The following is a 57,671-nucleotide window of genomic DNA, read 5'->3' on the forward strand; positions in this document are numbered from 1 at the left end:
GGTTACCGTTGCAGAATCGCAGTTGGTCGGGTTCAAAATCTCGCATAATTGGTATACGATAGTATAGGTTCCCGCAGGTGTCTGTGGGTCTACGCTCACCGTTCCTGTTGCAGGATCCAGTTCCACGCCTGGGTTGGTCGATGGGGTTGTTACCGTAATTACAACTTCTGATGGTACTACCGGAACACCGTTTAGGGTATCGTTATCCAGTACGTTAACAAGATCCGGATTTCCTTCGTATCCGTTAACCGGTGTTGGAGTATCGTTATTGGCTACGATAGGTGCTGCGGCTACTACAACTGTTACGGTTGCAGTATCGCAGTTGGTTGGGTTTAATATTTCGCAAATTGTATAATCAAAAGTATAGTTTCCTGCCGGTGTGTCCGCTAAAACATCAACTGCACCTGTAGTGGTATTGAATGTTATTCCTGTCGGTACACTTCCTGGTACAACACTAACTGTTACTTCACCTGGAATTACTGCTACTCCATTTAAAGTATCGTTTGCTAAAACGTTTGGAATTGCATTTCCTCCTACATAACCATTTACCGGAGTGGCGTTTGTATCATTAACCGCTACAATTGGCGCAGCAGTTACGACAATAGTTACTGTAGCTGAATCGCAATTTGTTGGGTTTAATATTTCACATAGTTGGTACACTATCGTGTAGGTTCCCGCAGGTGTTTCCGGATCTACGCTTACCGTTCCTGTTGCCGGGTCAAGCTCTACGCCTGGGTTTGTTGACGGAGTAGTTACCGTAATTACAACTTCTGATGGTACTACCGGAACACCATTTAAAGTATCATTAGTCAAAACATTTACTACATCCGTATCTCCTTCATATCCGTTAACCGGAGTTGGATTATCATTATTCGCTACGATTGGCGCTGCCGCTACGTTTACTGTGACTTGTGCAGTGTCGCAGTTCGCAGGGTTTAGGACCTCACAGATGGTATAATCGAAAGTATACGTTCCTGCAGGAGTTCCCGCATTTACGCTTACCGCTCCCGTAGATGTGTTGAACGACAATCCTGCCGGAACAGCTCCAGGAGCAACCGAAACGGTTACCGAGCCTGCCGTGATGGCTGCACCATTCAGGGTATCGTTTGCCAATACGTTTGGTATAGCCGTACCTCCTGCCATACCGTTAACCGGAGTCGCAGTAGTATCGTCATTCGCTACGATTGGCGCTGCCGCTACGTTTACTGTGACTTGTGCAGTGTCACAGTTCGCAGGGTTTAGGACCTCACAGATGGTATAGTCGAAAGTATACGTTCCTGCAGGAGTTCCCGCATTTACGCTTACCGCTCCCGTAGAAGTGTTGAATGACAGTCCTGCCGGAACAGCTCCCGGTGCGGTTGTAATCGTTACCGTACCTGCCGTAATGGCCGCCCCATTTAGGGTGTCATTTGCCAATACGTTTGGTATAGCCGTACCTCCTGCCATACCGTTAACCGGAGTTGCAGTAGTATCGTCATTTGCTACGATTGGAGCTGCCGCTACGTTTACTGTGACCGGTGCAGTGTCGCAGTTCGCAGGGTTTAATACCTCGCAGATCGTATAGTCGAAAGTATACGTTCCTGCAGGAGTTCCCGCATTTACGCTTACCGATCCGGTTGAAGTATTGAAAGACAGTCCTGCCGGAACAGCTCCCGGTGCGGTTGTAATCGTTACCGTACCTGCTGTGATGGCCGCCCCATTCAGGGTATCGTTTGCCAATACGTTTGGTATAGCCGTACCTCCTGCCATACCGTTAACCGGAGTCGCAGTAGTGTCGTTATTCGCTACGATTGGCGCTGCCGCTACGTTTACTGTGACCTGTGCAGTGTCGCAGTTCGCAGGGTTTAGCACCTCGCAGATGGTATAGTCGAAAGTATACGTTCCTGCAGGAGTTCCCGCATTTACGCTTACCGCTCCGGTTGAAGTATTGAACGACAGTCCTGCCGGAACAGCTCCCGGTGCGGTTGTAATCATTACTGTACCTGCCGTAATTGGCGAACCATTCAGGGTATCGTTTGCCAATACGTTTGGAATAGCCGTACCGCCCGCGATACCATTAACCGGAGTCGCAGTAGTGTCGTTATTCGCTACGATTGGCGCTGCCGTCACGTTTACTGTAACTTGTGCAGTGTCACAGTTCGTAGGGTTTAGCACCTCACAGATCGTATAGTCGAAAGTATACGTTCCTGCAGGAGTTCCCGCATTTACGCTTACCGCTCCGGTAGATGTGTTGAACGTCAATCCTGCCGGAACAGCTCCAGGAGCAGTAGAAATTGTTACCGTACCTGCCGTGATTGGCGAACCGTTCAACGTGTCGTTTGATACTACGTTAGCAATAGCCGTACCGCCCGCGATACCGTTAACCGGAGTTGCAGTAGCATCGTTATTGGCTACAATAACATTCACAGGAGTTGTTGTTGTTGAATCTGTGTTATCTGTTGTATCAGGGTCATTTTCATCGCCATCAACAGTAGCAGTATTCGTATGGTTTCCGGTAGCATTGACAGTAGCGGTAATTACTAAAGTCTGGATTGCTCCATTAGCTAAGTTCCCTACTGTCCATAGTCCTGTTGCGGAAGCATAGGATTGTCCTGCTGTATGCGAAACATATGTATATCCTGAAGGAAGCTGGTCTGTTACCAATACGTTGGTTGCATTACCCGGTCCGTTATTGGTTACAACCAAAGTAAATTCTACTTGTGAGCCAACATTTGGTGTTGCATTGTTTACAGTCTTGACAATTTCCAAATTCGCATCTGCATCCGGAGCAACCGTTACGTCATCTGTATTATCAGCCGGAACCGGATCATTTTCTGTACCTGTTACGGTAGCTACGTTTGTATAGTTTCCTGTAGCATTTACCGTTGCAGTAACAGTCATTGTTCGTGTAACTCCGTTAGCTATGTTTCCTATTGTCCAGATTCCCGTACCACTGTTGTAAGTACCGGCAGTAACAGTTGAAGAAACATAAGTAAAACCTGTTGGCAACTGGTCTGTAACTACTACTCCTGTAGCAGCATTTGGCCCGTTGTTCGTCACGGCAATTGTAAAAGTTACCGATTGCCCGATTGTAGGCACTGTAACATTTGCCGTTTTCACAATTGTAAGGTCGGCTATAGCGGCAACATTCAGGTTGTTGTATTTAATATTATTACAGTTTTCAACTGCTGTTCCGTTTCTACATTCCAAGTGCGGGTCGGTTGGTGGTGTTGTGCCAGGATGAGTGGCATCAATATCTGTTACGTCAGCCGGGCGTATAATTGAAGCTTCCACATTTAAAGGTTGTCCTGCTAAAGATGAACCTACAGTTCCTGTAATCGTAAATACGATTTCTGAACCGTTTGTCATATTCAGGTCAGCTATATAGTTGCCCGAAACCGGGTCAACAGCTCCACTCACTACTACAACAGTTCCCTGGCTATTTACATAAGTAACTCCCGTTATTGTAAATCCGGCCGGAACAACAAAGGCAAAGCCTGAACCTGTCACGTCGCTTGGCCCATTATTTTTTACTACTACATTATAGTTGACTTGTTGTCCAACAGCTACAGAAGTAGTTGAAGGCGTAACGCTTACTACTTCCAAATCAGCAGCTGCAACAATAATATCGAGTGTTTTTATAATTACTTCTCCGGGAACAAAACTCCAGGTATCTAATGATTTTTCGTTTCCAAAACTCGAACCTCCATCTCCATTGTTTCCGGAGCCGGAACTTCCCGTAGTATATCTTCCCCATTTGTGTCCGTTGCTGTTACTTGAAATACCAGCTATTCCGGAAGCAGTAGGGTTTGATTGTGTATTTGCGTTTCCGCCCTGAACATTTGAATCATCCCAATATACCAAATCTCTATTTGGTGTATAAAGGTTATAACTGCTGTTCAGTTGCTCAATAATAATCCCTCCCGGATTAATTTCCATATCTATAAAAGGGAAATGGACTTCGGCACCAAACAGCTGTACTCTGATTTCTCCAATATTGGTATTGGCAGGCAGCGTATTCCCTGCTCCGTCACGTCCGTCCCAAAAAACAGTATTGGTCCCCATATTACAGTTTCCTGTTATAGTTCTGGTTGGGAAAGCTCCCAGTATTTCAATTCTGTATGTTCCTGAAAGGTTAGAATCGAAACCAATATAAGCTCCCTTATTACCGGAACGGTTTGGAGTTCCCTCTGCACCTGTATAAGTGATGTTTGTAGCCGTAGGCGTAATCACACTGTTTTTTAACCAGGTTGTTACGCTCAAAGAAGTACTTACTGCCTGAGTTGCACTTGAAGGCAAATCGGCAGCAGGCGTTGTATAAAATATTTTATGCGTAACGTTATTAGCATCGTCCTGACTTCTAGGGTCATGAACTCTAAAATCAGCACTTGAAGGGCTTGAAAGGTTCAAACTCTTATAGGAAGGATTTCCTGTAGCATCTAAAAAACCTTTATTATTTACAAAAAAAGTAAACCCAACTCCATTCGAGCCGTTATTGGTTACTCTATAGGCAATTCCGTCACGTGTTAAAACAGTAAATTTACCATAAAAGGCTTTAGTTTCTAAAAATGAAGTTCCCTGTATGTGCAGGTTAAACACATTTGAATATACACGTCCGGAAATCCAATTGGAATTAGCTGCATTTCTTACGGAAATATCCCAGGCAGCTATCAATTCTGTATTGTTTCCCTGCGTCCAGTTAGCATCAGCAGCAACATCCGTAACAGATGGTGTCGAACTGCTGGTTTCAGAACCTGAAGGTAAAAATTCTACTTTCCAAATACCTGCCTGTCCAGCAGCAACTACTACTGAATAAGGCACATAGCGGTTTCCTCCGGCTCCTTGTCCTGGATATTGCGGTCCGGCTAATTCACCGGCACGGTTAGGAATTTGACCTGTTGTATTCGCAGCAGATAAGAATTGAGTCCCGTCTGGTGCTATCAACCTGATACGTCCATTACCAATGTTTTGGGCGCTAGATCCTGTCGCAATAGTTTCTCCTACCTGGGCATAGACATAATGCGTTCCTAAAGTTTTAAAAGGCCAGGAATTGATGGTGGTTCCTCCGGCCGTATAGCTATTACTATACAGGAAAGCACGGTTACCCACTACTCCGGATGGATAAAGGTCCTTACTTCCATCTGCATAAGCTGCATTCCAGAAGCTGGCCATCGTCAGAAGGAAAACAAGCATTAAGATATTTTTTACTCTTAATGCAGCATTCCCAAACATGACATTTACCTGTCGATAGGGCAAGAATCTGCCTTGACAACTGTAGTTTTTGTTCATCTTTATGGTTTTAATTGTTTTAATTGAAAATCGGGGAAAACAGTTTTTTGGTGGTGGCAAACGGTTTATTAAGAGCGATTTAAAGAATAAAGTTTTTACACATACGCAGATTGGTTTGATTAATAAATGGTTAGACACAACTATCTGGCTGACGGACAACCCGATTGTGCAAATTTCTTTACTATACTGCGTAGGCCGTGTAGACAATGCATACAGCATTTGTAGAATAAATTCTACAAATTTGGCTTATGATTTCAGGTTACGGATTTAGTTAATTGGCCTGATAAAGGTGATGTAGTAGATAATTCCTGCCAGACCGGCTCCGGCAAAAGGTGACAACCATAAAGACAACGCTTCTATTGCTTCATGATTTCCATAGATTAGCAATTCTGCGGCAGTAATGGCCGGATTTAGCGGATAATTGGTAATAGACATATTGACAAAATTGGCCATAAAAACAGTTATTGCCATAATAGAAGCCACATACAACTTACTTTTTTTCAAATAGGTCAAACCTAAAAAAAGCAATAAAATAATAAACATCAGCACGCTTTGGCATACTGCCGATAACATTAATCCTTCCTCGTATCCCAACACTGTCGGCTTAATGAACATCCCGGAAATTGTTCCGCCTTTTTGCGAAAACAGATAAAACCCCAGCAAGGTTGCCAGAATCCCTCCTGCTACATGCATACAGGTATAAGCAATAAGTCGGTTAAAACCTATTCTGTTGGCAATAAAAAAACCAACCGAAATAGCAGGATTATAGTGGGATCCTGATATAGGATAGAAAAAGAAAGTAGCCAAAAAAGTAAGGGTACCTATAGAGAGGCATAGTAGCAGCTGATTGAAAAAATTATCTTGAAAAAATGGAATAAGCATTCCCGCTACAACAAAAAAAGTCAATAAAAATGTTCCTGCAAATTCTGCAAGAATGCTCGCTAATTGCACTTTAGCGAACATCTTTTTATGCCCGGAGGCAAATGTTGGTAAACTCATAAAAATTTAGTGGAATAATAGCAAGGGAAAGAAATCTTTCCCTTGCATCAAGTAATCAAAACCTATAAAAATTAATCGGGTTAAATCATTTACTAAATTCCATATTGACATTGGAAAAAATTGTGGCTCATATAAATACTTTTTGTAGAATTAATTCTACAACACCATTCGGCATTTTTCATGCTGAACTTTGTAATATTGAGCAATGGATTTCCCTTATCGGATAGCGCTGATTAAGCCACTGATTTCCATCTGCTAAAAATGCCATTTTCTAAACCACTATACCTGTTCTTTGCTGTATTTTTCAGCATCTCTACCCTTTTTTCACAACAAGAAAACCGGGAGTATGACATCATATGGCATTCTGCAGATGATAACAGTCTTCCACAAAACAGTGTCAAGTCAATCATTCAGGACAAATATGGTTTCTTATGGCTTTCAACAGAAAACGGATTGGTGCGCTATGACGGCAGTAAGTTCAAAGTTTTCAATATTGAAAATCTAAAAGGACTGGGAACGAACAGGATAAGCTATTTCAGAGGGACAGTTTCTACCGACAGTATTTATGCGTTGAGCGACTTTACAGATCTGATACTCATAAAAAACAACAGACCTTCAATCATCCCAAAACATAAAATCCCGGAATCTTTCCGCCTGACCAACCACCTCCACAAAGGCAAAAGAGTTTACGTTCATAAGATTTACAAAACAGACAATAGCTATTTCAGCCTGGAAAACGGGACACTGGCTGCCTACACCAAAAACAATAAGAAACTTTGGGAAATAGAATATGAGTATGATCCGGACAATACGGAGTTCTTCTTACTCAACAATACTCTTTATTCTCATAAAAACGGAAAGTTTGTGCGGTTCGAAAACGGGAAAGTCTACCTCACCGCTATTGAAGGATTGCCAGCTACAGGATTTACCGTATTTCCAAATACGGTAGCACAACAAACCTTCATTACTTTTAACAATACGGTATATCTGCTGGAAAAGAACCAGGATAAATTAATCCTGAAAGTCCTGCTAAAGGATTTTGACATTTCTAAAAACAATATTATTTCGTATTACTATGATGTCCCAAATGACATCTTGTATTTGGGAAGCAGTACCGACGGACTGCTGATTGTCAAGAAAAAGAAATTCAACAGCATTATTGGCAATAATAAAAACGGAGTATATTATGCCCAGATTCCTCATGGAAATGATAGTTTTCTCTCTACAACCGGAGAAATATTCAGCTCTTCGGGCGTGCAGAAACAACGTTTCTTCACCAAGGAGAATGACAATTACATCCTCCTCAAAGACCGCAACGGCGACCTCTGGACCAAACAGGACAACAGAATTTACCGACTTAATAAAAGCACCAACTTTACGACTTTCGACACCTGGTTTTTTGAAGACCGGGTCATTCTGCTTTTTGAAACACTAAAAGGAGAAATTCTGGCCGGAACAGCTACGAATGGTGCTCCCGCCGGAAAGCTTTTCAGACTGGAAGATACCGGACTATCAAAACCGAGTTTTAAACTTTATATGGTGGTTCCTTTTCACCCTACCTACATGCTTCAAATTGAAGATAATATCTTGTGGACAGGTTCGCATTTGGGCTTCCATAAAATTTATTTCCGGGAAAAAAAGGTTGAAAATATCAAGAAAATCTCCAATACTTATGTAAGGAGCATCTATATTGAAAACCCAAACGAAATATGGGTGACTACCTATGAAAAAGGGTTTTTCCTTTACAATCCGTACACCAAAAAAACAACCCATTTTCCTATTGACAAAAACAGGTATCTGCTTTCATCTCATTGCATTATTGAAGACCAGAATGGTTATTTATGGATTTCTACAAACAAAGGGCTTTTTCAGGCTTCAAAGAAAAACCTGTTAAATTATTCCAAGGGAAAAACAGATAATGTTTACTATCAGTATTATGACAAATCAGACGGATTTTACACCAACGAATTCAACGGAGGCTGCCAGCCCTGCGGTCTGAAATTAGGAAACAACGCCCTCACATTTCCATCAATGCGAGGCAACGTATTATTCTTTCCTGAAAAAATAAAACTGCTTCTCCCTGATAATGAAATCTATTTTCAGGAAGCCGAAGTTGACAACCGTACACAGGAAATCAGCAATGACACCTTGCTTTTGAAAAATAATTTTGGCAGGGTAAGGCTATTCATCAACAGTCCGTATTACGGAAACCCAAACAACCTGAATATTGAAATCCGCTTACAGGGACCTATTTCTCAAAAATGGACTTCTTTGAAAGGCGATGAGATTTCTTATACCTCACTCCCACACGGAACTTATTATCTTACAGCGCGAAAACTCACCGGTTTTGACTCTAATTATAAGCACAAAACGCTCACCATAATTATTCCGCCAGCTTTCTACCAAACTATCTGGTTCAATATCCTGATGGTTTTATGCGGTTTGACGCTTATTTTTTATACCATTAAAATGAGAATCCGCTACATCAGGAGAAAAAATGTGCTTTTGGAAAAAAAGATTGCGGAACAGACTTTCCAATTACGCAATACCATCAGTACGTTAAGAAACACAAAGGAAAAACTAAGTGAGGAAATTATCAACCATAAAAAATTAATCCGAACGATTACGCACGACATCAAGAGTCCGCTCCGCTTTTTGGCATTAACCGGCAAGCATGCCTATCAGAACAGCAAAAATATAAAACTGGTGGAAGAAGATTTGAAATCTATTTATACATCTTCTTTCCAGCTTTATCATTTTGTTGACAATCTTTTGGAATATACCAAAGTGAGTAAACAGGAAAACTCTTCCGAACCTTACAGTCTTTACACACTTGCGGAAGAAAAAACAACCATCTTTTTAAATATTGCTTCTTCCCAAAAAACAGAGATAATCAATAAAATTGACACTACTCTTGTACTATCAACCAACAAACTGCTGTTGTCGATTATTATCCATAACCTGCTCGACAATGCCATTAAAAATACCTTTAACGGCAGGATTTTGCTTACTTCCGGAAAAAGAGATGAAAATATTTTTATCCGGATAAAAGATACGGGAAAAGGAATGTCGCCTGAACTTGTAGATTTTTACAATAATTCTAAAAATAGAAAAACACAGGAAGGTGTCCGAAAAATAGGTATGGGATTGCCCATGGTGGCCGAGCTCTTGATTATCTTAAACGGCAATATGCATATTGAAAGTACGGTCCAACTAGGAACCGAAATAACCATCTGGCTGCAGGAAGAAAAAAGCAGCTAGTTCTCGTAAATCTTAAGGATTTCTACCAGACTGACCACATTGTTAATTCTTAACTTTTCAAAAATCCTGTTTTTGTAGGTACTAACCGTAGTCATTTGAATATTCAACTGGTTGGCTATTTCCAGATTACCTTCTCCCCTTGCCAAAAGTCCGGCCACTTCAATTTCACGGTCAGAAAGGCTTTCCAACGGATTGATTGGCGTTTTATGCAGTACATTTTCCAGAATTTTCTCTTTGACTGTGGCGCTGATATATTTTCCGGTTTCCATAACCGACTGTACTGCATTGATAATCTCGCTTTCGGAACTGTGTTTGTTCAGGAAACCATTGGCACCGGCATGGATATACCGAAGGGCATACTGCTCTTCATCATAGGCAGAAAACATCAATACTTTCAGGTCTGGGTAGGACAGCCTGATTTTTTCAATCATTTTGGTACTGTTGCCTCCCGGAAGATTGATATCTAAAAATAATAAATCGGGAACACTGGTTTTTAGCAGGTTCAATACAGACGTAAAACTTTCGGCGTGCTCAACCGTAATTCCATTGAATGATTCTTTCAAAATCAATGAAATTCCGTGACGGACTACACTGTGGTCGTCAGCCAGTAGTATTTTTTTCAACTCTGTTGCCATTTAGGGGTATATTTGCAAATCAAAAATACGATTATTTCATTGATTGACAAATCTTACAACATAACTTATCAAAATTTTCCTAAATAAAATGGATTTGTAAAAAAGTGTATTTTTTATAAAAACTCTCGCCAACCTGAAGTATCTTGCAACAAAATAAACAGCACATCCCACCCAATCCCATCCGATGAACACACACACTGAAACGGCAATTAAAACCACTTATTTCAGCATCTTAGGAAATACTGCATTGGCTTTGATAAAAGGAGCAGCAGGATATTTTGGTAATTCGTATGCATTAATTGCCGATGCTATTGAGTCTACTACAGATATTTTTTCATCGGCTTTGGTTTTATTCGGATTAAAATATTCCAGCCGTCCGGCCGATGAGAACCATCCTTACGGACACGGAAGGGCGGAACCGCTGATTACGTTTCTTGTTGTGGGTTTCCTTATAACTTCTGCAACCATCATAGCCTATGAAAGCATTCAGAACATCGGAACACCGCATGCACTTCCAAAACCTTACACCCTGATTGTCCTTGGAGCTATTATTATATGGAAAGAAATTTCCTTCCGCCTTGTGATGAAAAAAAGCAAGGAAACCAACAGCTCATCCCTAAAAGCAGATGCCTGGCACCACAGAAGCGATGCCATTACTTCTGTAGCTGCCTTTATCGGTATTTCAATTGCTTTATTTTTTGGAAAGGGTTATGAATCTGCTGATGACTGGGCTGCTCTTCTGGCTTCAGGATTCATACTTTACAACAGCTACCTGATTTTCAGACCGGCTCTTGGCGAAATTATGGATGAACACCTGTATGATGACCTGGTAGAAGAAATCAGAAAAGTTTCTTTGACATCTGCAGGAATTATCGGAACTGAAAAATGCTATGTCCGAAAAGCAGGAATGAAATACCATGTTGACCTTCATGCCATTGTTGATGCTAATATAACGGTTAAGGAAGGCCACGACCTGGCACATCAGTTAATTGATACCTTACACAGAGAAATTCCTCAATTAGGGCACATCCTGATTCATATCGAACCGAACAGTTAAATTAAAATTTCAGTTGATTTCAACCATAAAAAAACTCCCGGGATTGGGTCCGAGAGTTATAGCTTTTTATTGATGGTAAAATTAAATACTGTTTTCCAGTTCTAATTCATCCATACTAAAAATCAATGCTTTTACCTGTAACAGAAAATCTTCAATTTCGATTTCCCCTGACCTGACCTGGCAAAACAATGCCGCATATTCATCATGCAATTCGTTTCTTCTATCATCGCTTAGGTTTTCATATTGCTCCTGGTTGGCTCCCAAAATAATAAAATCAACAGTAAAAGGCACATCAAAATTATTGTCTGTATCTGTCAGCTTGTGTGTAATACTGGAAAATTGCTCCAGCTTTTGCTGTGCTAAATAATACCTTTCCAACTGCTGGTCACTAAAACGTTTGGAATTCAGAATACAGTCAATAATTTCATAAAAAATCTCTGTTTCAATATGAAGGTCGGATTTTAAGTCTCTGTACATCTTATTAATCCATGTAATGGAATTAACCACATTGAGTACTTCAACTGCGTAGCCAAATTTTTCTATATCACTAAAATATTGAAAATGTTTTGTATCCAAAATCATAAAAGGGCTGTGTTCTTCAAGGCTAAAGTCCTTCCTTTCTTTTAGGTCTTCTTTTTTGATTATCATATTTTTCTTTTTAAACTATTATTCTTCAATTGTAAGTTCCCATGTATTTCCTTGTTCGTCTTTCGCCTTTAACTTTCCGTCACTCATCCATTCCACATCAATCTCAATCTCTCTGCCCGTTTCATCTTCAATAACACCTTCCCCGTATTGTTCTCCTTTTTCAACATCTGCATAACCCGTTACTTCGTTCCCTTCTTTATCAAAGCCAATAACATCATAATGGGATTCAAAACTTTCAATCTGTGTCTTATGAAAATCCTGATGCTGTGAGATTAATCGGCAGATTACGGAATCCTTAGGAATATATTGGAAATCTTTTATATGAGAGACATCAAGATTACTGTAGGTCACAATCTCCTTATCTTCTTCACAACCAGAAAAAGCAAAAAACAATAACACTATGCATGCAAGAGCAGATTGGGGAATCTTAGCCATAAATAAATAGGTCATTAAATTATTTCCGGGCACGGCAATTATTCTCTTGCTTTACAAACCTCTTCCCGTTCTTAGTGGTAGTGAGAAATAAGGTACGGAGCTTCCGTAAGCTCTATTTAAACAGGTTACTGGAAACATCGCCGGCTCATTTTCAAATATAATGAGTGCAAAAAACGCTTCCTTACGGTTTTCCGTAACGAAGGTTAATTTTTTGTTTTTTTATTTGGGTGTACGATTATTCTTTATTTTTGAAAAACAACCTTAATCTCAAAACCATGCCCTGGATTTATCTTGAAAAACTTTGGAAACGGACAATGGAGTCCAATACCGGCAGAACTACCGATACCGGTTCCTGGGATAAGGAGATTGAAGTATTGTACCGACTGGGAATCAGTATGGAAGACACGCTGCAATTCCTCTATTTTGAAAAGCCCGATTTTGGAAGTTTTAAGTCCTGGATAAAGGCCAACAGAAAAGATTCTGTGATTTCGGTAGAATTTGAAGAAGTGCTCTCTAAACAAGACCTTGAATTTTGGGACAAAAACGGATATGTCATCCTTAAAGAAGTTATTTCAAAAGAAGAGTGTAAAGCGACAGAAAATGCCATCTGGGAATTTCTTGGAATGAATCCCGAAAAAAAGGACACCTGGTATGAGAGGCATGCGGAACAAAAAGGACTGATGGTTAACTTCTCAAACCATCAAACCCTAAACAGAAACCGGCTTTCTGAACGGATTTACAAGGCCTATGTACAGCTTTATAAAACTGATAAGATTTATCCCACTATAGACAAAGTGAGTTTTAATCCTCCGGAAACCGAAAACTTTAAATTTATGGGCAGTCCGCTACACTGGGACGTGAGCCTGAAAACACCTATTCCTTATGGATTGCAGGGATTGCTTTACTTAACCGATTGTGGTCCGGATGATGGCGCTTTTCATTGTGTTCCGGGTTTTCATAAAGAAATCAATGCCTGGTTGGAAAAACTGCAGCCTGGCGAAAATCCAAGAGAAAAGGCGCCCGAAGCCTTAACAGCAATGCCAGTTACAGGCAATGCCGGCGATTTTATTATCTGGCAAAATACATTACCCCATTGCGCTACTGCCAATCGGGGCAAAACACCAAGAATGGTGCAATATCTTACCTATTTCCCAAATGATTATCAATCTGCTTCGGAATGGATTTAAGGCATTAGGATTTGTTGATAATGCTCCATCTCGGAATCCTGGCATTTTCACCTTCCTTAAGTATGAAGCGATAGCCATGATTGGCATCAACTATTTCGCGTGTGGTCGGGTCAGTAATCGTATATTCGATATGAGCCTTTTGCTTAAAATATTTTTTCCATGCCGGAAATATGTCGAGATATTTTCCTCTGATGGATTGAAATTTTAGGGTTTTTGAAACTTCCTTATTCTCCAGTTTGAAATCGACATACAGGCATTCATCCCACTCGCTTTTGCTTTCAAGGTCTGCATCAGAAAGAGCAGCCGGAGCATAAATAATCGTATAGGTAGAATCAGATGCCTGCTCCATAACCTTGTAAAAACGATACGAAAGTGTAGTCAGCGAAGCAATTTTATCAGAAGCCTGTCGGGCATTTCCTTTATCTGTTTTTGAAATAGAACTGATAAAAGCCACATCCTGCGCCAAGCTGATGGTACACACAAAAAATACGGCAGATGACAGAATTATTTTCATAACGTTGCTGTTGAATAGTACAAAGATATTGCAAAAAGAACATCACTTTTTCACATCCGCAACTTATTTTGAACAAAAATTATTTTTTCTTACGGGTTTAAAAAACTTTCTTTTTTGTCAGACATTATAGAAAAAATTTTTCCTGTCCATGCCGGATCCAAAGTATTGCCAGTTGATATTTAGGACATTTTTTATGGTCTTTTTTAATACAGAAAAATCATTGGGCTTTGTGATATAAATATTAGCTCCGTTGACAAACGTTTCTTCAATATCTTTTTCTAAAGAAGACGTTGAATAAATCGCTATCGAAATGTCCATAAACCGTGGATTCGACCTTATCTGTTTCAGGCTTTCCGTTCCGGAAATAAGTGGCATATTCAAATCGAGAAATATAATTTGTGGAAGGGAAATATCTTCTCTATTAAGATACTCCATCAATTCCAGGGCATTCTTAAACATTAGCAAATCAATAGAATCATCAATTCCTTTTATTACTTCTTCAAACAATTCGCGATCATCCTGGTCATCATCAACCAGAAAAACATACATAGATGTACCCATATTAAATAATTAGGTATTAGATTAGACATAATGGCTTAACATGCAGGGTGTGGCTAAAATTTTGTTCTTCCCCATGCAATCTTAAAAAAAGATGCATCACAAGAACCGGGCATACGCATTATTCCGCTTTCTTATTACCTAAGATTAACATGTAAATATCATGTTTTAAAAAAAGTGTAAGGAAGTCTTTTCCTGAATTCCAGGTCATGAAAATTTTCGATTTTTCATCCTTAACAGAGCTATGCAATTCTTCATAACTGTGTTCAGAATCCAGGTCAGGATGGAAAGATGACAGATTACTTATTGTTTCTTCAAATTTGAGATTATTTTCAGCAAGCAATCGTCTTACTTCTTTGAAGGCTGTAGTAAATCCATCAATATTTCTTTCGAAATTAATGATATAAATATTTTCTTCTTCGGGATGATTGTACCATTTATAGTACATCATATCCTTTTCGCTTAGTGGAGCCGGATATATGGAAATAGGTGATTTACCAAAAGTCTGTGACAGGCCTTTGGCGCAGATGAGCAACAATAAGAAACAAACTAATTTCACAACCCCCATAGATATGAGACAAAATTATTTATATTATTTCTGAAAATGTTACACAATTATAAGGTGGATTTATCTTATTCCACAGAATTATGATAAAACGCGATATTTTTCAAGTGTGCAATAAAAAGGATTCTCTATATTTAAGGAAAGAATCCTTTTTTATTACATATTTATTACTTGACTTTCGCATCGTCAAGAAACTTATTAATTTTTTTGATGCTTTCGTTTATAAATTTGAATCGGTTGGCATTATTTATGTCGTACGACAAGACACCACGCACAACCCATGCTTCTGAAATTTCAGAAACGTTCAATTTAGAACTGGAATAAAAATCATTTTCATTGCTCAATACAAAAATGTTATCATCATAGGTACTTTTTGCCACCCGATTGATAAACAGGCCTTTTTCATGGCTTACAAAAACAATGATAGAATCATTTTCAATCCGGTCAATGTCAATTTTTTCGCAAACCACAAATGAATTCTCATCTATTACAGGAAACATGTTATTGCTAACCACCTGAAATACTCTGGATTCATCTGCACTAATAAAAGGAAAACTGTACTTTGGAAGAATATCAAGTAAACTGGCATTGTCATTTCCTTTGGCATATTGAAACTGAACTTCTCTTGAAATCAACGGAGTGTGGTTGGTATAGGCTCCCGCTTTTTTCTTATTTAAGAATATTTCATTCAAATCAAGCTCATAAAGCTCGCAAATTGTGATTATAGAATCAAAATCTACACTATCTCTTTTTTTCCAAGTAGAAATCGTATTTGGCTTAATGTTCAAAAATTCAGATAATTCGATATCTGTCTTGATTTTCAGCGCTTTCTTCAATCTACTAATAACGCTAATCGCGTTTTGTGATTTATTTTCTTGCATATTCGCAAAATGTGTTGTAACTTTATCCAAGGATAAAATTAAATTCATGAAATCCGTTAAAAAATCCACTTTAGGAAATTGTCTGCACAATCAATTTCAAAAAGCATTTTTTTAAAAAATATTCACAAGTACGTGGTATTTTTTAAACACCAAGCATAAAGTCATATCACAGAATGAATCTATGAGGGCGGGTTCTGGAAATTTGGGTTTTTTGCGAATTATTACGGATTTAAAATCAATAACAATTCGAAACAAATATATACTTTTTCTAAAAATACCACTAAAAACATAGTATAAATTATTCATAATTACCCAATTACAATACATATGTAAGAAAAAGGCTTAAAAAACTATTAATTTCCCGTTAAAATAAAGGTTCCCAAATCTATCTATTAACTAAATGCAGTTGCTTATGAAAATTAATTTTACTTTTCAAAGGGCGTATTATTTCCTATACTCCCCAATCTTAATCTTATTGCTTTTTTACCATAATCCTCTCAGTGCGCAATCCACAAGAGTTTATGCTACCGTAATTTCGGGCGAAAGCAATACCGACCTTTCTGCCAATGCCGTCGACGGTAATCTTGCTACTAAAGCAAACGTAAGGGCCAGTTCAGGACTAGCTTTAGGTATCGGTGCTTATTCAGGTTATATTGAACTCGAATATCCAACGCCATTACCGGCCAATACTACTTCGTATATTAAGATTCAGACAGATGAAAATCTCCTTCCTGCTTTATTGGGAGGAAGTCTAGGAGGTTTGCTTTCGAATGTATTAGGAGCCGTGCTGATTGGAAATCAGGAATTTACCGTTCAGGCAAAAGATGGAAATAACGTCCTTTTGCAGGGCGATAGCCAGGACATAGGCGAATTCGCAACAGAAAGGCTTCGAATCGTAACCGATGAAACAGGCGATTATTTTGTTGCCATAACTCCTGCCCAATCCTATAACAGAATCCGTTTGAGAAACAGGATAGGAAGTCTTTTAGGATTATTCAACACAAAACAATTGGGCGTCTTTGATGCTTTTTATATTTCAGACCCGGATGATTGTGGTTATGCTTCCTATACTTCCTACAGCGGCCAGGGCATTAGCCTGGACCTTTTGAATCTTGGCGGTGCCGGAGTAACCAATCCAAAAAATGTATTGGATTCTGACCCTAACAGTTTTTCCCGATTGAGTTTGGGCGTTTTAGGCGTAGCAGCATCAATAGAACAAACCGTTTATTTTGACGGCCTCTCACAAACCACAGACGAGTTCGACATCAGGTTAAAAGTCGACCCGTCTTTATTAGCTTTAGGTGTCGCGAACAATATCCAGATTATTGCGTATAATGGCCCTGCAATTGTAGATTCCAGGTCTCTGAGTTCTTTATTAAATCTGGATTTACTGACATTGCTGCAAGGAAATCAAGTCGCTACTATCCCTTTTGCCCCAAATGCACCAGCCGATAGAATTACAGTCCGCTATACTTCCCTGCTCAATTTGCAGCTGACACAGCGCCTTGACCTTTATGATATTGTTCGCGTTCCTAAAATGCCTACCATAACAGACCCGGCTACTTTAAATGCTGTAGTATGTTCAGGAAGCACCGCTTCACTAATTGCGAATACCGCTGCCGGTAATGAAATCCGATGGTACAATACTCCAACAGGTGGCCCTATTTTAGCAACTGTTGCATCCGGTGCGCCATTTCAAACAGCACAATTAAGTGCCGATACTATTTTTTATGTAGCTGCCGCAAAAATAGGCTGTACAGAAGAATCGCGAAGAGTAGCTGTTCCTGTAAAGGTTATCAGCCTGCCAACTGCTGCTGATATCAACATACAGAGTACACTCACTGCCTGTCAGGGAAATATTGTCCTTACTCCGACAACCACAATTGGAGGGGCGCTGATCCGATATTATACTGACCAGAACAAAACACAGGAAATCACTACCGGATTTGCCGGACATGCCGGAGCAACCTATGTCAAAAATCCGGCTACAGGAGCGCTTACTATCACAGGATTAAGTGAAGCCAACTCACCCTACTCCTATTTTATATCTCTTACTTCTGAAGGTATTTGCGAAAATGCCGTTAATAATCTGAAGGAAGTAACTGTAAACGTTTCCAGTATTCTTAACCTGCAAATACAATCTGCAATATCAGGATGCGGCTCTGTTAACCTTGCCGATGCCATCCTAAACCTCAACCCTACCACTACCTATGTTTTCTTTGATGCTTCCAACAATCCTATTACGGCAGAAGCAGCATCAAATATTACCACAAGCGGAACCTATTACATACAGGCACAGGGAGCCAATAACACCTGCTCGTCAGATATACTTCCTGTAGCAGTAACTGTAAATCCGCAACCCAACCTGTCTATTACCAATACGGCTTTGGTTACTCAAATAGGCAACACCGTTACTTTAGATGCTGTTTCTACAGGAACCATTACCTGGTATGCTCCTAACGGGACGGCCCTACCATCAAACGTTGCCGGTCCTTTCGCAGCAGCAGGCACCTATACTTTTACGGCTATTGCAACTAACGGAACCTGCTCTGTAAGCGGTTCAGTTACCATAACGGTATTAGACCCTAACGAATGTCCTCCGCTGTCAGAAAGAAAGTACGCCAACTCGCAACGTTGGAATACGATATTAACAGGAGGCGTAGTTAATGCAGGAAGCGCTGTTGACGGTAATATCCAGACTTTCTCGACTATTACCACCGGAATTGGACTGTTGGGCATAGGAACAACTTCTCAGATTTTGGAATGGAGTGAAACTATTGCTGCGGGAACTCCTGTCACCTTAAAATTGGGGTCTGAATACAGCGGAGTTACTTTAGCAGGCGGCTTTTCGGTTGTTGGAACAAAAAGAAACGGTTCCGGAACAGCTGTAGATGTAGGAACGCTTCAACCGGTTTCAGGGTCATTATTAAACCTGCTGTCCGGACAAAACAACTTTGAATATACTTTCGTTCCGGCAAACAATGCTGGTCCGCAAGCCTATGACGGTGTCCGTATTGAAATCACCTCACTGCTTAGTGTGGCACAAAGCGCAAAAGTTTATGAAGCTTATTATAAAACCCCGGCAACTCAAATTGCCTGCCAATCCGGCGATGCTGAAGACGTATTATACGGAGCAATTGACCTGGGAGTTGGAGCCGCTACTTCTTTAGTAGGTGTAACTACCCCACGCAATGCCATTGACAATAGCGAAACTTCCTTTGCCACCATGCTCAGCAGTGTAGGAGTTTTGGCTGCAGCTGAACTTACAGCCGTTTTCCGAACTCCTTCAGTAGTAGGCGATACCTTAAAAATCAAAATCTCAAGACCAGGTTCTTTATTAAACTTAAATCTTCTTGCCGGTATCAGTATACAACCGGTCTTAAATGAAGCTATGGCAGGTCCAGTTATTGGAAGCACGAGCGTGCTACTTAACTTAGAGCTGCTTCCTGGCGACCAGGGCGCAATTCTTACTGTTGTCCCTCAACATTCATTCGACAGAATCAGAATCCGTTTTGGAGGCGTTGCCAATGTACTGGACCAATTGCGAATCCACCACATCGAAAGGGTTGCCAATACCAAAATTCTGGGCGGCGATGAAAACAATGCCGTCGAAGCCTGTCAGGGAGAAACAATCAGACTGCAAGAAGATTCTGTAGCCTGTACTTCATTTATATGGTATGATGCAAAAGTTGGAGGAAATGTAGTTTCTACCGGAAATTCCTTCACGCTTCCCAACAACCTGTCAGCCGGAATACATGTTTATTATGTACAACCGGTTCGATTTGGATGTGAGTTCTTAGCCCGCGGAAGAGTTAGTGTTACGGTAACACAAACAGCTCCGGCAGATGCTATCGCTTCTGTTCAGATTAACGGAGGAAATTCGGCTTCGTTTTGTACCACAACCGGGAATGTAGTCCTGAGCGCTGTTCTGAACTCGACTATGACACTTTCTAATCCTGTTTATTACTGGTATAAGTTAGACGGTACCACACAAACTTTAATTCCGTCAGAAACCAATTCCAGTCTTGCCTTGACAGGACTTACACCGGGAACTTATACCTATTTTGTTGGGGTTAGCTCTGATGAATATTGCCAGACTGCTCTGGCAGACAGAAAGCAGGTTACTTTCACTATCCTGCCTCCTTCAACAGCGGGAGATGTGGTAATAGACAACAAAACGGTCTGTCTTAACAGCTCTGTAACGCTAAATCCTACAAGTACTTTGGCAAATCCGCAGTTCACTTATTACCTTACGAACGACACGACACAGCCAATTACTAATGGTACTATTGGCGGTATTACTTATGCGCTTGGAGCCAACGGAACGCTTTCTATAACCGGTCTTGTTACTGCCGGAAGTCCTTACACCTATTATATTGCGATTACCAGCGACACTACCTGTCTGAATACGGCCGGCAATCTTAAAGCGGTTACGGTGACAGTGGGCAATCCTCCTGCACCAACAACAAACAATGCTACACAAAACTTCTGTAGCACTAACAATCCAACGGTTGCCGATTTGCAGGTGAACGAAGCTAATGTTGTGTTTTACAGTCTTCCATTAGGAGGTGTTCCGCTTCTTGCAACAACTCCGCTTACAGCCGGAATTTATTATGCTGCACAAATTGACGGAAGTTGCGAAAGCGATACCAGACTAGCCATTACAGTTACGATAGGGAATCCGCCAACACCAACAACAGCTAATCCTACACAAAATTTCTGCGAGCTCGACAACCCTACGATAGCATCAATACAGGTCAACGAAACTAATGTTGTTTTTTATGATGCCGCAGTAAACGGAAACCTGTTGCCTTCTACCACACCTTTAACGCCGGGAATATATTTCGCCGCTATTTTAGACGGAACCTGCGAAAGCGAAAACAGATTGGCAATTACAGTAACCATTACTGACCCGGGAACGCCAACAACAGCTGCAACAACACAAAACTTCTGCCAGGGCGACAGTCCTACTGTAGCTGATTTGGATGTAAACGAAACCAATGTAGTTTTCTACAGCTCTCCTAATGGCGGTACTCCTTTAGCGCCAACAGAAGCTTTAGCAAATGGAACCTATTATGCCAGCCTGGTAGACCCGACAGGTTGTGAAAGTGTAACACGTCTTGCTATTACAGTAAATATTACGGTTGTGGGTACGCCAACAACAAATGACAATACACAGGAATTCTGTCTGGAAGACCGGCCAACAATTATGAGCATACAGGTTAACGAAACCAATGTGGTTTTCTATAACGCTCCTACAGGAGGAAGCCAATATGCTCCAACGGCTCCGCTAACCAGTGGAATTTATTATGCTTCGCTGGTGAATGGCGTTTGCCATAGCGAAACACGTTTGGCTATTACAGTAACGGTTTCCAACCCGAATACTCCTATAACCAAATTCCCAACACAGAATTTCTGCCAGGCAAACAATCCTACTGTTGCAGACATTGATGTTAATGAAACCAATGTCGTATTTTATGATGCGCCAACAGGAGGCAACCTTATTGCTCCAACAACACCACTGGTTGCAGGAATTTATTATGCCGCACTCCAGGTAGGCGATTGTGAAAGTGCTACCAGACTTGCAATTACAGTGACAATTAGCAACCCTGCTACTCCAACTACTAATGATGACACACAGGAATTTTGTAGTGCGCAAAACCCGACAGTCGCTAATCTTCAGGTAAATGAGCCAAACGTAGTATTCTATACTTTGCCTACAGGTGGTACGCCGCTTGCTCCTACTGAAGCTTTGACAAACGGAACCTATTATGCGAGCCTGAGAGATGCAACAGGTTGTGAAAGCGTGACGCGTTTGCAAATTACGGTAAGTATAACAGTAGTAGGAATACCTACAACAAACAGTACAACGCAAAACTTCTGTCTGTCAAACAATCCTACCGTTGCCAATATACAGGTGAACGAGGCAGGAGTTGTATTTTATGATGCTCCAACCGGAGGCAATGTTATTGCGACAACCAGTGTATTAACAGCCGGTGTTTATTATGCTTCCCTGTTCAACGGAATTTGTGAAAGCGAAGCGAGACTGGCTATTACCGTAACAATAGGCAATCCTTCTACTCCAACAACCAATAATGGGACTCAAAGTTTCTGTTTGTCAAACAACCCGACAGTCAGCAACATTCAGGTCAACGGGGCAAATGTCATTTTCTACAATGTACCAAACGGAGGCACGGCATTAGCGCCAACAACAGCATTAACAAATGGTATTTATTATGCTTCAGCTACTGACGGAGTTTGTGAAAGCATCAACAGATTAGCCATTACGGTTACTATAAACAACCCGAATACACCTACAACGGCTAATACTACCCAAAGATTCTGCCAGGCAGATGGCCCAACAATTGCAGATCTTCAGGTGAATGAAACCAATGTAGTGTTTTACAATACTCCTGCAGGAGGAACGGCATTAGCTACAACAACACCTTTAGTGGCAGGAATCTACTATGTTGCTCTAAGTGACGGCACCTGTCAAAGCGCAACAAGACTGGCTATTACAGTACAATTCCTGACAGACGGCCAGGCAGTGATTACCGGAGGTGGCAACCAGGCCTGTTCTTCTGAAACCGTAACCTACACTACTGCAGCCGGAATGACAGACTATGTTTGGGATGTAACTGGCGGTACAATTACAGGTGGCGGCCAGACATCAGACAATTTTGCGACCGTTACCTGGAACACAGTAGGCACCGGAAACATTAGCGTTACTTTTACAAACACTACCGGCTGTTCCAGCGATAATTTTGCTACCAGAGATATTGCCATCAACGTCTGCTCCGATATAACAATCAGCAAGACTGCCAGCAATCTCAAGCCTAGTATTGATGAGAATATCATATTCACGATAACCGTAAGCAATAACGGACAAAGCCAGTTCACAGACCTTATAATCAACGAGCCATTACAAAGCGGCTTCCAATATGTGAGCTCCAATGCTTCAACCGGAACCTATTCCAATACATCCGGTGTCTGGACTATACCAACTTTGGCTTCCGGACAAACGGCTACCTTACAGATTACTGTTAAGATACTATCGACCGGAAATTATGTAAATACGGTAACAATAACCTCATCTACTCCTATAGATTCGAATACAGAAAATAACATAGCATCTATTTCTATCGAACCTATTTGTCTGATTGTATACAATGAGTTCAGCCCGAATAATGACGGTGACAACGATTTATTCCGAATTGACTGTATTGAGAATTATCCTAACAACACGTTGCAGATTCACAACCGCTACGGTGTTGAAGTCTATAAGACCAGAGGCTACCATAATACCTGGGACGGAACTGCGAATGTCAACTCTCCTATCAACGAAGACAAAAAACTTCCAACAGGAACCTATTACTACATTCTTGATTTAGGTGATGGAACTGGAACTAAAAGCGGATGGATTTATCTGATTCGCTAATTCCACAGGATAATTTCAATTTAAAACAGCAAGAGTATGAAAATCACTATATACAAAATCAGCTTAGTATTTCTTTTTATCCTGATTTCGATAAAAGCAAATGCACAACAAGACCCTGGATATACGCAGTATATGTATAATCCTCTGACAATAAACCCTGGTTATGCGGGTTCAACAGGAACGCTTGAAGCGGTCCTGTTGCATCGCTCGCAATGGGTAGGAATAGATGGCGCTCCTTCTACACAGGCGTTCACACTCCACAGTCCGCTGACAAATGACAGGATTGGTCTGGGTTTTACGGCAGTTAATGACAACCTTGGCCCTTCCAATGAAATCTATCTTGATGGAAACTTCTCCTACACCCTAATGTTTAGCTATAATACCCGATTGGCTTTGGGAATAAAAGCCGGAGCAAGGGTTCTGAATGTAGACTGGTCAAAAGGAAGATTCTATGATGGTTCTGATGTGTTATTAAACAGCAATATCAATAATAAGATAACGCCATCAATTGGTGCAGGTGCCTATCTGTATTCAGACAACTGGTATATTGGCGCTTCGGTTCCAAGTTTTATCAAAGGCGATTATTATGATGACATACAGGAATCCATACAAATCGAAAGACTTCATTACTATTTGACAGGAGGTTATGTGTTTAATTTTTCAGACAATTTCAAATTCAAGCCGGCAGTTTTGGCAAAAGGAGTCAGCGGAGCACCAATCTCGGTAGACGTTTCGGCTAATTTCCTGATTCAGGAAAAATTCACCCTGGGTGCCGGATACCGCTGGGATGATTCTGTAAGCGCATTGCTTGGTTTCCAGATTTCAAAAGACTTTTTCGTGGGGTACTCTTATGATTACACCACAACCGACCTTAACAAGTATAACGACGGTTCCCATGAAATCATCCTGCGCTATCAATTGTCCAGAAAAACAAGTCAAATCAAATCACAACGATTCTTCTAAAAAAATAAGCTCATGAAAAATATATTCCTACTACTCCTGTGCCTTAGCATTGCTTCGGTAAACGGACAAAGCAAATTAAAAAAGGCCAACAAGCTTTTCAAGGAATTTTCTTATGTAGATGCTTCAAAAGCTTATGAAGAATATCTTGAAAAAGAAAAGTCGCCGTCAACACAAGCACTGAAAAATGCCGGAGATTCCTTCTATTATATCGATGACAAACGAAATGCCTTAAAATGGTATCAAAAGCTATACGACATACAAGGCACAAGCATGCCGGACGAATATCTGCTTCGGTATGTGGAATCTCTAAAAGGTGTTTTAGATTATGAGAAAGCCGATAAAGTGACCAAAGAATATCTGGCCGGAAAAGGCGACCAGAAAAGGATTGCAAGCTATAACCGTTTAAAAAAGCAGATGGATAGCCTGGCTAAAGAAAAGCCTTTGTATACCATCCGAAATCTGGAAATCAATACGGATAAATCCGATTTCGGAACTGCATTTTTCGGAGATAAAATTGTGTATTCCTCTAGCAAAGACACCACAAAATTCAAGGAAAAACTCTATAATTGGAACAAGCAGCCTTTCCTGAACCTGTATGTGGCAGAAAGAAATACGTCCAACGGCAGTTTGTTCAACGAAACGCTGTTTCTTCCGAATGCCATGACAAAGTATCATGAGGCGACAGTAGCTTTTGCACCCGACCTTAAAACGGTATACTACTCTACAAATATTGTTCGGAAAAAGAAACTTGTCAATGACGAGGAAGGCACCAACAATTTCAAGATTGTAAAAGGTACAATTAGTGATGGTAAATTGAACGCTCCGCAGGATATTTTCTTCAACAGTAAAAAATATTCTGTTGGACATCCTGCCATAAGTGAAGATGGAAAATGGCTTTTCTTTGCTTCCGATATGCCGGGCGGTTATGGCGGTTCTGATTTATATGTCTGCCAAATTGCCGATGACGGAACTATTGGCCCACCAAAAAACCTGGGACCGGAAATCAACACCGTTGGTAATGATATGTTTCCTTCTTTTACAAATGGAATGCTGTATTTTGCTTCCGATGGTCATTTTGGCTGGGGTGGACTTGACATTTACGAAAGCCGGTTCAAAGAAGACCGTACGTTTTCAGAACCCCGAAATTTAGGTGCTCCTATCAACAGTAACAACGATGATTTCGCCTATATCGTAGACCCAAAAGACACCTATGGCTATTTTTCTTCAAACCGTGCGCAGGGAAAAGGCGATGACGACATTTACTATTTCACAAAAGAAAAAGCGCCTTGCAACCAAATGATTACAGGAAAAGTAATCAATTCAAAAAGCAAGTCTGTTATTGGTGATGCCAGTGTAAAAGTTTCAGACCTGTTTGGCGATAAGATTGCCGAAACGACTACTGCTGCAGACGGGACTTACAAATTAACCGTGCCGTGCAACATGAAAGTCAAGGTTTCAGCCTCAAAAACGGGACATAGTACCGAAGAAAAAGAAATCGAAAGCAAAAAAGTCAATGGTGCCGAAATTAAGGATGTGAATTTTGAACTGACCAAATATGATGACATTGTTATTGTTGATGGCAACAAGGAAAAAATAGACATCAATCCTATTTTCTTTGACTACGACAAATCCGATATCACGCCACAGGCTGCTGCCGAACTGGATAAAGTGGTCTTTGCCATGTCTAAATTTCCGAAAATTAAAATCAAGATTGAATCGCATACGGACTCCAGAGGAAAAGATGCCTACAACATGAAACTCTCTGATGCCAGAGCAAAATCAACACAAACCTATATATTGTCAAAAGGAATTGACCCGTCCAGAATCGAAAGTGCGATTGGATATGGTGAAAGCCGATTGACAAATAAATGCAAAAACGGTGTGAAATGCACCGAGGCCGAGCACCTGGCCAACAGACGCTCCGACTTTATCGTTATTGAAAAGTAGATTTTTTTGGGGAATCTTGATTGCGTTAGGACTGCCGTAAAAAAGCAGTCCTTTCTCATTTTAAACACATCATATAACTTTTTCTGTTAATTCTATAATACATTTTCTTGATAAAAGGAAGAAATTTGAGATATAGAAACCTTAAAAAACGGATTATGAAAAGTTTAGCGAGCAAATTATTTTTAGGAACATCAGTCATCCTGTTAGGCTTCATTACTTCCTGCAAAGAAAAAACGACAGAAAATAATGTAGATGTTGACATGGTAGATACTACTACCGTTGAGGAACCAACAGCACCAGCCATGCCGGATACAACCACTGTTCCTGCTGATACAACAAAAACACCTATGCCTTAATAATCAAAGAAATCATGGAAGATAATCAAAACAAAGACAGCCACCATTTAAATCTTGGGTCTGACAATGGTACCATTAACTTGAAATCCAAATTGCCGGATTGGCTTTTAGGATTTTTCAAGCCACCAATGGTTTGCCTGACAGACAGCAATGAAGGTTTGCCTGAAGGCTATCCGGATGATGATGACTTCTAATATTGCAAACTCTACAGGTAATTGATTAAACAATCAATTATTTAATTTTGGGGATTATTTATTTCTGAAATCCCTGCTATATAAAAATATAAGCAGGGATTTTATTTTTTCTACCTACAACCAATTTCAATTTCTTACATCATGAAAAAGCCAGATTCTTTTCCAGCTCAACAACAATCACCGCCCGGTAAGGAATATAAAATGTTTCCCGAACCCGAAATTATACAGAAAAACTATACCGGAAGCAACAAGCTAAAAGGCAAAACCGCTTTAATAACAGGTGGCGACAGCGGTATAGGAAGAAGCGTGGCCGTACATTTCGCAAGAGAGGGAGCCAATATTGCCATCGCTTATTACAGTGAAACAAAAGATGCAGAAGACACTAAAAAAATGATACTGAAAGAAGGCAGGGAATGCCTTCTCTTAAAAGGTGATTTGAAAAAGGAATCCTTTTGTAAAAGTATCGTTCAGAAAACCATCAGCAAGTTCGGTTCATTAAACATACTGGTAAACAATGCCGCAGTACAATTCCCGAAAGAAGAAATAGAGGAAATTGACAGCAAGCAAATGTTAGAAACTTTCGAAACCAACATCTACCCTTTTTTCTATACCACGTTTGAAGCCATAAAACATTTAAAAAAAGGGGATTGTATTATCAATACGACCTCAGTAACTGCCTACAGGGGTAGTCCGCATCTTCTGGATTATTCCAGCACAAAAGGTTCAATTGTATCATTTACAAGGTCTGCCTCCGGCATGCTTGCCGATAAAGGCATACGCGTAAACGGAGTGGCACCGGGACCAATCTGGACACCATTAATTCCGTCTACATTTGATGAAAAGGAAGTCAAAAAATTTGGAAAAGACACCCCAATGAAAAGAGCCGGACAACCCAGTGAGGTAGCTCCAGCCTATGTCTTTTTAGCCAGCCAGGATGCCAGCTATATCACCGGACAGATTATACATATTAATGGGGGTGAAATTGTTGGAGGTTGACATTTCTTCTTATTTTTTACAAATTTTATAAAATCATTAGTACATAACCATTTTTAAAGTTTGTAAATTTAATTGTGACAAATCACAAAATGATGCCTCAAAAGGCTTTGATATAACTATTAAATTAACCTATAAACTTCACACCATGAAAACCAAAAATGTATTACTAGGAATTGCAGCCGGTGTAGCCGCAGTGGCTGTTGCCAGATTAATCCTGAAAAGAACCGGCGCCTGGGATTCCATGTGCGAAAAAGCATCAGACATGGAAGACAGAATGTTTCACAAAGGATATCGAAAAAGAGAACGGGAATCGTTAAGCACCTTGCCAAAAGGAGAAGAAAAAACCGTAAGCAAAAAACATTACGAAGCTTCAAAACTTAAAAATGCCGTTTTATAATTAAACGGTTCTTCTATATAAAAATAAAAACGGCTTATGCTATGGGTATAAGCCGTTTTCAATTTAGCTAGCTTCAGTAAATCTAAAAAGTATCCTGGTAGTTGGGTTCCTTTTTAAAATAATTATGCTTTTTCAATCGGATGCGTCTTGAATTAGCCGCATACTTTTTAGAAAAGCTATGATACAGAAAAACATTCATTTTACGTTTTTCGCGAATCAGCAAAGGTATGTTTATCATTACTCCTACTACACAGATAGACATCAGTATCAATAGCAGCAACATATAAATAATATAATTCAGTTCGAAAGAATTTCTAAAATCAGTGACAAAAAAATAAGCCGCGATTCCAAAAACAAAAATCGATAATAACAAAGAAACTATTTTCATGATTTTGCTTTTTAGTTGGACTTTTTCCTTCGTTGGAGAAAACCTTTTGTCAAATTTAAAAACTTTGTTAACAAAAATTTTTACATAATTTTAAGAAAGTCTTACAACATAAAAATATTTGAACAACTCTACATAAAGTCCGATATATTTCAACACATGATTTTATAATAATGTAAATAAAAATAAAAATGATGTAATTATTTCCCTGTTAAAATAAATACATTTGAAAAGATGGTAACAACTGAGAATTAATCATCAAAGGGGGAAAAATTGCTATACTGATTCAGCCAAATGAAATGGAGTATTTTGAAAAAAATGCTCCTTTTTTATTTATGCAAGTTGTTGAAATATAGCTTAAAACTAAAAACAATTAAACATTCTGATGATTAGTCGGCAAAAAGCTATAGGATTTAGAACATTTTTTAATAAATTTATTGTCCTAACCACAGCTACTACATGAAACTATATATCAAATACGACATCAATCAGGCCTGCAGGATAATCATGCAGGAACAGCTTGAAAAATTTGGCATCCAGTATCAGCTTCTTGACCTCGGCGAAATAGAATTCAAAGAATCTATCCCCGAAGAAACGTATAACGAATTAAGAGAAGCCTTAAAAAAATACGGTATTGAGTTGTTGGACAACCAAAAAAGCCAGCTCATTCAAAAGATAAAAGATACTATTATAGAAATGGTATATGAAAAGGACAAATTGCCAACTTCAACCATTTCTTCTTATCTCTCCGACAAGCTCAACCTGAGCTACGGCTACATTTCCAATATATTTTCGGAACATACCTATACTTCCATTGAGAACTATATTATTATGCAGAAAATAGAGAGGGCAAAAAAACTGATAATTGAAGACGGACTCACCCTAACCGAGGTATCCTATAAACTCAACTACAGCAGTGTAGCACACCTTTCAGGACAATTCAAAAAAACCACCGGTCTGACACCATCCATGTTCAAAAGGATTGTCGATAAAAGACGCAGCATGACTAAAGAATAATAAATAAAAACTTATATTTGAGCTATCAAAATCCCCCTAAATATGATTAAAGACCAGTCTATAAACATTATGCTTGCAGATGATGATGAAGACGACCGCAACTTTTTTAACGACGCCATAAAGGAACTAAAAATCAATAACAACCTGACGGTCTTTAAGAACGGAAGTGAATTAATGGATTATCTCGAACAACCAGATACGCTATTACCACACATATTATTTCTGGATTTGAACATGCCCAGCAAAAGCGGCAATGAATGCCTTAGGGAAATTCGCCAGAATCCTAAGTTTAAGGATATGTCTATTGCTATTTATTCAACCTCATCTTCAGATAAGGATATAGAAGAGACTTTTGTTGGAGGCGCGAACATTTATATCAAAAAGCCCAACGATTTTGGAAATCTGAAAAAAGTACTTAAAGAAGTTGTCAATATCAACTGGCAATTCCACACGTCCGGATTAAACAAAGACACTTTCTTTTTCAGCATCTAAAGGCCAAAACCAACAGACATGAAATTAAAAGAATTATTAACCCCTACTCTGATTTACAGAACCGCCCAGGGGGTATCATTTATTTTGGTTATCAGTGTTGCCATAGTGTTTCATGTCCAGATGAAAAGTCTCAATCAGTCTGTAGACCTTATCTCTACTTCTAACAAAAAGCAGTTTGAGCTGGAAAAAATTATCTCTGAAGTCATCCAGAGAGAAAATGAAATGCGAAGCTATATCATTACAAAAGATTCAGCATTTTATAACAATAATCTTACAACAAAAAGAAAAATATTCAAAAGCCTGTCATTATTGAAAGACAACTTTTCAAGCAAACAGGATTTGAAAAACATCGAGAATATTGATGACATCCTACAAAAAAGGCTGGCTCTTTTTGATGAAACTTTGGCAATTTCGAGTGCCCAGCCTATTGATTCGGCATTGCTGAATGCCAAATTATTAGAAGGAAACAGGCAAACAAAAGAACTTCAGGAAAAAATATACGAACTCATTGAACAGGAAGTTACCAAACTAAAAATACACAATATCAATCACCGTTATGATATTGAAACATCAACAATTACGGCCTTTTCACTTACCATCCTGACTCTGGTCATCCTCCTTTTTTCACTAAACAAAATCAATATTGACTTCCAAAAAGTACGTAAACTGAACGAAGAACTCAAATTTGTGAATCAGGTATCAGACAACGCCGAAAAAGTAGCCGGAATAAGCCACTGGAAAATCAATATGCACACCGGCAAATTCTTTTATTCCGACAATTTTTACAGAATATTAGGTGAGGAACCCAATGCTTTTGACTCCAAAGTCGAAAACGTAACGCCGTATATCCATCCGGATGATTACGAAGAAACTATGAAGCAGCATGAGGAATCCATGAAAAACCATACGCCAACTTCAATGATTTACAGAATCATACGCAAGGACGGCCAAATACGGTATATCAGTTCAACAGGCGATTTCACATACAACACTAAAGGAGAGCTTGTCAAGATTGGCGTAAGCAATGACATCACAGAAGAATATACCATCAAGCTGGCTTTGGAAGAAAAAAACAAGACACTCATTGCCATAAATGCCGAACTGGAATCGTTTAACCAGATTGTCAGCCATGACCTTCAGGAACCTTTGCGAAAAATACAAATGTTTATTTCCAGAATTGAAGAATCAGAAACAGAAACCATATCAGAAAAGGGCAAAGACTATTTTTTAAAAATCAAAAATTCTGCAAACAGGATGCAGAACCTGATGATGGACCTTGTTGATTATTCCAAGACCATGAAAGACGACAAGGTTTTTGTCAAAACCAGCCTTAACAAGCTTCTTGCGGATGTATTGCTGGAACTCAACGTCAATATTGAAGAAAAAAACGCTACTGTGGAAATAGGCAATCTGCCAAAAATAAACGCCATTCCTTTCCAGATACATCAGCTTTTTGTCAACCTCATCTCAAATTCACTGAAATACAGTAAAAAAGATGTTCCTCCCGTTATCAAAATCAGAACTGAAAAAATTAAAGCCGGTGAGAAAATAAACGACATCGAACTCTTTGGCAAAAAATACCATAAAATAACCATAACTGATAATGGCATTGGTTTCAGACAGGAATTTTCAGAAAAAATCTTTATGCTGTTCAAACGCCTGGAAACCGACATTAATTATAATGGTACGGGAATAGGGCTTGCCATCTGCAAAAAAATTATAGAAAACCATAAAGGATACATCAAGGCGGAAGGAAATCCTGAAATTGGCTCTACTTTCACAATCTACCTTCCTTAAATAACATAATTATTTCTTAAAGTTAAATAATGTAACAATCCGATTTATTTGTCGTCCTATTGTTGTAAAACGTTAAAATCTGTTTTTGTAAAATAATTCTTAAAAATAGACGTTTACAGGAAAGTGAATTTTCTCACAAGAACATTAACAAATAAATCATGAATCAAAAAAATCAAAAAACACACGTTCCTTTACTAATTCTGCTCTTCCTCATCGGAAGTTGGGCGAAAGCCCAGGACAAAGTCACCATAAGCGGTACTATTGTCAATTCGCAAAACAATGAAACTCTTATTGGAGTTAGCATTTACATCCCTGAACTTCAATCAGGCACTACCACAAACGAATACGGTTTCTTTTCTTTATCCATCCCAAAAGGAGACTATACACTACAGGTTAGCTATATGGGTTTCCAGACTTCGGAAGAAAAAATTTCATTGCAACAGAATCTTCGAAAAAACATCAGCTTGGAAAGTTCTACGCAAAATCTTGAAGAAATCGTAATTACCGAAAGAAAAAACATTGCCAACATCAAAAAACCTGAAATGAGTGTCAACAAGCTTACCATTCAGGAAATTAAAAAAATGCCGGCAGTTATGGGTGAAACAGACATTTTAAAATCCATTCTCCAGCTTCCTGGTGTTACCAATGCTGGTGAAGGAGCTTCCGGCTTTAATGTGCGTGGAGGTGCCGCAGACCAGAACCTTATTCTTCTGGATGAAGCACTCCTTTACAACTCCTCTCACCTGTTTGGCTTCTTTTCTGTTTTCAATTCAGATGCTATCAAAGACCTTAAACTTTACAAAGGAGGCATTCCTTCCCGCTTTGGAGGTCGTGTTTCTTCTGTTTTAGACATCTACCAAAAAGAAGGAAACAGCAACGAATTTCACATGAATGGCGGTATTGGTGTGATTTCGAGCCGACTTTTGGCTGAGGGCCCTCTCGAAAAGGGAAAAGGCTCTTTCCTTGTAGCCGGAAGAAGTTCGTATGCACACCTGTTCCTAAAATTAACAGACAATAAAAACAGTGCCTATTTTTATGACCTGAATACAAAACTAAGCTACAAGCTTAATGAAAACAATAGCCTGTTTCTGTCCGGTTATTTTGGGAGAGACGTTTTTGACATTGGCGACCAGTTCAACAATGTTTATGGAAACGCGGTCCTGAACCTGAGATGGAACCATTTGTATTCAGAAAAACTTTTCTCCAACCTGTCTATGATTTACAGTGATTACTATTATGGACTTAAGTTGGATGTTGCCGGACTGAACTGGGATTCCGGTATTAAGAACTACAATATTAAATACGATTTCAAGCATTATATTAGCGACCGATACAAAATGACGTATGGTCTGAACGCGGTTTACTATGATTTTAATCCGGGAACCGTATCGCCAACAGGTGCTTCATCCGGAATCAACCGCGAGCAATTAGACAAAAAATATGCCCTGGAACCGGCCTTATATGTAGATGCTGAACAGGAAATAACCGATAAACTCAGTATAAACTACGGTTTCCGTTACAGCATGTTCTACAGAATGGGACAACAGGACATGAATATTTATGCCAATAACGAAGCTGTTACCTTTAACCCGGAACTTCAAATTTATGAAAAAGGCAAGCCTATTGGGACAGAACATTTTGGAAGCGGCAAAACAATTGCCTCATTCGACAATCTTGAGCCGCGATTGGCCGTATCCTACCAACTGGATGACAACCAATCCATAAAGGCGAGCTACAACCGTATGAGCCAGTACATTCATCTGGTTTCCAATACAGCATCACCTACTCCGTTAGACGTATGGGCTCCAAGCGATAATTTTATCAAGCCGCAGCTTTTAGACCAGGTAGCCTTAGGTTATTTCAGAAATTTCCATAATGATGACTATACATTGGAAACCGAAATCTATTATAAAAAAGTCAAAAACAGAATCGACTATATTGATGGCGCAGACCTTATTGCCAACAAGGCTATCGAACAGGTAATCTTAAACGGCAGGTCGAGGTCATACGGATTGGAGGTATTATTACGTAAAAACTCCGGCAAACTAAACGGATGGATTTCCTATACACTATCCCGCTCAGAACAGCAGACACCGGGAAGAACCGCTCTTGAAACCGGAATCAATAACGGAAAATGGTACAGCACAGGCTATGACAAAACGCATAACCTGGCCGTTACAGCATCCTATAAACTGACCGAAAAATGGTCTTTCGGAAGTACTTTCGCTTTGCAATCCGGACAGCCTGTTACTTATCCTAACGGACAATATGAATATGGCGGAGTAATCGTTCCCAGCTATGGTGCCAGAAACGAAGACAGGCTTCCTGCCTACCATCACCTGGACGTTTCTGCAACGTATATCCCAAAACCGGATAAGAAAAAAGGATGGCAGGGAGAATGGGTTTTCAGTATCTACAACCTTTACAACCGTATGAACTCTGCCTCTATGACATTCAGGCAAAATGAAGATACCGGAAGAAATGAGGCTGTAAGACTTTCTATCTTCGGTTTTATTCCAAGCGTTACCTATAATTTCAAATTCTAATACGATACCATCATGAAAAATATAAAATATATAGCCCTGCTTTTCCTGTCAGTTCTTTGCTTTAGCTGCGAAGAAGTAGTAGATGTAGACCTTAAAACGGCACCTCCCCGACTTGTCATTGACGCTTCAATAGACTGGGTCAAAGGAACAGACGGCACAACCCAAAAAATAAAACTGACCACCACCACCGGCTATTTCCAAAATGTAATTCCAGTGGTGTCCAATGCTACCGTCTTTGTTACAAACAGCAGCAACACGATTTTCACTTTTACAGAAACTCCGGGCACAGGAGAATATATCTGTTCTGATTTCCAGGCCGTAATTGGTGAAACCTATGTCCTGACTGTTGTTCACAATGGCCAGACCTATACGGCAACCGAAAAAATGACTGCGGTGCCCGATATTACCAGAACAGAACAGAATAATGAAGGTGGATTTTCAAACGATGAAATCGAAGTCAAATTTTTCTATAACGACAATGGTCAGGAAGACAACTTCTATCTAAGCAAGTTTGAAACCAGCCGTCTTCCCTATCCTGATTATGACGTACTTGACGATAAGTTCTTTCAGGGTAATGAAATGTTCGGGCTTTTCACACACGAAGATTTCAAACCCGGAGACCAGCTTAAAATTTCTCTTTTGGGAATTTCAGAACGCTACTATAACTATATGTACATCCTGATAGGCATTGCAGAAGGAGCCGGAGGCGGTCCTTTCCAGACAACTCCGGCCAACGTAAGAGGAAATATTGTCAACCAAACCGACAAAAACAATTATGCATTAGGCTACTTCAGAGTATCTGAAAGAACCGAACTGATTTATACCATACAATAATTATTGCTCCAGAGGTAGGCCGGTTTCTGTCCAGGAATCGGTTCCTCCTTTGAGCTCTATAATGTTCTTAAAACCTTGAGCCTGCATAATTTCAACTGCTTCTGCGCTTCTTCCGCCAGCCTTGCAGTACACGTAAACAGGTTTTGTTTTATCTAATTTGTTGATTCGGTCTGTAAAATCCTGGTCGTAAAGGTGAACATTTTTAGCACCTTTCAAATGGCCCTGCTTGTACTCTTTTGGAGTTCTGACATCTACCAATTGCACATTTCCTTTTTCAATTCTTTTGGAAAAAGCCTCAGGAGCAATCAATTCAGGAGATTTATTCTGCGATTGACAGGAAACAAAACTAATCAGGACAAATAAGAAAGAATATAAAGTTTTCATGTTTTAAATTTTTAGGACATAAAAGTAATTTATTTTTTATAAAAGAGCTATTAAGATTCTGAGGTTCTAAGATGCTAAGGCTCTGAGGTACTAAGACACTAAGGTACAAAGGTTATGAGATGCTAAGTTTAATAGGCTTCTAAATCTGCATAATTATTCTAATCTGTGGCTAAAATCCAAAATCATAAATCTCAAATCCAAAATCCATACGGTCATAAAAAAAGGAGCAATTGCTCCTTTTTTTATTCCGGTAAAACAACGGGGCCATCCCATTCTGACATGCCGCCTACAAGATTGTAAGTAGTGGCAAAACCTAACTGTTCCATCACACTGCAGGCTTTGGCACTTCGCATTCCGGCCTGACAATAGACATAATAATTTTTAGTTTTATCCAACTCCTCCACTTCATAAATAAATCCCTGACCTTTATAGATATCTATATTTTTGGCTCCGGGAATCATTCCTCTGTTGCATTCGTCTTCAGTTCGTACGTCAAGAATCACAGCATTTTCATCTTCCTGTGCCTGTGACCACCATTGTTCTTGTGTTATATTCATCATTGTATTTAAGTTATGCTTTAATAGAACATCCGATAGCCTTGGTTTCTTTTACTGCAACTTCCTTGTTCTTTAAAAGAGCGTCTACCGCATTTTCTACATATTTTTGTTTTACTGCCTTTTCATCTCCATAATTGTCATCAATGGCACCAATATATTTCACCTGGTTTCCTTTTGATGTTTTCTGTAAGATATAAACATGAGGTGTTTTTGTAGCACCATATTGAGGATAAATTTTTTGTCCTTCATCTAACAGATACGGAAATGTAAAGCCTTTTTCTTTAGCACGCACTTTCATCAGGTCAAAACTATCATCTTTTTGTTTTTCCGGATTGTTCGGATTGATTGCAATTACCGGATAACCCTGTTTTTTATATTTTTTGTCCAACGCAATAATTCTGTCCTCATAAGCCTGAGCATACGGACAGTGATTACAGGTAAAAATCACGATATATCCCTTGGCATCTTTGAAATCTTTAAGAGACACTTTCTTGTTATCGATATTCTTTAGGCTAAAATCAGTCGCAATATCGCCAACCTTATAGCCCGCTGCGGCATCCATATTTTTATAAGTAAAAGCACTTACCAGTCCGGCAAGCAATACAAAAGCAAAAATTTTAATTGTTTTCATAGTAGGATTGTTTATAGTTTTCTTTTAAAATTGTTTCACTTCATTTTCAAGTTCATCAAATGAAAAACTCTTTTCATAAAAACGGCGTTTGTTACCTTTATAAATTAGCGTAGCCGGAATCGCACCACTCCAGGTAGAATCTACCTTATTAATCCAGTTGTTTGCATCCGGGTCATTCAGCAACAAAACTTCCGATTTAAGATTATGTGTTTTTATAAAAGGCAGTAGTTTGGTTTCCGCCATTTTAGGAAAATCAATACTCACCAAAAGCACTTTTACTTTTTTGTCTTTATATTCTGCATTCAACTTTTCAAAATGTGGCAATTCTTCCACGCAAGGAACACACCACGTAGCCCAAAAATTAACCACATAAGTCGTATCATTATTCCTTTTTAAGTAAGGTTCCAATCCTAAAAAACTATACGAATCGACAGAAATACCATCCTGCGTATATGTTTTTAGCGGTTTTGGCACGGCAACAGCCTCTTTTTTCTCATCATTTTTACAGGAAAGAAGTAAAAAAACGATGCCCAGAGAGATAATTTTCTTCATTTATAAAAAAGTATTTATTCTTTAAACCCAATAAAAATAAGCATTCTACACATTAGATAATTATTTTAACAAAAATTTAATCGACATTTGTATATACAATTAAAAATAATACTACATTTGTACATACAAATTTTGTAATTACAATAATGAAAATAGAAGAAATCATAAAAACAACCTCTCCTATGGCAATCGGCAAAAGAACGGTGCTGAACATTATGTATACGCAAAACGTCTTGTCAGAACGATTCAATGAGATTTTAAAAGCTTACGATTTATCGCCGGAGCAATTTAATGTCTTGCGAATCCTGAAAGGACAGAATGGAAAGCCGACCAACATGTGTGTAATTCAGGAACGAATGATTGCCAAAACCAGCAACACGACACGACTGGTCGACAAATTACTTTTAAAAGAGTTGGTTACCCGTGAAATCTGCCCGGACAACAGGAGAAAGATGGAAATAGCCATAACCGAAAAAGGCCTGGAACTACTGGCAGAACTCAATCCAAAAGTAGAATATCACGAATCTGCCCTATCCCAAAACCTTACGGCAGAAGAATTGGAACAGCTCAACTACCTACTCGAAAAATTCAGAACAATTAATCAATAAATAATAAAAATGAGTACTATCATAAATAACCTTAACTGGAGATATGCAACTAAAAAATTCGATGCCTCCAAAAAAATCTCAAACGAAGACCTTGAAAAATTAAAAGAAGCGATACGATTAAGCGCCTCTTCCTACGGACTTCAGCCATACAAAGTCCTGATTGTTGAAAATCCGGAATTAAGAGCAAAAATACAACCGGCTGCATGGGGTCAGTCACAAATAGTTGACGCTTCGCACCTGATTATTTTTGCAAATGAAACTAACTTTGGCGATGCCGGAATTGATTCTTTTGCTGACAACATTGTTGCAACAAGAGGAATTCCTGCAGAAAGCATCCAGGGTTATGTGGATTTCATGAAATCAAAAATCTCGACACTTCCAGTAGAAACAAGAAACCACTGGACTTCAAAGCAGACCTATATCGCCCTGGCAAATCTTTTGAGCGCTGCTGCCGAATTAAAAATCGATGCCACTCCAATGGAAGGTTTTGAAGCTGAAAAAGTAAACGAAATCCTTGGACTTGACAAATTGGGATTAAACACTTCACTCATAGCAACTTTAGGCTATCGTCATGAAGAAGATGCAACGCAGCACTTTAAAAAAGTAAGAAAATCTAACGAAGAACTATTTATCAATTTATAATAATAACCTAAATTCAAATTTAAAAACAATGAAAAATTTCAAAACTATTGCAATCGCTCTTTTAGTAGCAGTCGGATCATTCTCAGCAACAGCTCAGGAGAAAAAAGTTGATGTTAAAGCTAGCAAAATCAACTGGGTTGGTAAAAAAGTAACAGGACAGCACGAAGGTACAATTGACCTAAGCAGTGGTGTTCTTATCTTCAAAAGCAACAAATTGGTTGGTGGAAACTTTACAGTAGACATGAACTCTATCTCAACTACTGACCTAAAGGCAGGGCAAGGTAAAGAAAAACTGGACGGACACTTAAAAGCTGACGATTTCTTTGGTACAGAAAAATATCCAACAGCTAAATTGGTTTTCAAATCAATCGGTAAAAAATCAGCTAATGTTTACACTGTAACAGCAGATTTGACTATCAAAGACGTTACAAATCCTGTGAAATTTGAGATTACAGTTAACAAAAATAACGCAACAGCTGCTCTTAAAGTAGACAGAACAAAATACGGTATTAAATACGGTTCTGGAAGCTTCTTTGACGGCTTAGGAGACAAAGCAATCTACGACGAATTCGAATTGAATGTAGATTTGAAATTCTAATTCCAAAACAATTATTTTTCCCAAATCCCTGTCAGAACTAACCTGACAGGGATTTTTCTTTTGGGCGAATCCCTCCGGGTCAGGCTATCCGCTCTATCTTTTGTTCCATTACATTCCACAAAAGGATGCCGCTGCTATCCTTTTCGCAGTACATTTACAGCCAAAAACTTCCGTAACTTTGCCCTGTCATAACAATAAAACATCCCATGAAAAACATACTTGTAGTAGACAATTACGATAGCTTCACTTACAATCTGGTTCATTATTTAGAGGCGTTAGACTGTAAAGTTACGGTGCTAAGAAACGATGAAATTGAGCTTGAAGAAGTCAAAAACTACGACAAAATCCTACTTTCTCCGGGTCCGGGATTGCCTTCAGAAGCAGGTTTATTAAACAAAATCATCAAAGAATATGCTTCCTCAAAAAGCATTTTAGGCATCTGTTTAGGGCAACAGGCCATTGGAGAAGTCTTCGGTTCGACCCTAAAAAATCTTGAAAAAGTATATCACGGAACCGCTACCAAAGCAAAAATTTTGGTAGACGACGAATCGCTTTTTAGAAATATTCCGACTGAATTTTGGGTAGGGAGATACCATTCCTGGGTGGTAGAAAAGTCAGATTTGAGTCCTGATTTGGAAGTAACTTCAGTCGATGAAAACGGAGAAATCATGTCACTCAGACACAAATTTTTTGATGTAAGAGGCGTACAATTTCATCCGGAATCCATCCTGACACCACACGGGAAACAAATTTTAAAAAATTGGATCTCTAATTAACCAATACTAATCTTATTGTTTATATAAACTACTTCAAACAATTGGACTAAAACAAATTAAACAATCAGCATAGAAATTATCTATTGTCATTTTCGCAAACGTTTTTTGTTAAAAAACAGTTAAAAAATAATTAAACAATCGTTTAATTTAAACATCTGTTTAATTTTGTACTCGTTTTTAAAACACGAATAAAATGACGACTGATTTCAATGAAAAACAATTAGAAATCCTTCAGGTTGCCGAAGAGCTTTTTGCAGAAAAAGGATTCGACGGAACTTCGATTCGCGACATCGCAAAAAAAGCCAATATCAATATCGCAATGATATCTTACTATTTTGGCTCCAAAGAAAAATTACTCGAATCTCTCATCATCTTCCGTACCTCCGATTTGAGATTGAAACTGGAAAGTCTTTTTAGTGAAGACCTCACTCCTATCGAAAAAATTGAAAAGCTTATCGAACTTTATATTAATCGCCTAAACAAAAACAGATGCCTCTACCAAATTCTCCATTTTGAATTTTCTTCAAAAAAGAGAATCATGGATTTTAAGGTTTTTACTGATGTAAAAAAACAGAACCTGCTCTCCCTTCAAAAAATAATTTCTGAAGGACAGGAAAAAGGAGTATTCCGCAAAAACATCAATTCGGCTCTTTTGCCGCCAACCATAATGGGCACTTTTTTTCACTTCCACACCAACAGGCCTTTTTATGAAGAACTTTTCGACCTGAAAACAGATGAAGCTTACGACCATTTCATCAAAACAGAAATAATTAATCACATTAAGCAAACAATTAAAGCCTTTTTAGTTTATGAAAACTAATCCACTGTTGATGGGAATGCTTTTGATTTTGGGATTTGCAGAAGTTGCCGCCCAGGAAAAAAAGCCCTTGACACTCAATGACGCCATTAGCCTGGCCGTCACGCAAAGCAATGAAGCTGGATTGGCAGACACCAAAGCCCAAACTTCGAAGTATGAATTAGAAACCGTTAAAAACAACCGCTACCCTAGCCTGAAAATTTCCGGCCAGTACCAACGATTGACAGAGGCCAACATCAACTCAAAGATTTCAATGGGAGGTTCAGAGCCTGCAGAAGGCGGAGCTACTTCATCGCCAAAAGTAAATCAGCTGATTTTAGGGCAGGCAAGTCTATCCATGCCCCTGTTTTCTGGATTCAAATTAAAAAACAGCGTAAAAGCCTCAGAGAACAGATACCAGGCAGAGCTGCTCAATGCCAAAAACACCAAAGAACAGTTGGCAATGAACACCATCATCCTGTATGTGAACCTCTACAAAGCACAGCAATCTGTAAAACTGATTCAGGAAAATCTGAAAAGCTCACAACAACGCGTGAAAGATTTCACCGCCATGGAAGAAAACGGGCTGATTGCCCGAAACGATTTACTGAAATCACAATTGCAATCTTCCAACGTAGAATTATCATTGGAAGATGCCAAAAAGAACGTTGCGACAATAAATTATCAGCTGGTCAACCTGCTAAAACTTCCGGAAGGAACACAGATTTTGCCAGACGAAGCCGTTTTTTCTAAATTAGGCTTCTCCGAGGCGACTTTGAACGAAAGTGACGCATTATCCAGCAGAAGTGATTTGGGAGCCTTACAATGGATGCAAAAGGCATCTGAGGCCAATATAAAAGCTGCCGAAGGAAATTATTATCCATCCGTATCGTTACTGGGCGGTTATGTGGCTTTTGACCTGAAAAACGTATTGGAAGTGAACAATGCCATCAATTTTGGAGTTGGCGTTTCTTATGACCTCTCTTCCATCTTTAAAAATGGTAAAGATGTAAAATTGGCCAAAAGCCAGGCTTCGGAAACCAAACAATCTGCCGATATCCTGACAGACCGCATTAAAGTAGAAGTACACGATGCACAGGAAAATTATGCCCTTTCTTTAAAACAATACAAAGTATATCAGGAAGCCGTAGTACAGGCATCAGAAAATTTCAGAATTGTAAAAGACAAATACGATAATGGACTTTCAGACACCAACGACCTTTTAGAAGCCGACGTACAGGAACTTCAGGCAAAATTAAACGAAGCATTTTCAAAGGCAGATATTGCACAGAGCTATTACGAACTGCTAAATGTTTCCGGCAAACTAACCGATTCATTCAACATCACTAAAAACTAAATTCTTTCACGATGGAAAAGAAAAAAACAAATAAAAAGTTTACCTACATACTAATTGTGCTTGTGGCAATTGGCGCAACCTACGGAATCTACAAATACGTTCACTCACTTTCACACGAAACGACAGACGATGCACAGATTGAGAAAAACATGAACCCGATTATCCCAAGAGTTTCAGGCTATGTGACAAAAGTATATGTCAAAGACAATGACTTTGTAAAAAAAGGCGATACTCTTTTCGTAATTGACAACAAAGACTACCTGGTAAAGGTGGAAGAAGCTAATGCCGCTTTGATAGCAGCACAGGGCAATCTGGAAGCTTCAAAAGCAGACATAGGCGGTGCTTTGGCTAGTATTTCAATATCAGAAGCCAACATCTCTTCTGCGGGTGGTAATATCGAAACTGCCAAAATCAGGTTGACAAGAGCCACTAACGATTTCATCCGTTATCAGAATCTTTATAAAAACAGGTCTATCACAAAGCAGCAATTCGAACAGGCCGAAGCTGCAAAACTGGAGGCAGAAAGCGAATTGAAAATTTTGCAACAACAGCAAAGAGCCAGCACCTATCAAAAATCGGTTGCAGCTTCACGTTCTAACGTAAGCAGCAAACAGGCAGAAATTGCTGCGGCTAATATTAAAAAGGCACAGGCCGTACTCGATGCCGCTAAACTGAATCTGAATTATACCGTAGTTACAGCTTCTATAGACGGACAGGTTTCTAAAATAAACATACAGCCGGGACAATTTGTACAACCGGGACAATCCCTGTTCTACATTATCAACAACACCGAAGCCTGGGTTATTGCCAACTTTAAAGAAACCCAATTGAGTAAAATGGTAGCAGGACAAAAAGTAAGCATTCATGTTGATGCTTATCCTGATTATGAATTCAAAGGTACTATTACTTCATTTTCACCTGCAACCGGAGCGCGTTTCTCGCTATTGCCACCGGACAATGCTACCGGAAACTTCGTAAAAACCGTACAAAGGCTTCCTGTTAAAATCACTCTTGATGCGGAAAATGCACCTGACAAAGTAAAAAATCTGCGTCCGGGTATGAACGTTGACGTTGATGTGCACTTAAAATAAACCTCTTACCTATTGATGATTTCAGGATGTGGGTTCCACTTTCTGAAATCATCAATATAAAATCTAAATAACAATGGAAGCAACTTCAGGAGAAGACAGCTTAGTTGAATACGGCTTCAGAAGGGTTATCATTACGATTACCGCAGTGCTTTGTGCCTTGCTGGAAATTGTAGATACAACCATCGTGAACGTGGCCCTGACAGACATGCGGGGAAGTCTTGGTGCTACGCTGACAGACGTTGCCTGGGTCATTACAGCCTATGCTATCGCCAACGTAATCGTAATCCCGATGACCAGCTGGCTGTCGCAACAATTCGGCAGAAGGAATTATTTTGCCGTGTCCATCATCATATTCACCGTTTCATCATTTCTCTGCGGAAACGCTACCAACATTTGGGAACTTGTCGTTTTCCGGTTTGTTCAGGGTCTTGGCGGAGGAGCGTTATTGGTAACCGCACAGACAATCATCACAGAAAGTTATCCTGTTGCAAAACGAGGAATGGCACAGGCTATTTATGGTTTGGGTGTAATCGTTGGGCCAACACTTGGACCGCCTCTGGGAGGTTATATTGTAGAAAATTATTCCTGGCCTTATATATTCTATATCAATATTCCTTTGGGTGTCATTGCTACCATATTGACTTTATCCTATATCAAAAGTCCTAAATATGGCGAAAAGCTAAAAGCAAGCCAGGTTGACTGGTGGGGAATTTTATTACTTGCCATGTTTATCGGGTCGTTGCAATTTGTTCTGGAGCACGGACAACAGGATGATTGGTTTGATGATAAAATGATTACCACTTTAAGTATTGTGAGCGTTGTAGGATTGATACTGTTCATTTGGAGGGAACTCACCTATAAACACCCGATTGTAAACCTGAGCGTACTAAAAGACGGTAATCTTAGGATTGGAACCGTAATGTGTTTTATCCTCGGATTTGGTTTGTACGGTTCTACATTAATTCTGCCCATCTATACGCAATCCGTTTTAGGCTGGACCGCCTTAGATGCCGGATTATTATTAATCCCGGGGTCTATCACCACGGCATTCATGATGCCTATTGTGGGTAATCTCATCCAAAAAGGTGTACCGCAGGGCTATATGGTTGGTGTAGGATTTCTTATATTCTTTTTCTTCACGTTCTGGATGCATAATGTCATTACGCCGGATACCGGAGTAGAACACATGTTCTGGCCGTTGATATTGAGAGGAATAGGATTAGGATTATTATTTGTTCCTATTACCACATTGGCACTATCAACATTAAAAGGCAAACAGATTGGTGAAGGTGCTGCTTTTACAGGAATGATGAGACAATTGGGTGGTTCTTTCGGTATCGCCATTATCACAACATTCATCACACGATTCAGCCAGAACCATCGTGTGGATTTGGTTTCTCACCTCAGCGCAGACAAATTGGAAGTCCAAAACAGAGTGCAACAGCTCCAACAAGGATTCATGGCCAAAGGTTTTAGCGCCAGTGAAGCACTCAACAAGGCCTATCAGGTATTGGATGTTTCGGTGATGAAACAGGCAACGGTCTTATCCTATATGGATATTTTTCTATATCTCGGTATTATGTTCCTATGCTGTATCCCAATTATCCTGCTCATCAAAAAAGGCAAAAACAAGATTAATCCGGCAGATGCCATGCATTAATATTTTTCAAGGTTATTATTTAAGAAAGCTTCGGAAATTCCGGGGCTTTCTGCTTTTTAATTAGCGTTTATTTAATATCGGCTTAATTTGCTTCCATGATTTTCCGCCTACTTTAGTTCCGGCATCAAAATAAATGCTTTAAGAAAAGCAACCAATCTTTTTATTTTATATATTTGATTGAATTTAAGATAGTTGCATTAATTTTAAAATGATTACCATGGGACTATTCGGAAAAAAAGAAAAGAAAATATTCAAGGAATTCAGCAAAAAAAGTGTAGAATACCTGACAGACATCAATAAGGACACCGATGAGCTTTTAGAAGAACTTCAGGAAAGCTATTCGGAAAACCGGTTTGCAATTCCGGAATTCATGAACCTTATCGAATCCATAAAGGCTAAAATTTCGTTCGAGGAATCAGAAAAGCTTGAGGAACTTTCCAAAAAAATTGTCCAGATAAAAAAATGTGCCAAGAAAAGTGTCAGTGCTGTAGCTGAACTTTCAAGAAACCAACGCAAGACAACCCGCGAAGCCATTCGTGAATTTAACGAGTTTGTTGAATCGTAATAATTTTAGATTTTAGATTTCAGATTTCAGACTATAGCCACAGATTAGAATACACAGATTCGAGGAGTTTATTAAACTTAGAACCTTAGTATCTTGGATTTGAGATTTCTGATTTCTGATTTCTGATTTTAGCTACAGATTAGAATAATTGCACTGATTCCAGGAGGCTTTAAACTCAGTACCTCAGAACCTTAGTATCTTGGATTTGAGATTTCTGATTTCTGATTTTAGCTACAGATTGGAATAATTGCACTGATTCCAGGAGGTTTTAAACTCAGTACCTCAGAACCTTAGTATCTTAGCACCTCTTTTTTTAGCCACAGATTAGAATAATTACACAGATTCGAGGAGCTTATTAAACTTAGAACCTTAGTATCTTGGATTTGAGATTTCTGATTTCTGATTTTAGCTACAAATTGGAATAATTGCACTGATTCCAGAAGGCTTAGTACCTCAGAACCTTATTATCTTAGCACCTTAGCATCTTAGTACCTCAGAACCTTAGTACCTCAGAACCTCAGTACCTTTACAAAACTTTATCGTGTAAAAACCAACTTATTCCCTTTAGACAGGTTGGCATCAAATTGATAGCCTTCGTAATTAAAGCCTTTTAAATCGTCTATGGTTTCGGCATTGGTATCAATAATATAACGCACCATCATACCTCTTGCCTTTTTAGCAAAAAAGCTGATCATTTTGAGCTTGCCGTCTTTGTAGTCTTTAAATTCCGGAGTAATTACAGGAACCTTTAGTGTTTTCACATCTACCGAATCGAAATATTCGTTGCTGGCAAGATTCACAAACAATTCCCCTTTTTTCAATTCATCATTCAGTGATTTGGTAATTTTCTTTTTCCAGAATTCATATAGATTTTTATTTCTTCCAACCGGCAGCTTTGTTCCCATTTCCAAACGATAAGGCTGAATTAAATCCAAAGGTTTTAGCAAACCGTATAAACCGGACAAAATTCGGAGTTTGTCCTGCAAATCATCTAATTTCTCCAATGGTAAGGAATAAGCATCCAAACCAATATACACATCACCATTAAAAGCATAAACCGCCTGACGTGAATTTTCCAACGTAAACGGAGTTGCCCATTCCTGATTTCTGTGCCAGTTCAAATCGGCCAGTTTTTCTGAAATATCCATCAACTCTGAAAGTTTTTTGGGTTTCAGCTTCTTCAATACTTTGTGAACAGTATTGGATTCTTTCAGGAAAACCGATTCTGTATGTCGGTCTGTTGGCACTGCGGTTTCAAAATCTAATGATTTGGCTGGAGAAATAACAATTTTCATTTTCTGATATTTGACTTCAAAAATACAAAATCAGGAACAGCAATTTTAGAGCAATTGTCATTTTTTATACCCAAATCCTGATTTTCCAAATCCCAAATCAATTGGTCTCTTTTTAGTATATTTGTGTAAAACCTCAAAACTCCTTTGCCTTGTACACACAAATCAATGCTAACATAAGCCGTTATGTTTCTTTTTCGGAAGAAGAATTTGCTACATTCAACTCTTTTCTGGAATACAAAAAAGTGCCTAAAAAAACCATTATGCTCCATGAAGGAGAAATGTGCAATTTTGAAGCGTTTGTAGTCAAAGGCTGTGTCAGGAAATATTACATTGATGCCAACGGTTTTGAAGTCATACTCCAGTTTGCCATTGAAAATGCCTGGGTCAGTGACATTTCCTTTAGTATTTATGAAACAAAACCCAGTCAGGTATATATTGAAACGCTGGAAGACTGTGAATTTTTAATGTTTACTCCGGAATCCAAAGAAGAACTTTTTGCAAAAGCACCCCGATTTGAAAGAGCCTTCCGTATATTGATGCAAAGAAATCTTGCCGTAACCCAAAACAGGCTGTTTCATACAATTTCCCAAACTGCAACAGAAAAATACCTTGAATTTCTGGAACTATACCCTACCATCCCGCAACGCGTTCCACAACATTATATTGCTTCCTATTTAGGAATCTCACCTGAGTTTCTGAGTAAAATCAGGGCGAGAATAGCTAAACAATAGTTGATAGTTGTTAGTGGAAAGTTTATAGTTGCTAGGCTTCGGGTAGATCATTTTTGATTTGAAATTTCTGATTTTGGATTTAAGATTTTTGACAGCTGAAAGAAGAATAGTTTGTTTAGTATAAAACATATATTACAATTCGGCTATGTTCCTATTCGGACACAACATAATCAGAAATTCAAAATATTATACTTATGCATCATCCAACTATCCATTAACAACTATCCCTTATAAACTATTCTCTATCCACTATCAACTTTCCACTATCAACTTTCCACTATCAACTATTTTTTCTTGTCCTAGTTCAATGCCCACAAAAATTTTCTGTCGGAAATTTGTCATGTAATTAAAAAGCACTGATTATGGACCGTAAAGATTTTATAAAAAAAGGATTAATGGGCACCGGAATGTTTATCACTTCTGCTGCCGTAGGCGATGTAATTAAAAATGACATTGACGAAATCAAGGAATTGGAACCACTAGGATTTAACCATTTACCAAATCCGGAGTCTTTGATTGTGGAAAATACAGTATTGCACAAAGCAGCTACCCGCGGACACGCCAATCATGGCTGGCTTGATTCACATCATACTTTCAGTTTTGCGAATTACCACAATCCGGACAGAATGCATTTTGGTGTATTGAGAGTCTTAAATGACGACCGCGTAGATGCCGGAATGGGTTTTGGAAAACATCCGCATGACAATATGGAAATTATTTCAATTCCACTGGAAGGCGATTTGGAACACCAGGACAGCATGGGCAATACTGCCGTAATTAAAAAGGGCGATATTCAGGTCATGAGTGCCGGAACCGGAATTTATCACAGCGAATTCAATAAAAACAAAGACAGGCTGACTAAATTCCTTCAGATTTGGGTGTATCCAAACAAAAGAAATGTAACTCCAAGATACGACCAGATTTCTTTAGACGAGAAAGACCGTCATAACAAATTACAGCAGATATTGTCACCAAATCCGGATGATGCCGGAGTATGGATTCATCAGGACGCCTGGTTCCATTTGGGTAAATTTGATAAAGGCATCACGACCGAATACAAACTGAAAAAAGAAGGCAATGGTATTTATGCCTTTGTCATCAAAGGCGATTTCAATATTGGAAATATCAGCCTGAACGAAAGAGACGGATTGGGAATCTGGAGTACTTCGGCAATAGCCATAGAATCACTCTCTCAAGATGCGGAAATCTTATTGATGGAAGTTCCAATGGTTTTATAATTCATTATATTTAAAATAAAAACAACTATTTAAAAAACAAGATTATGGCAACAACAAAATGGTCAATTGACACAGCACACTCAGAAATCGGATTCAAAGTAAAACACATGATGTTTACCAACGTATCCGGAAATTTTGAAAAATTTGACGCTTCCATCGAAACAGATGGCGACAATTTCGAAACCGCTCAATTTGAATTTACAGGCGATATCGATTCTATTTCTACGGGAAATAAAGACCGTGATTCGCATTTGCTAAGCGCCGACTTTTTTGACGCTTCCCAATTTCCAAAAATCAATTTCAAATCTACTTCATTTAAAAAACTGAATGAAGGAGAATACAAATTAACAGGTGACCTGACATTACATGGCATAACAAAACCTGTAACATTAGACGTTGAATTTGGAGGATTGGCAAAAGACCCTTGGGGAAATACCAAAACGGGATTGTCCGTTTCCGGAAAAATCAACCGAAAAGATTGGGGACTAAACTGGAACTCTGCTTTGGAAACAGGAGGTGTTTTGGTTGGTGAAGAAGTAAAACTTCAAATCGAACTTCAATTTATCAAACAATAATTATCTGCAAGCCTCTCTTTATTGAAAGGCTTGCTTCTTTTTCGAAAGCCATGAAAAATATTTTATACATAGGACGGCACCCGGAGATATTAGGAACTGTTGTAAGACTCATCAATAACAATGAAGATTGGTTTGGCGCCGGGGCAGAAACAGATGAGGATGCGATGGAATTGTTTGAACGCATTCATTTCCACATTGTCTTATTAGGCTGTGGTATTGAACCTGAAAGCGAAGAAAAATTACGTACTTTCTTCAGAAACACCAATCCGGATTGCGTAATTGTACAACATTATGGAGGCGGAAGCGGATTGCTTACGAATGAAATTCTCATGGCTTTAGAAAATCATAACATAGCCTAAAGTTTTTGGAGCACTATTTTTCTCTAACTTTATGCTTATTAACCAACCTAAAATAACACACATGAAATTTACCCGAAATGCCAGTGCCAATTGGCAAGGAACAGGAATGGAAGGAAAAGGAACCATTTCCACGCAAAGCACTACCCTGGATAAAGCACAATTATCATTCAAAACCCGTTTTGCTGATGGAGTTGGCACCAATCCTGAAGAACTGATTGGAGCAGCTCATGCGGGCTGTTTCACCATGAAACTTAGTTTTGTATTATCGGAACTAGGATTTACACCTGAAAATTTAGACACAGTTGCCAAAGTGACGTTTGAAGACGGAAAGATAACCACCATAACTTTAGACCTTACAGCAACGGTAAGGAATATTTCGGAAGAGCAGTTTCAGGAGGCAGCCAAAAATGCAAAAGAAAACTGTCCGGTATCGCAACTACTCAATGCAGAAATCATTCTGAATGCGAAATTAACATAAACAATAAAGACAACTGTTAACTTTGAACCGCTTCCAAAAAAGAAGCGGTTTTTATTTTTTCATTTCCTGACATAGAAATTATGAAAGTCTTTTTAAGGATACATTTTTTATCTTTGGATATAAAAATCATCCATGCAGAAATTTTTACAGAAATATAAATCCACAATGCTATATGGCATCTCCCTAGCCCTATTGCTGTTCTTGATGAAATGGCTGGAATTCCGGTTTATGGTCATTAACCATACGCTGGAAATTTACATTGGTTTGATTGCTATTGTATTCACTGCTCTTGGAATATGGCTGGCCTTAAAACTAACGAAACCCAAAAAGGAAACTATAATAATCGAAAAAGAAATCTATGTCAGCGATGCTGAATTTATACAGGACAGAAATCAGCTTGAAAAATTAAACCTGAGCAAACGCGAAATGGAAGTCCTGGAACTGATTGCTCAAGGTTGCAGCAATCAGGAAATTGCATCACAGCTTTTTGTTTCATTACCCACCATCAAATCACACTCCTCAAAGCTTTTTGAGAAACTTGACGTCAATCGCAGAACACAGGCCGTCGAAAAAGCAAAACGCCTGAAATTGATTCCTTAAAAAGTCATACTTTAGTTGCAAACAGGCTGCTCCGGAGCAAAATCATCCTTAAGTATGACTTTTACCCCTCCAAAAAAATTCAATTTTGCATCATTGAAAATCAACTAAAAATTAAAAAAGATGAAAAAAACGATTTTGATTAACGGACTAATTGCCGGATTTATCGTCACGGCAATGATGGTAATTTCTTCGGCATTGTGCTACAACGACCCAAATTTCAAAGGAAGTATGGTTCTTGGTTATCTGGGAATGCTGCTTGCTTTTTCTTTTGTATTTGTGGGTATCAAAAGCTATCGTGACAAACATAATTCAGGAATCATTACTTTTGGTAAGGCTTTTAAAATTGGATTGCTTATTACACTGATAGCCTCAACAGCATATGTAGCCGTATGGCTCGTTGAATATTATTTCTTTATTCCGGATTTTATGGAAAAATATACAGCTCATATTCTCAAACAGGCAGCTGAAAGCGGTGCCACCGTAGCTGAAATCCAGGCCCAGACCAACGAAATGGAAATGTATAAGGAATGGTATAAAAATCCAATTCTGGTCGTAATTCTGACCTATGCAGAAGTGCTTCCCATCGGATTGATTGTTACCCTGATTAGCGCATTAATCTTAAAGCGGAATCAGAAACCGGAAAATTATACCACTGCATAAAAAAGAATCCCTGCCAAAAGCAGGGATTCTTTTTTCTCATCTCATCTAAGGGTTTTCTTTTCGTCATATATATAGCTAAAACAGCATCATATTGATGTCGTTGCTTTTCAAAAGCTCAAAATTCGTTTTTAAGAGATTCCTTAATTGCAAATTCTTGTCCTTCATCTTCTTTTTAAGTTCCTCCTTCTTACTGATTAGCTCTTCAGTAAAGCTCGGTTTTTGGAAAAGGTTTCTTTGCTCCGTTCCAAAAGTAATTTTCGTTTCCATTATATAGCAATTTCAAGGTTAGTGGTCTGTGCTTTTCACATCTACAAGATACAACATTTTATCTCCCCCAATGCTAATTTTAACTTAAGTGATGATTAAATAATCTATTTAACAAGAAAAGAACAGCCTTATTGACTGCTCTTTTCTTAAATTTAGTTTATTATTTCTTTATTTCTGCATCTTAAAATAGTAATCCAACGAGTGCTTTCCGCTACCGTACATGAGGAAAAATACGCAGACAATAAGTGTTATGAGCGATACTATCAGATTCGTAACGACCATTGGTCCGGCAAAATTAATCAATACCGCACCAATTAAAATAGGCAGCTGTGCCCATATAGACCATCGCGTCAGGAGTCCGAATACAATCATAATACCTCCCATAATATGGGCAGCAACTACATAATGATAAATAAACATACCCCCATCAAAATTTCCCAATGGAGCAAGTAAATCAATAAGCCTGTGGCTTTCTTTGATAAATGTTACTCCCTTTAAAAACAGGAATACCCCCAAAGCAATCCTTAAAATGTCAATTGGATAAGAAGTATGGGAATTGGCCCATTTGTTCAGCTTTTTAATTTTTATCGTTTCCATGACGAGATAATTTAGAATTACCTATCTAAATTACTAATATTTAAGCACATAAATCATCTTTTTAAGATTAATTTTATGGATTACCAAAGCTGTTTACTAAAAATAGTTTCTGACAAGCCTACATATACTTTGCGGCTCTGCGTCTTTGCGAGCAATATTTTCACGCAAAGACGCAGAGCCGCAAAGTCCGTAAGAGAATGTATTATCAGAAATAAAAAAGCAACGCTAAAACGTTGCTTTCTTTTAATCTTCTTCTTCGACTGTATGTGAGTTAGAATAAACCCGCCATTTTGCAATACATTCTTTCATGTCCTCCGGAAGTTCTGTGTCAAAACTCATAAACTCTTTTGTCGTTGGGTGCATAAAGCCTAATGTTTTTGCATGCAGTGCCTGTCTTGGCAATATTTTAAAACAGTTATCAATAAACTGCTTGTATTTTGTAAATGTAGTTCCTTTTAATATCAGATTACCACCATAACGTTCATCATTGAAAAGTGTATGCCCTATGTGTTTCATATGGACACGAATCTGATGCGTTCTTCCCGTTTCCAGCTTACAGGAAACCAAAGTCACGTATCCAAAACGTTCCAAAACCTTATAATGTGTTACCGCATGTTTTCCTTCTCCATCCGGAACTACAGCCATCTGCATTCTGTCTTTGGCATGTCTCGCGATATCTCCGGTAACCGTACCTTCATCCTCTGCTATATTTCCCCAAACCAGAGCAACATACTCTCTTTCTGAAGTTTTTTCCTCAAACTGTTTGGCCAGAAAAGCCATAGCCTGGTCGGTTTTGGCAACAACCAAAAGCCCAGAAGTATCCTTATCAATCCTGTGAACCAATCCCGGACGCTCACTGCTGTTCAATGGTAAATTCTCAAAATGATACGCCAAAGCATTCACTAAAGTCCCGGTATAATTTCCATGACCCGGATGAACAACCAGTCCTGCAGGTTTGTTGATTACTATCAGCGCCTCGTCTTCATAAACAATATCAAGCGGGATATTCTCGGGCAGGATAAGATTCTCAAAAGGCGGATGTGATAACAGAACCCTTACAACATCAAAAGCTTTTACTTTGTAATTCGATTTTACCGGAACATCATTAACATAGATATTCCCTGCCGTAGCGGCCTGCTGTATTTTATTTCTTGTTGCATTTTCAACAAGATTCATCAAAAACTTATCTACACGCAAAGGTGACTGCCCTTTGGCTGCCTCAAATCTGTAATGCTCAAACAATTCGTCATCTAACGCCTCGTCTGCAATCGGATTGTCTATCATTCTGCCGTTTCTGTATCTGTATTTTTAATCGTATCCGTTTCAGACTCTTCAAATCCTACTTTTCCATCACCCAAAACCAAATCAATTTTGGATGCTTTTTTCACTTTGTCTCCAACTTTTAATTTCTTGCCGTCAGCATACATTTCCAAAACCATATCTTTTCCCAGATAAGGCTTGTATGTCTTTTTACCCACTTCAAGACCTAATGCTATAAGAGACGACTCTGTCTGACGCAATGTTTTTTCAATCAAATCCGGCATGGTTACCATTCCGAAATCCGCTGAATTTACTTTGATATAAATTTTTCTGCCATCTTTTACTTTCGAGCCTGGAAGCGGGTCCTGCTGAACGACTGTATATTTTGGAAAATCTTTATTATAATCCACCGTATCCAGCAAAACATACTCTAAATTAAGCTCATCCAGCTTTTCTTCAACTTGCTGCTCTGTCAGTTTTCTCAAATCCGGAACCGTGATTTCGTTGCCATGGTCAGTAGCATAGCTAAGCCATTGCAATAGTAAAAAAACCAATACTATTACAATCCCAAAAGCCAGTAAAAGCTGCTTGAAAAAAGATTTGCTGGTAAGATATTGTCTTAAAGTCATAAAAATTACATTTCGTGCAAAGATATAAAAATACTAAAGGTTTTTAGTTTCAATAATTAGTGATATTTTTGTGAGAGGTTTCGGCAGTTAGCAGATGGCGGTTTCCAGTCTGCAGACTAAACTTTTGATGTTAAACTGTCTAAAATCTGCAATCTTTAAATCCAAAATCTTATATGAACATAGCCGTTGTAATGGGTGGATATTCTGATGAATCAGTAATATCGCTCCGTAGTGGTCAGCTAATCCTTAATAATCTCGACAAGAATAAATACAAAACGTTTGAAGTTCATATTTTATTGGATGGATGGAACGTAATAATAGGAGAAGAAAAATTTCCGATTGATAAATCTGACTTTACGTTTACCCAAAATGGAATAAAGACAAAATTTGATGCCATCGTCAATACAATTCACGGAACTCCTGGCGAAGACGGGCATATGCAGGCATATTGGGAACTTTTGGAAATTCCGTATTCCGGATGCAATTTTTACCAGTCAGCACTGACATTCAATAAAAGAGATACCTTATCCGTACTTTCAAAATTTAATATCCCAAAAGCAAAATCTATTTACCTTTCCAAAGGCGGTGCGATTAATGCAGAAGAAATAAAAACCGAACTTGGCTTGCCATTTTTTGTAAAACCAAACCAATCCGGAAGCAGTCTTGGGGTTTCCAAAGTAAATGACTTATCTGAATTTGACAAGGCCCTGGATTTTGCTTTTGCAGAAGACAGCGACATATTAATAGAATCCTATTTAAAAGGTACCGAAGTATCTGTTGGCGTACTCAATTACAAAGGAGAAACAAAAGTTTTAGGTTTAACCGAAATTGTTCCTCATAACGACTTCTTCGATTACGAAGCCAAATATTTAGGCAAATCTGACGAGATTACACCCGCAAGACTATCCGCAGAAGTAGAACAAAAGGTAAGGGAAACGGCCGCAAAAGTGTATGAGGCTCTTGGTATGTCCGGTTTTTCCAGAACCGATTTTATTGTAATGGACGGAATACCTTATTTTATTGAAATGAACACCAATCCGGGATTATCCGGGCAAAGCATCTTCCCACAACAGGCCGCCTATGCTAAAATTGCCTTTTCGGACCTTTTGGACAATGAAATTGAACTGGCCTTAAAAAGAAAACTATTATGGAGAAAATAGCCGTATTTCCGGGTTCGTTTGACCCTATAACTTTGGGGCACTATGACATCATCAAAAGAAGTATTCCGCTTTTTGACAAGATAATCGTGGCAATTGGCGTCAATGCTGATAAAAAATATATGTTTTCTTTAGACGAAAGAAAACGCTTCATAGAGGAATGTTTTGAAAACCATCCTTCTGTTTCTGTTACTACCTATGAAGGTCTGACAATTGATTTTTGTAAAAAAGTAAATGCAAAATTCATTTTAAGAGGCTTAAGAAATCCGGCCGATTTTGAATTTGAGAAAGCGATTGCACATACGAACCGTAAGCTTTCAAAAATAGAGACTGTATTTTTACTTACAGCCGCCAATACTTCTTATATCAGCTCAAGCATTGTAAGAGATGTTATCCGAAACGGAGGAGAATACGAATTATTAGTTCCGGATTCTGTTAGAGTAAAATAAAAAAATCACTGATTTTTTGCCGCTGATTTCTCAGATTCTCACAGATTTTATTGGACTCTATGGAGTTCTTAATCATATTCTTGTTAGATTTTAACGCGGATTAAGTGGATTTACGCCGATTTTCACGGATTTTTGATTCATTTTAATCATCATTCAGACTTTAAACAACTCTTTTTCCCGCTGATTATGCAGATTCTCACAGATTTATTGGACTCTGAATCTCTTTAATCATCTTAATCTGCGGCAAAACATAACCCTTTTTTAGCCGTTGATTAAAGAGATTATCACAGATTAATCTACGTCTTATTATTTTTTGCTACAGATTAACGGATTTCCATAGATTTTAACAATTAAAATCATTTTAATTCGTGATATATTTCAAATTCATTTTAATTAACTGTACTTTCGCCAAAAATAAAATCCATTAAAAATGAGTTTAGAACGAGATTTGATGAAACGTAGTGGCGGGAAGTGCGAACTTTCCGGAGCAACAGAAAATTTAAAAGTATACCAAATACTTCCAACCCGAAAAGGAGGCATCGAAGAGAGTATACTTGCCAGTGCAACTTGCATTGAGCAGATAGAAAACCCTGAAAAAACAGACCCTAATCTTTGGAGATGTCTTAATGAAAGCATGTGGAGCGAGCACCTGCCTGTTCAGGTTGTGTCATGGAGAATGTTGAGCCGTTTGGGAAAACAGGACCTGTTGGAACAAATGTATCTGGAAGAAGAAGATTTAGCCTGGGCAAAAGCAACCGGAGAAGGTGACGATGACGATACTAAAATTGTACATAAAGACAGTAACGGTGTAACCTTACAAACCGGAGATTCTGTTGTTTTGATTAAAGACCTGAAAGTAAAAGGTTCCAGCATGGTTGCCAAACAGGGAACCGCAGTCCGAAACATTCGTCTTGACCACGAAAATGCAGAATATATTGAAGGAAAAGTGGATGGACAGACTATTGTTATTATTACACAATATGTAAAGAAGATATAGCTTTTAGGATTTCGGATTTTAGATTTTAGAAAGCGAACTGACTGACAAATTGTTATTATTACACAATATGTGAAGAAGATGGAATTTTGGGTTTTTGATTTTAGAGAAGCTGACAAGATGCTTAACCTTCTTAATCCGAAATCCGAAATCCGAAATCCGAAATCCGAAATCCGAAATCCGAAATCTGAAATCTGAAATCTGAAATCTGAAATCTGAAATCTGAAATCCGAAATCTGAAATCTGAAATCCCAACTATCCATTATCCACTACCAACTATCAACTATTTAATCACTTGCCTGGCGATTTCAATCTTAAACTTCTTTCCTTTCATCTTTTCATCTTTGATATTTTTAAGAAGTTCTTTTATCTTTTTTGATTTGACCGCTGCGAAAGAAACAAAATCTTTCACTTCAATCAGACCCAAATCACCTTTTTCCAATTTTCCTTTCTGCGAAAAGAACCCGACAATATCAATCTTGTTCAATTTATTCTTCTTCCCTCCGGAAATATATAATGTCTGAAATACCGGAGGCTCCGGCAAAGAAACAGTATTCGCAATATCAAAAACTTCCTGGTTGTAATCAATATAATCCAGCTTCTTTTCGCTTTCATGCACAATTACATAAGCTGTTCCGGAAGCCGTCATCCTTGCCGTACGCCCATTTCGATGTGTAAACTCATCTTCTTTCATTGGGAGATGATAATGGATAACATGTTTCATTTCCGGAATATCCAATCCTCTGGCAGCCAAATCTGTCGTAACCAGATAGCTCACACTTCCATTCCTGAACT

Annotated in this window: 53 protein-coding genes and 1 pseudogene (1 of these 54 only partly in view); 34 read left to right on the top strand and 20 right to left on the bottom strand. The window is 38.8% G+C overall.

Translation table 11 applies throughout. The annotated features are described in order from the left end of the window. Window positions 1–5,268: pseudogene (locus tag ASG38_RS16930) on the bottom strand (hypothetical protein); the annotation flags it as partial. Window positions 5,269–5,535: 267 nt separating this feature from the next. Next, on the bottom strand, window positions 5,536–6,267 hold the full coding sequence (locus ASG38_RS16940) for an aquaporin (protein ID WP_082482258.1): 732 nt from the start codon (window positions 6,265–6,267) through the stop codon (window positions 5,536–5,538). Window positions 6,268–6,528: 261 nt separating this feature from the next. On the opposite strand from ASG38_RS16940, the gene ASG38_RS16945 reads away from it, so the two are divergent. Next, on the top strand, window positions 6,529–9,528 hold the full coding sequence (locus tag ASG38_RS16945; RefSeq protein WP_056073790.1) for an ATP-binding protein: 3,000 nt from the start codon (window positions 6,529–6,531) through the stop codon (window positions 9,526–9,528). Here ASG38_RS16945 and ASG38_RS16950 read toward each other — a convergent pair. Continuing rightward, window positions 9,525–10,163 (bottom strand): response regulator transcription factor, encoded by a 639-nt coding sequence (locus tag ASG38_RS16950; protein WP_056073792.1) that lies wholly within the window; start codon window positions 10,161–10,163, stop codon window positions 9,525–9,527. The genes ASG38_RS16945 and ASG38_RS16950 overlap by 4 nt on opposite strands. Window positions 10,164–10,347: 184 nt before the next feature. Here ASG38_RS16950 and ASG38_RS16955 point away from each other — a divergent pair, with 184 nt between their 5' ends. Beyond that, window positions 10,348–11,220, top strand: coding sequence for a cation diffusion facilitator family transporter (locus tag ASG38_RS16955; RefSeq protein ID WP_056073794.1), 873 nt, complete (start codon window positions 10,348–10,350; stop codon window positions 11,218–11,220). Between the two features lie 81 nt (window positions 11,221–11,301). Here ASG38_RS16955 and ASG38_RS16960 read toward each other — a convergent pair whose 3' ends face one another. Further along, window positions 11,302–11,868 carry a hypothetical protein gene (locus ASG38_RS16960; RefSeq protein WP_056073796.1) on the bottom strand — a complete coding sequence of 189 codons (567 nt, stop codon included), beginning with the start codon at window positions 11,866–11,868 and terminating at the stop codon, window positions 11,302–11,304. An 18-nt stretch (window positions 11,869–11,886) separates the two neighbouring features. After that, window positions 11,887–12,318, bottom strand: coding sequence for a hypothetical protein (locus tag ASG38_RS16965; protein WP_056073798.1), 432 nt, complete (start codon window positions 12,316–12,318; stop codon window positions 11,887–11,889). Between the two features lie 260 nt (window positions 12,319–12,578). Between ASG38_RS16965 and ASG38_RS16970 the strand changes: the two genes are divergently transcribed. Then, window positions 12,579–13,490, top strand: a complete 912-nt coding sequence (locus ASG38_RS16970) for a phytanoyl-CoA dioxygenase family protein (RefSeq protein WP_056073800.1) — start codon at window positions 12,579–12,581, stop codon at window positions 13,488–13,490. Between the two features lie 4 nt (window positions 13,491–13,494). Here the strand turns inward: ASG38_RS16970 and ASG38_RS16975 are convergent, their stop codons facing one another. The 4 genes from ASG38_RS16975 to ASG38_RS16990 all read right to left on the bottom strand — a co-directional run bounded on the left by ASG38_RS16975 (window position 13,495) and on the right by ASG38_RS16990 (window position 16,008). Next, a complete protein-coding gene (locus ASG38_RS16975) occupies window positions 13,495–14,004 on the bottom strand; it encodes a hypothetical protein (RefSeq protein WP_056073802.1) in 510 nt (169 codons plus the stop codon). 117 nt (window positions 14,005–14,121) lie between these two features. Beyond that, on the bottom strand, window positions 14,122–14,565 hold the full coding sequence (locus tag ASG38_RS16980; protein ID WP_056073804.1) for a response regulator: 444 nt from the start codon (window positions 14,563–14,565) through the stop codon (window positions 14,122–14,124). A gap of 118 nt (window positions 14,566–14,683) precedes the next feature. Beyond that, a complete protein-coding gene (locus tag ASG38_RS16985; RefSeq protein WP_143395040.1) occupies window positions 14,684–15,121 on the bottom strand; it encodes a hypothetical protein in 438 nt (145 codons plus the stop codon). Window positions 15,122–15,294: 173 nt separating this feature from the next. Then, window positions 15,295–16,008, bottom strand: coding sequence for a helix-turn-helix domain-containing protein (locus ASG38_RS16990; RefSeq protein WP_162239720.1), 714 nt, complete (start codon window positions 16,006–16,008; stop codon window positions 15,295–15,297). 412 nt (window positions 16,009–16,420) lie between these two features. On the opposite strand from ASG38_RS16990, the gene ASG38_RS16995 reads away from it, so the two are divergent. From ASG38_RS16995 to ASG38_RS17025, 7 genes are all read left to right on the top strand, one after another. Beyond that, window positions 16,421–23,446 carry a gliding motility-associated C-terminal domain-containing protein gene (locus ASG38_RS16995; protein ID WP_162239721.1) on the top strand — a complete coding sequence of 2,342 codons (7,026 nt, stop codon included), beginning with the start codon at window positions 16,421–16,423 and terminating at the stop codon, window positions 23,444–23,446. A 36-nt stretch (window positions 23,447–23,482) separates the two neighbouring features. After that, window positions 23,483–24,409 carry a type IX secretion system membrane protein PorP/SprF gene (locus ASG38_RS17000; RefSeq protein WP_056073812.1) on the top strand — a complete coding sequence of 309 codons (927 nt, stop codon included), beginning with the start codon at window positions 23,483–23,485 and terminating at the stop codon, window positions 24,407–24,409. Window positions 24,410–24,421: 12 nt separating this feature from the next. Continuing rightward, the gene (locus ASG38_RS17005) at window positions 24,422–26,356 is read left to right on the top strand and encodes an OmpA family protein (RefSeq protein ID WP_056073814.1); all 1,935 of its coding nucleotides are present in this window, start codon (window positions 24,422–24,424) and stop codon (window positions 26,354–26,356) included. Window positions 26,357–26,511: 155 nt separating this feature from the next. Next, the gene (locus ASG38_RS17010; protein ID WP_056073815.1) at window positions 26,512–26,712 is read left to right on the top strand and encodes a hypothetical protein; all 201 of its coding nucleotides are present in this window, start codon (window positions 26,512–26,514) and stop codon (window positions 26,710–26,712) included. A 14-nt stretch (window positions 26,713–26,726) separates the two neighbouring features. Continuing rightward, window positions 26,727–26,906, top strand: a complete 180-nt coding sequence (locus ASG38_RS17015) for a hypothetical protein (RefSeq protein WP_056073817.1) — start codon at window positions 26,727–26,729, stop codon at window positions 26,904–26,906. A 141-nt stretch (window positions 26,907–27,047) separates the two neighbouring features. Next, window positions 27,048–27,902: an SDR family oxidoreductase gene (locus ASG38_RS17020; protein ID WP_056073819.1), complete on the top strand. Its 855-nt coding sequence runs from the start codon at window positions 27,048–27,050 to the stop codon at window positions 27,900–27,902. Window positions 27,903–28,047: 145 nt separating this feature from the next. Next, a complete protein-coding gene (locus ASG38_RS17025) occupies window positions 28,048–28,299 on the top strand; it encodes a hypothetical protein (RefSeq protein WP_056073821.1) in 252 nt (83 codons plus the stop codon). A gap of 82 nt (window positions 28,300–28,381) precedes the next feature. Here the strand turns inward: ASG38_RS17025 and ASG38_RS17030 are convergent, their stop codons facing one another. Beyond that, window positions 28,382–28,687, bottom strand: coding sequence for a hypothetical protein (locus ASG38_RS17030; protein ID WP_056073822.1), 306 nt, complete (start codon window positions 28,685–28,687; stop codon window positions 28,382–28,384). A 456-nt stretch (window positions 28,688–29,143) separates the two neighbouring features. On the opposite strand from ASG38_RS17030, the gene ASG38_RS17035 reads away from it, so the two are divergent. The 5 genes from ASG38_RS17035 to ASG38_RS17055 all read left to right on the top strand — a co-directional run bounded on the left by ASG38_RS17035 (window position 29,144) and on the right by ASG38_RS17055 (window position 35,370). After that, the gene (locus ASG38_RS17035; protein WP_056073824.1) at window positions 29,144–29,701 is read left to right on the top strand and encodes an AraC family transcriptional regulator; all 558 of its coding nucleotides are present in this window, start codon (window positions 29,144–29,146) and stop codon (window positions 29,699–29,701) included. A gap of 45 nt (window positions 29,702–29,746) precedes the next feature. Next, window positions 29,747–30,193, top strand: a complete 447-nt coding sequence (locus ASG38_RS17040; RefSeq protein WP_369814333.1) for a response regulator — start codon at window positions 29,747–29,749, stop codon at window positions 30,191–30,193. A gap of 18 nt (window positions 30,194–30,211) precedes the next feature. Then, window positions 30,212–31,990: an ATP-binding protein gene (locus tag ASG38_RS17045; protein ID WP_056073827.1), complete on the top strand. Its 1,779-nt coding sequence runs from the start codon at window positions 30,212–30,214 to the stop codon at window positions 31,988–31,990. A gap of 158 nt (window positions 31,991–32,148) precedes the next feature. Continuing rightward, window positions 32,149–34,536: a TonB-dependent receptor gene (locus ASG38_RS17050; protein WP_056073829.1), complete on the top strand. Its 2,388-nt coding sequence runs from the start codon at window positions 32,149–32,151 to the stop codon at window positions 34,534–34,536. Between the two features lie 12 nt (window positions 34,537–34,548). Continuing rightward, window positions 34,549–35,370, top strand: a complete 822-nt coding sequence (locus ASG38_RS17055) for a DUF4249 domain-containing protein (protein ID WP_056073832.1) — start codon at window positions 34,549–34,551, stop codon at window positions 35,368–35,370. On the opposite strand, the gene ASG38_RS17060 is transcribed toward ASG38_RS17055, so the two are convergent. From ASG38_RS17060 to ASG38_RS17075, 4 genes are all read right to left on the bottom strand, one after another. Continuing rightward, window positions 35,371–35,754, bottom strand: a complete 384-nt coding sequence (locus tag ASG38_RS17060; RefSeq protein WP_056073834.1) for a rhodanese-like domain-containing protein — start codon at window positions 35,752–35,754, stop codon at window positions 35,371–35,373. A gap of 242 nt (window positions 35,755–35,996) precedes the next feature. Continuing rightward, complete coding sequence (locus ASG38_RS17065; RefSeq protein WP_082482263.1) at window positions 35,997–36,311, bottom strand: rhodanese-like domain-containing protein; 315 nt, start codon at window positions 36,309–36,311, stop codon at window positions 35,997–35,999. Window positions 36,312–36,324: 13 nt separating this feature from the next. After that, window positions 36,325–36,942 (bottom strand): thioredoxin family protein, encoded by a 618-nt coding sequence (locus ASG38_RS17070; protein ID WP_056073839.1) that lies wholly within the window; start codon window positions 36,940–36,942, stop codon window positions 36,325–36,327. Window positions 36,943–36,966: 24 nt separating this feature from the next. Next, window positions 36,967–37,494, bottom strand: a complete 528-nt coding sequence (locus ASG38_RS17075) for a TlpA family protein disulfide reductase (RefSeq protein ID WP_056073841.1) — start codon at window positions 37,492–37,494, stop codon at window positions 36,967–36,969. A 146-nt stretch (window positions 37,495–37,640) separates the two neighbouring features. Between ASG38_RS17075 and ASG38_RS17080 the strand changes: the two genes are divergently transcribed. The 9 genes from ASG38_RS17080 to ASG38_RS17120 all read left to right on the top strand — a co-directional run bounded on the left by ASG38_RS17080 (window position 37,641) and on the right by ASG38_RS17120 (window position 45,587). Then, entirely contained in the window at window positions 37,641–38,102 is a 462-nt protein-coding gene (locus ASG38_RS17080) for a MarR family winged helix-turn-helix transcriptional regulator (RefSeq protein WP_056073842.1), read from the top strand. 9 nt (window positions 38,103–38,111) lie between these two features. Further along, window positions 38,112–38,744: an NAD(P)H-dependent oxidoreductase gene (locus tag ASG38_RS17085; RefSeq protein ID WP_056073844.1), complete on the top strand. Its 633-nt coding sequence runs from the start codon at window positions 38,112–38,114 to the stop codon at window positions 38,742–38,744. Window positions 38,745–38,772: 28 nt separating this feature from the next. Beyond that, window positions 38,773–39,342 (top strand): YceI family protein, encoded by a 570-nt coding sequence (locus ASG38_RS17090; protein WP_056073849.1) that lies wholly within the window; start codon window positions 38,773–38,775, stop codon window positions 39,340–39,342. 206 nt (window positions 39,343–39,548) lie between these two features. Further along, window positions 39,549–40,118 (top strand): aminodeoxychorismate/anthranilate synthase component II, encoded by a 570-nt coding sequence (locus tag ASG38_RS17095; RefSeq protein WP_056073851.1) that lies wholly within the window; start codon window positions 39,549–39,551, stop codon window positions 40,116–40,118. A 193-nt stretch (window positions 40,119–40,311) separates the two neighbouring features. Further along, window positions 40,312–40,938: a TetR family transcriptional regulator gene (locus ASG38_RS17100; RefSeq protein ID WP_056073853.1), complete on the top strand. Its 627-nt coding sequence runs from the start codon at window positions 40,312–40,314 to the stop codon at window positions 40,936–40,938. Continuing rightward, window positions 40,928–42,271, top strand: a complete 1,344-nt coding sequence (locus ASG38_RS17105; RefSeq protein WP_056073855.1) for a TolC family protein — start codon at window positions 40,928–40,930, stop codon at window positions 42,269–42,271. Before ASG38_RS17100 ends, ASG38_RS17105 begins: the two co-directional genes overlap by 11 nt. A gap of 11 nt (window positions 42,272–42,282) precedes the next feature. After that, window positions 42,283–43,362: an HlyD family secretion protein gene (locus tag ASG38_RS17110; protein WP_056073856.1), complete on the top strand. Its 1,080-nt coding sequence runs from the start codon at window positions 42,283–42,285 to the stop codon at window positions 43,360–43,362. 73 nt (window positions 43,363–43,435) lie between these two features. Beyond that, window positions 43,436–45,022 carry a DHA2 family efflux MFS transporter permease subunit gene (locus ASG38_RS17115; protein WP_056073857.1) on the top strand — a complete coding sequence of 529 codons (1,587 nt, stop codon included), beginning with the start codon at window positions 43,436–43,438 and terminating at the stop codon, window positions 45,020–45,022. Window positions 45,023–45,239: 217 nt separating this feature from the next. After that, window positions 45,240–45,587 (top strand): hypothetical protein, encoded by a 348-nt coding sequence (locus tag ASG38_RS17120; protein WP_143395042.1) that lies wholly within the window; start codon window positions 45,240–45,242, stop codon window positions 45,585–45,587. A 536-nt stretch (window positions 45,588–46,123) separates the two neighbouring features. On the opposite strand, the gene yaaA is transcribed toward ASG38_RS17120, so the two are convergent. Then, window positions 46,124–46,882: a peroxide stress protein YaaA gene (gene yaaA, locus ASG38_RS17125; RefSeq protein ID WP_056073860.1), complete on the bottom strand. Its 759-nt coding sequence runs from the start codon at window positions 46,880–46,882 to the stop codon at window positions 46,124–46,126. A 149-nt stretch (window positions 46,883–47,031) separates the two neighbouring features. Between yaaA and ASG38_RS17130 the strand changes: the two genes are divergently transcribed. From ASG38_RS17130 to ASG38_RS17160, 7 genes are all read left to right on the top strand, one after another. Continuing rightward, window positions 47,032–47,613: a Crp/Fnr family transcriptional regulator gene (locus tag ASG38_RS17130; protein ID WP_056073862.1), complete on the top strand. Its 582-nt coding sequence runs from the start codon at window positions 47,032–47,034 to the stop codon at window positions 47,611–47,613. A 518-nt stretch (window positions 47,614–48,131) separates the two neighbouring features. Then, window positions 48,132–48,851, top strand: a complete 720-nt coding sequence (locus ASG38_RS17135; RefSeq protein ID WP_235498613.1) for a pirin family protein — start codon at window positions 48,132–48,134, stop codon at window positions 48,849–48,851. 44 nt (window positions 48,852–48,895) lie between these two features. Continuing rightward, complete coding sequence (locus ASG38_RS17140; RefSeq protein ID WP_056073866.1) at window positions 48,896–49,426, top strand: YceI family protein; 531 nt, start codon at window positions 48,896–48,898, stop codon at window positions 49,424–49,426. Window positions 49,427–49,476: 50 nt separating this feature from the next. Further along, window positions 49,477–49,785 carry a hypothetical protein gene (locus tag ASG38_RS17145; protein ID WP_056073868.1) on the top strand — a complete coding sequence of 103 codons (309 nt, stop codon included), beginning with the start codon at window positions 49,477–49,479 and terminating at the stop codon, window positions 49,783–49,785. Between the two features lie 61 nt (window positions 49,786–49,846). Beyond that, window positions 49,847–50,263, top strand: a complete 417-nt coding sequence (locus ASG38_RS17150; protein WP_056073913.1) for an OsmC family protein — start codon at window positions 49,847–49,849, stop codon at window positions 50,261–50,263. Window positions 50,264–50,395: 132 nt separating this feature from the next. Further along, window positions 50,396–50,863 (top strand): response regulator transcription factor, encoded by a 468-nt coding sequence (locus tag ASG38_RS17155; protein ID WP_056073870.1) that lies wholly within the window; start codon window positions 50,396–50,398, stop codon window positions 50,861–50,863. Between the two features lie 120 nt (window positions 50,864–50,983). Then, window positions 50,984–51,523, top strand: a complete 540-nt coding sequence (locus tag ASG38_RS17160; protein ID WP_056073872.1) for a DUF4199 domain-containing protein — start codon at window positions 50,984–50,986, stop codon at window positions 51,521–51,523. A 75-nt stretch (window positions 51,524–51,598) separates the two neighbouring features. Here the strand turns inward: ASG38_RS17160 and ASG38_RS17165 are convergent, their stop codons facing one another. From ASG38_RS17165 to ASG38_RS17180, 4 genes are all read right to left on the bottom strand, one after another. Next, complete coding sequence (locus ASG38_RS17165; RefSeq protein WP_056073874.1) at window positions 51,599–51,790, bottom strand: hypothetical protein; 192 nt, start codon at window positions 51,788–51,790, stop codon at window positions 51,599–51,601. A gap of 168 nt (window positions 51,791–51,958) precedes the next feature. Beyond that, on the bottom strand, window positions 51,959–52,387 hold the full coding sequence (locus tag ASG38_RS17170) for a DoxX family protein (protein WP_056073875.1): 429 nt from the start codon (window positions 52,385–52,387) through the stop codon (window positions 51,959–51,961). 243 nt (window positions 52,388–52,630) lie between these two features. Beyond that, a complete protein-coding gene (locus ASG38_RS17175; RefSeq protein ID WP_056073878.1) occupies window positions 52,631–53,671 on the bottom strand; it encodes an RluA family pseudouridine synthase in 1,041 nt (346 codons plus the stop codon). Beyond that, window positions 53,668–54,276, bottom strand: a complete 609-nt coding sequence (locus ASG38_RS17180; RefSeq protein ID WP_056073880.1) for a PASTA domain-containing protein — start codon at window positions 54,274–54,276, stop codon at window positions 53,668–53,670. Before ASG38_RS17180 ends, ASG38_RS17175 begins: the two co-directional genes overlap by 4 nt. 173 nt (window positions 54,277–54,449) lie before the next feature. On the opposite strand from ASG38_RS17180, the gene ASG38_RS17185 reads away from it, so the two are divergent. The 3 genes from ASG38_RS17185 to ASG38_RS17195 all read left to right on the top strand — a co-directional run bounded on the left by ASG38_RS17185 (window position 54,450) and on the right by ASG38_RS17195 (window position 56,879). Further along, on the top strand, window positions 54,450–55,436 hold the full coding sequence (locus ASG38_RS17185; protein ID WP_056073882.1) for a D-alanine--D-alanine ligase: 987 nt from the start codon (window positions 54,450–54,452) through the stop codon (window positions 55,434–55,436). Beyond that, window positions 55,424–55,882: a pantetheine-phosphate adenylyltransferase gene (coaD, locus tag ASG38_RS17190; protein WP_056073884.1), complete on the top strand. Its 459-nt coding sequence runs from the start codon at window positions 55,424–55,426 to the stop codon at window positions 55,880–55,882. The genes ASG38_RS17185 and coaD overlap by 13 nt, the downstream gene beginning before the upstream one ends. A 430-nt stretch (window positions 55,883–56,312) precedes the next feature. After that, complete coding sequence (locus ASG38_RS17195) at window positions 56,313–56,879, top strand: alkylphosphonate utilization protein (protein ID WP_056073886.1); 567 nt, start codon at window positions 56,313–56,315, stop codon at window positions 56,877–56,879. Between the two features lie 280 nt (window positions 56,880–57,159). Here the strand turns inward: ASG38_RS17195 and ASG38_RS17200 are convergent, their stop codons facing one another. Beyond that, window positions 57,160–57,671 carry the 3' portion of a DEAD/DEAH box helicase gene (locus tag ASG38_RS17200; RefSeq protein ID WP_056073887.1) on the bottom strand. 820 nt of this gene lie beyond the right edge of the window, so 512 of the gene's 1,332 nt are visible here — the last part of the coding sequence; its start codon lies off the right edge, out of view — the gene reads right to left on this strand; its stop codon occupies window positions 57,160–57,162.

Origin of the sequence: Flavobacterium sp. Leaf359, assembly GCF_001423985.1 — a bacterium.
GTDB classification, from domain to species: Bacteria; Bacteroidota; Bacteroidia; order Flavobacteriales; family Flavobacteriaceae; genus Flavobacterium; species Flavobacterium lindanitolerans.

Bases quoted from the DNA above. Each gene is read 5' to 3' on its own strand.
- ASG38_RS16940 (WP_082482258.1), bottom strand. From the start codon at position 6,267: ATGAGTTTACCAACATTTGCCTCCGGGCATAAAAAGATGTTCGCTAAA.
- ASG38_RS16945 (WP_056073790.1), top strand. From the start codon at position 6,529: ATGCCATTTTCTAAACCACTATACCTGTTCTTTGCTGTATTTTTCAGC.
- ASG38_RS16950 (WP_056073792.1), bottom strand. From the start codon at position 10,163: ATGGCAACAGAGTTGAAAAAAATACTACTGGCTGACGACCACAGTGTA.
- ASG38_RS16955 (WP_056073794.1), top strand. From the start codon at position 10,348: ATGAACACACACACTGAAACGGCAATTAAAACCACTTATTTCAGCATC.
- ASG38_RS16960 (WP_056073796.1), bottom strand. From the start codon at position 11,868: ATGATAATCAAAAAAGAAGACCTAAAAGAAAGGAAGGACTTTAGCCTT.
- ASG38_RS16965 (WP_056073798.1), bottom strand. From the start codon at position 12,318: ATGACCTATTTATTTATGGCTAAGATTCCCCAATCTGCTCTTGCATGC.
- ASG38_RS16970 (WP_056073800.1), top strand. From the start codon at position 12,579: ATGCCCTGGATTTATCTTGAAAAACTTTGGAAACGGACAATGGAGTCC.
- ASG38_RS16975 (WP_056073802.1), bottom strand. From the start codon at position 14,004: ATGAAAATAATTCTGTCATCTGCCGTATTTTTTGTGTGTACCATCAGC.
- ASG38_RS16980 (WP_056073804.1), bottom strand. From the start codon at position 14,565: ATGGGTACATCTATGTATGTTTTTCTGGTTGATGATGACCAGGATGAT.
- ASG38_RS16990 (WP_162239720.1), bottom strand. From the start codon at position 16,008: ATGCAAGAAAATAAATCACAAAACGCGATTAGCGTTATTAGTAGATTG.
- ASG38_RS16995 (WP_162239721.1), top strand. From the start codon at position 16,421: ATGAAAATTAATTTTACTTTTCAAAGGGCGTATTATTTCCTATACTCC.
- ASG38_RS17000 (WP_056073812.1), top strand. From the start codon at position 23,483: ATGAAAATCACTATATACAAAATCAGCTTAGTATTTCTTTTTATCCTG.
- ASG38_RS17005 (WP_056073814.1), top strand. From the start codon at position 24,422: ATGAAAAATATATTCCTACTACTCCTGTGCCTTAGCATTGCTTCGGTA.
- ASG38_RS17010 (WP_056073815.1), top strand. From the start codon at position 26,512: ATGAAAAGTTTAGCGAGCAAATTATTTTTAGGAACATCAGTCATCCTG.
- ASG38_RS17015 (WP_056073817.1), top strand. From the start codon at position 26,727: ATGGAAGATAATCAAAACAAAGACAGCCACCATTTAAATCTTGGGTCT.
- ASG38_RS17020 (WP_056073819.1), top strand. From the start codon at position 27,048: ATGAAAAAGCCAGATTCTTTTCCAGCTCAACAACAATCACCGCCCGGT.
- ASG38_RS17025 (WP_056073821.1), top strand. From the start codon at position 28,048: ATGAAAACCAAAAATGTATTACTAGGAATTGCAGCCGGTGTAGCCGCA.
- ASG38_RS17030 (WP_056073822.1), bottom strand. From the start codon at position 28,687: ATGAAAATAGTTTCTTTGTTATTATCGATTTTTGTTTTTGGAATCGCG.
- ASG38_RS17035 (WP_056073824.1), top strand. From the start codon at position 29,144: ATGAAACTATATATCAAATACGACATCAATCAGGCCTGCAGGATAATC.
- ASG38_RS17045 (WP_056073827.1), top strand. From the start codon at position 30,212: ATGAAATTAAAAGAATTATTAACCCCTACTCTGATTTACAGAACCGCC.
- ASG38_RS17050 (WP_056073829.1), top strand. From the start codon at position 32,149: ATGAATCAAAAAAATCAAAAAACACACGTTCCTTTACTAATTCTGCTC.
- ASG38_RS17055 (WP_056073832.1), top strand. From the start codon at position 34,549: ATGAAAAATATAAAATATATAGCCCTGCTTTTCCTGTCAGTTCTTTGC.
- ASG38_RS17060 (WP_056073834.1), bottom strand. From the start codon at position 35,754: ATGAAAACTTTATATTCTTTCTTATTTGTCCTGATTAGTTTTGTTTCC.
- ASG38_RS17065 (WP_082482263.1), bottom strand. From the start codon at position 36,311: ATGAATATAACACAAGAACAATGGTGGTCACAGGCACAGGAAGATGAA.
- ASG38_RS17070 (WP_056073839.1), bottom strand. From the start codon at position 36,942: ATGAAAACAATTAAAATTTTTGCTTTTGTATTGCTTGCCGGACTGGTA.
- ASG38_RS17075 (WP_056073841.1), bottom strand. From the start codon at position 37,494: ATGAAGAAAATTATCTCTCTGGGCATCGTTTTTTTACTTCTTTCCTGT.
- ASG38_RS17080 (WP_056073842.1), top strand. From the start codon at position 37,641: ATGAAAATAGAAGAAATCATAAAAACAACCTCTCCTATGGCAATCGGC.
- ASG38_RS17085 (WP_056073844.1), top strand. From the start codon at position 38,112: ATGAGTACTATCATAAATAACCTTAACTGGAGATATGCAACTAAAAAA.
- ASG38_RS17090 (WP_056073849.1), top strand. From the start codon at position 38,773: ATGAAAAATTTCAAAACTATTGCAATCGCTCTTTTAGTAGCAGTCGGA.
- ASG38_RS17095 (WP_056073851.1), top strand. From the start codon at position 39,549: ATGAAAAACATACTTGTAGTAGACAATTACGATAGCTTCACTTACAAT.
- ASG38_RS17100 (WP_056073853.1), top strand. From the start codon at position 40,312: ATGACGACTGATTTCAATGAAAAACAATTAGAAATCCTTCAGGTTGCC.
- ASG38_RS17105 (WP_056073855.1), top strand. From the start codon at position 40,928: ATGAAAACTAATCCACTGTTGATGGGAATGCTTTTGATTTTGGGATTT.
- ASG38_RS17110 (WP_056073856.1), top strand. From the start codon at position 42,283: ATGGAAAAGAAAAAAACAAATAAAAAGTTTACCTACATACTAATTGTG.
- ASG38_RS17115 (WP_056073857.1), top strand. From the start codon at position 43,436: ATGGAAGCAACTTCAGGAGAAGACAGCTTAGTTGAATACGGCTTCAGA.
- ASG38_RS17120 (WP_143395042.1), top strand. From the start codon at position 45,240: ATGGGACTATTCGGAAAAAAAGAAAAGAAAATATTCAAGGAATTCAGC.
- yaaA (WP_056073860.1), bottom strand. From the start codon at position 46,882: ATGAAAATTGTTATTTCTCCAGCCAAATCATTAGATTTTGAAACCGCA.
- ASG38_RS17140 (WP_056073866.1), top strand. From the start codon at position 48,896: ATGGCAACAACAAAATGGTCAATTGACACAGCACACTCAGAAATCGGA.
- ASG38_RS17145 (WP_056073868.1), top strand. From the start codon at position 49,477: ATGAAAAATATTTTATACATAGGACGGCACCCGGAGATATTAGGAACT.
- ASG38_RS17150 (WP_056073913.1), top strand. From the start codon at position 49,847: ATGAAATTTACCCGAAATGCCAGTGCCAATTGGCAAGGAACAGGAATG.
- ASG38_RS17155 (WP_056073870.1), top strand. From the start codon at position 50,396: ATGCAGAAATTTTTACAGAAATATAAATCCACAATGCTATATGGCATC.
- ASG38_RS17160 (WP_056073872.1), top strand. From the start codon at position 50,984: ATGAAAAAAACGATTTTGATTAACGGACTAATTGCCGGATTTATCGTC.
- ASG38_RS17165 (WP_056073874.1), bottom strand. From the start codon at position 51,790: ATGGAAACGAAAATTACTTTTGGAACGGAGCAAAGAAACCTTTTCCAA.
- ASG38_RS17170 (WP_056073875.1), bottom strand. From the start codon at position 52,387: ATGGAAACGATAAAAATTAAAAAGCTGAACAAATGGGCCAATTCCCAT.
- ASG38_RS17175 (WP_056073878.1), bottom strand. From the start codon at position 53,671: ATGATAGACAATCCGATTGCAGACGAGGCGTTAGATGACGAATTGTTT.
- ASG38_RS17180 (WP_056073880.1), bottom strand. From the start codon at position 54,276: ATGACTTTAAGACAATATCTTACCAGCAAATCTTTTTTCAAGCAGCTT.
- ASG38_RS17185 (WP_056073882.1), top strand. From the start codon at position 54,450: ATGAACATAGCCGTTGTAATGGGTGGATATTCTGATGAATCAGTAATA.
- coaD (WP_056073884.1), top strand. From the start codon at position 55,424: ATGGAGAAAATAGCCGTATTTCCGGGTTCGTTTGACCCTATAACTTTG.
- ASG38_RS17195 (WP_056073886.1), top strand. From the start codon at position 56,313: ATGAGTTTAGAACGAGATTTGATGAAACGTAGTGGCGGGAAGTGCGAA.